This is a genomic window from Streptococcus shenyangsis (genome assembly GCF_006385785.1).
Taxonomy (GTDB): Bacteria; Bacillota; Bacilli; order Lactobacillales; family Streptococcaceae; genus Streptococcus; species Streptococcus shenyangsis.
This window is the reverse complement of sequence record NZ_VFSH01000006.1, coordinates 1-57671: the sequence shown is the minus strand read 5'-3', so window position 1 is coordinate 57671 and position 57671 is coordinate 1. Positions and strand designations below refer to the sequence as shown.

The following is a 57671-nucleotide window of genomic DNA, read 5'->3' as shown; positions in this document are numbered from 1 at the left end:
TTCTCAGCCACATACTCTAAGACCTCTGGTTCTGGCACATGGTAAGTGACAACATCGCCCTCTTGGACAGTGTATTTAGCTTTCTTGACTTGGCCATTGACCAAGACCTGGCCTGATTTGATTTGTTCATTCGCGAGACTGCGTGATAATTCTGTCAAATCCGACAAAGCCTTATCCAAACGCAGGCCACCAGTTTCAATTTTAATTTCCATTTATTTCCTCTTTTAGCATTGCAATCAATAAAATAATCACTCCAACAGTCAGATAGCTATCTGCCACATTGAAAATCGCAAAGTTGATAAAGTCAAGGTGAAACATATCCACAACAAAGCCCTGACTGATCCTGTCAATAAAGTTTCCAAGACCACCTGCGATTATCAAGGTCAAACCCAAGACCATCCAGAATGAATCCTCCATGTGTTTATGTAGATACCAAATGGCACCTACCATAACGACCAGTGTAATGATAGCAAATAGCCACTGCTGGTCTTGTAGCATCGAAAAGGCTGCCCCTCGATTTTGAAGGTAGGTCAAACTAACGAAATTGGGAATCCAAGAACGCACTTCACCCAGTGGAATCTGCTGGACGATATAGGATTTTACCAACTGATCCAGCGCAATCAAAAGCAGTACAATAACTGCCACTATTCCTCTTTTTTTCATTATTTCCTCTTCTGATTAAAATATTCTTGCATGACTTCTACGAAGAGAGTCCCAGCTTGACTCAGCTCCACTTCTTCACGTTTAACATAGACCATACGATTATCCAAATTATCCTTGAGACGAATAACTGTGATACCATTGACACTGTCACTATCTAAAAATCCAGAACCTGTAGCATAAGCGTCCGTCCGCTCCAAAATACCATTCAAAGTAGCACGGTCTGTCACATTGAACATCTGTGAGCTTGCACTGGTATCAACAAAGTTCTCCGAATAATAAAGGTACTCGTCTTTCTCTTGGGTAAAACGAACTGTCGGTAAGTCCGCTAAATCCTCCATGACCAGTTCCTCTTTCCGAGCCAAAGGATGCCCCTCGCGGAGATAAATGTGGGTATGGAAGGGAATCAATTCAATGACCTCAAGGCCTAACTTTTCAACCCGTTGCATGATCCCTTTTTTATTTTGATTGTTAAGGTAGATAATCCCAATCTCACTATGCCCTTGCGCTACTTCGTCTAAGATTTGAACAGTAGTCGATTCAAAAATACGAAAGTTCTTATAATCAGGATAGCGCTCTGAAAAGGCAGTAATAGTTGGTGGCAAGAAGTCATAGTGCTGGCTAGCAATGGAAAATTCATCTTTTTCTTCTTCAGGATTGGCATACTGATTTTGAAAAATATCAAATCCTTTAACCAATTCTTGCGCTTTTTCATAGAATTCCATACCACGACGAGTCAAGAAAGTCCCTGAGCTGGTCCGACGGAAAATCTTAAAGCCCAACTCTTTTTCCAAATCACGAACAGAAATAGACAGACTCGGCTGACTAACATACATCTTTTCAGCAGCTTCACGAAAAGTACCACTATTGGCAATAGCCACAACATAGCGTAATTGTTGAATGTTCATCTTCTATCCCCCAACTTCTTTATCTTTTCATTATACCATATTTTAGAAGTTTTCCAAAAAGGAAAAAAGTCAGGAAACTTTCAAATCTAAATGAATTACCTAACATTCCAAGACAAGAATTAGAATAATGTCTTTTTCAGTCCTCATTTTATTTCAAACAAATAAAAACAGCAAATCTTGTTGATTTACCGTTTCAAACTTGACACAAATTCGATTTCCCATAAATTTATGAAAAAGCCTCTTCAATCCTATTAGCTATATTTGGACTTACCTCCCAAATCCCAACATAAGGTTGTTCAATATACTGTTTTTCTTTTATAGTATATAGATAAACTACACTATCATTTTCTTCATTCTGATGAGTAAATTTGATAATGATGTAATCTTTAACATTTGTCGGTTGATCATTGAAACTCTCCAAAGTTGTAGATTTAGACTGTTTCTGTATCTCCTTAATTAACTTTGAGATTTCTTCTCTCTTGGTTATTGTTTTAACATTTTCAGAGAGTTTTTTCTGAATAGAAATTACAGAGATCGTTTCAGGCTCAGGAAGAATAAGTTTTTTCTTACTTACACAAGCAGATAGAACAAGAAAAGAGATTGAACAGACTATTATAGTGATAATTTTTTCATACTAGTCTACATCCTTTCATCCTGCTTACTTTTTCTCTGAGATACAATTATAATATCAAAACGTAGCCATTTTTACAATATCTTATTCCCTCATAAACTTTATTACTGTAAAAGTTTTACATTCCACTATTTTATGATTGTATCTAAAAGATAAAGTAGCCGATAAGTTCGCTTCTTACATTGGTTTTTAAAATATGGGTATCAGCGTGGGTATCAAAACAAAAAAAGAGGCTCTCCGAAAACTCGGAAAGCCTTAGTTTATGCTACTTCTAGCTTCCTCGCCTTTATATTTCAAGGCTCGGGATAAAAAGGTTCACTGGACCTTTTTATTTAGCGATTGGGTAAACAGAAACTTGTTTTTTATCGCGTCCTTTACGTTCAAAGCGTACTACGCCTTCAACTTTAGCGAACAAAGTATCGTCTCCACCACGACCAACGTTTACACCTGGGTAGATGTGTGTACCACGTTGACGGTAAAGGATTGATCCACCTGTTACAGTTTGTCCGTCAGCTGCTTTAGCTCCAAGACGTTTCGCTTGTGAATCACGTCCGTTTGATGTAGAACCTCCACCTTTTTTGTGGGCGAAAAGTTGCAAGTTGTTAAGAGTCATTTTTAACATAATGTTTTCCTCCGTGTTAGTTTTCTGTGATAACTCTGGTTTGGACGAACTCTGAAGAGTTCTCCGATAAGTTTGCCATACCTAAGAAAAATGATTCAAAGAATAACTGGGTCATTTCTCTCTGGTGTGAAGGAAGATCTTTTGGAATTTCAACCATCAGATAGCCACCTTCATCTTCGTTTAATTCTAGGATTGGTTCATAGCCTGCAAATTTCTCAATAGAATTGATAAAGTTAATGGCAAGCGTAGAAACCGATGCACACACGACATCAAAGCCGTATTCGCCACTCTCGGCGTGTCCAGTAATTTCCGCACTCCTCAGCTCGCCATCTTCGGCTCTCTCAAAGACTGCTTGTATCATGTGTTCTCCTTAAAATTAAGCGTTGATTGCGTTGATGACAACTTTAGTATATGGTTGACGGTGACCTTGTTTACGGTGGCTACCTTTTTTAGGTTTGTACTTGTAAGTAACAACTTTCTTTTGTTTTCCTTGTTTTTCAACAGTTCCAACTACAGTAGCTCCAGCAACAAGTGGAGTTCCGACAACAGTGTTTTCACCACCAACAAGAACAACTTCGTTAAAAGTAACTTCTTGACCAGCTTCAACGTTCAATTTTTCAACGTAAACTGCTTGACCAACTTCAACTTTAACTTGTTTTCCGCCAGTTTTGATAATTGCGTATGTGCTCATTATGCACCTCCTATGATTTTTATGGGTTTCCCCGAATTTTTTGTGAAGACTCGCCTAGCATCGTGGGACGAACCACTTAAACTTGAATAATCAAGCGACGATGTTCGTGCGGTTGCACAGGAACGTGCATAGTCAACTCTTCAAGTATAGCATATCTCCTATTTTCTTACAAGTAATAACACCTAAAATGAAGCTTTTTCTTTTACTTTTTTCCGCCACGAGGCAGAAAACATACTGAGGTAAAAAATGCTCATCATAATAGGAACACCAAGAATAGTCTTTTCATTATAGAAAATCGTCAAATAGGCTGAAAAGACAACGCCAAGTACAAAACTACTAAGCAGGCTTACAAAGATAATCCCTTCACGTAAAAATGGTGTGTGCTTGGTCCTAAAATAATCCCCAAAAGCCAACATGGTCCGTTTGATGTTCCCCGTCATAAAAGCATTATTGTAGGCAATCCCCGATACTTCACCAAAGGCAGTTGTCACCAAGCCCATACAAAAGGCTAAGGGCGGTACTAGATAGATATTATCTACAGTTTGCGGCACAAAACCAATAATGATTGATAAGATTGCTAAAGGAAACAATGACAAAATTGGCTTTTTCACAATTCTCAATTTTTCCTTATAAACAGTTAATAAAAAGACCCCCATCATAAAAGCTAGCAAGGTGAGAACCTTGTCCCTAACATCTGAAACATTATTTTGGATTAATTCTACTGAAAGAAAGACTACATTCCCAGTTTGTCCAGCTACAAGAGTATTCCCTCGCACAATAAAAGTATAGGCATCTACATAACCTGCACAAAAAGTCAAAAAAAGCGCTAGCCTCTTAGACTGACGTGATATTTTTCTTATAGGTAATAATCTCATTTTCCCTCCCATTTCATTTACTCATCTCATTATTGTACCACTTTCTTTGGAAAAGTCCTAGTAGCTTATTTGAAATTTTTCACCCTCTGTTGGATAGTCCCGTCTATCTATGTTATAATGAAAGAAGGATTTGAAATCGGAAAAGGAGTATTTATGCTAAAATTAGGTGTCATCGGAACAGGCGCTATCAGCCATCACTTCATAGAAGCAGCCCATACCAGTGGAGAATACCAGTTGGTCGCAGTCTATTCTAGAAAACTAGAAACTGCAGCAACCTTTGCTTCTCGCTATCAAGATATCCAGCTCTTTGATCAATTAGAAGACTTAGTCAAGAGCTCCTTTGATGTGGTCTATATTGCTAGTCCAAACTCCTTGCATTTTGCTCAAGCAAAAACTGCATTATCTGCAGGTAAACACGTCATTCTTGAAAAGCCAGCTGTCACTCAGCCACAAGAATGGCTGGATTTGATTCAAACAGCTAAGAAAAATCACCGTTTTATCTTCGAAGCAGCTCGTAATTACCATGAGAAAACTTTTACTACTATCAAAAACTTTTTAGCAGACAAACAAATTTTGGGAGCAGATTTCAACTATGCCAAGTATTCTTCAAAGATGCCTGACTTGTTGGCTGGTCATACGCCCAATGTCTTTTCAGAGCGTTTTGCTGGTGGAGCCCTCATGGATTTGGGGATTTATCCTCTCTACGCTGCCGTTCGCCTCTTTGGAAAGGCTGAGAACGCCACCTATCAGGCTCAACAGCTTGACAATAGCATTGACCTAAATGGAGATGGCATCCTCTTCTACCCTGATTTTCAAGTCCATATCAAGGCTGGTAAAAACATCACTTCTAATCTCCCTTGCGAAATTTACACGACAGATGGCACCTTGATCCTCAACACGATTGAACATGTCCATTCAGCTATTTTTACCGACCACCAAGGAAATCAAGTCCAGCTTCCTATCCAACAGGCTCCCCATACGATGACTGAGGAAGCTGCTGCATTTGCACACATGCTCCATCAACCAGATCTGAATCTCTACCAAACTTGGATGGATGATGCAAGTTCTGTTCATGAGCTACTATATACCATGCGCCAGACTGCTGGCATTAGATTTGAGGCAGAAAATGAAAACCAAACTACCGACTGAATGGCAAAAATTGAGTGATCAACTCGGTTTCCAAGAATTTACTCCCATTCAAACTCAACTATTTGAACCCCTTCTTGCTGGAGAAAACCTCCTAGGGGTGAGCCCAACAGGAACTGGTAAGACCCTAGCTTACCTTCTACCAAGTCTTCTCAGACTACAAAAGAAAAAAGCCCAACAACTCTTGATTCTAGCGCCTAATACAGAACTGGCTGGACAGATTTTTGATGTATGTAAAACGTGGGCTGAAGCCATCGGCTTAACTGCCCAACTCTTCTTATCGGGTTCGAGTCAGAAACGCCAGATTGAACGCCTAAAAAAAGGACCAGAAATTCTGATTGGAACCCCTGGTCGTATCTTTGAACTCATTAAATTGAAAAAAATCAAGATGATGAATGTGGAAACCATCATTCTAGATGAATTTGACCAATTGCTCGATGATTCTCAGATACACTTTGTGGAGAAAATCACTCACTACGCACCGCGTGACCACCAACTGGTCTATATGAGTGCGACGACCAAGTTTGACCAAGAAAAGATTGCGCCTAACACACGTACCATTAATCTTTCTGACCAAAAATTGGACAACATCCAACATTTCTACATGCAGGTGGAGCAACGCCATCGTGTGGATATGCTACGAAAACTAGCTCATGTAGAGGATTTCCGTGGTCTGGTCTTCTTTAACAGCCTATCAGACCTTGGAAGCGCAGAAGAAAAATTACAGTATCGTGATATATTGGCTGTTTCCCTCGCTAGTGATGTCAATATTAAATTTAGAAAAGTCATCTTAGAAAAGTTTAAAGATAACCAACTAACCCTACTCCTTGCAACAGACCTTTTGGCTCGTGGAATTGATATCGATAGCCTAGAATGTGTCGTAAACTTTGATATTCCAAGAGACATGGAAGCCTACACTCACCGTGCTGGCCGTACAGGTCGTATGGGCAAGGAAGGTTATGTTATCACTCTCGTCACTCATCCAGAAGAACTTAAAAAACTCAAGAAGTTTGCAAGCGTACGTGAAATTGTCTTGAAAAACCAAGAACTCTATATCAAATAATCCCCATTACTCTATGCACATCAGGTGTATAGAGCTTTTTTATGTAAACAATTCTTCAATTTTAGTTCAATATCAGAAAAAAGAACCTTGCAAAGCAAGATTCTTTTAGTGTCTGACTTAAATAATTGTTCTTCTGGGAACTAAATCGAATTAAGCTTCGATTTCTGTAACCATACCTGAACCAACAGTACGTCCACCCTCACGGATAGAGAATGTAGTACCTTGTTCTACGGCGATTGGGTGGATCAACTCAACGTCGATTGTCACGTTATCACCAGGCATTACCATTTCAGTACCTGCTGGAAGTTCGATTGAACCTGTAACGTCAGTAGTACGGAAGTAGAATTGTGGACGGTAGTTGTTGAAGAATGGAGTGTGACGTCCACCTTCTTCTTTAGTAAGGATGTAGACTTCACCTTTAAATTTAGTGTGTGGGTTGATTGAACCTGGTTTAGCAATAACTTGTCCACGTTCGATTTCGTCACGTTGAACACCACGAAGAAGGATACCTACGTTGTCTCCTGCAAGACCTTCGTCAAGTTGTTTACGGAACATTTCAACACCAGTAACAACAGCTTTTTTAGTTTCTTCTTTGATACCAACGATTTCGATTTCGTCGTTAACACGAACAGTACCACGGTCGATACGTCCTGAAGCAACTGTACCACGTCCAGTGATTGAGAATACGTCCTCGACTGGAAGAAGCAATGGTTTGTCAGTATCGCGTTCTGGTTCTGGAATGTACTCATCAACAGTGTTCATCAATTCCATGATGATGTCTTCGTATTTAGAGTCACCTTCAAGAGCTTTAAGAGCTGAACCTTGGATAACTGGAAGATCGTCACCTGGGAAGTCGTATTCTGACAAGAGGTCACGGATTTCCATTTCAACCAATTCAAGCAATTCTTCGTCGTCAACCAAGTCAATCTTGTTCATGAAGACAATAAGGTGTTTAACACCAACCTGACGTGAAAGAAGGATGTGCTCACGAGTTTGTGGCATCGGTCCGTCAGTTGAAGCTACTACAAGGATAGCTCCGTCCATTTGAGCGGCACCAGTGATCATGTTTTTAACGTAGTCCGCGTGTCCTGGAGCGTCGATGTGAGCGTAGTGACGTTTTTCAGTTTCGTACTCAACGTGCGCAGTGTTGATAGTGATACCGCGTTCGCGTTCTTCTGGAGCAGCATCGATAGACGCATAGTCTTTAGGTTGGTTAACTGATGAAGGCAAGCGACGTGCCAAAACAGTTGTGATAGCTGCAGTTAGGGTAGTTTTACCGTGGTCAACGTGTCCGATAGTACCAATGTTAACGTGTGGTTTACTACGATCGTATTTTTCTTTTGCCATTTGAGTAAAAGCCTCCAATAAAATATATTTTATAGATAGACAGTAGGCAATACAGTCTAACTTTCCTTACTATTTTATCAAATTTCAGCTAAATTGCAAGTGTTTTACAAAGTTTTTGTGAATTATTCTTAATCAGCTAATATAATCAGCACTTCTACTCCTATCACTATAAAAAGAAAAATCAGGGGGCTCCTGACTTTTACTTAGCTAATTCTATTTCTCGTTCTTTCATTATTTTATGATTTTCATACAAACAAGATAAGAACTTAGAAATTTCTTTTAAGATAGAATAGGTTGGTACTGCGACAATCATACCAATGACACCATAAATATTACTTGATAACAAAAGTAATACCAAAATCGTAATTGGATGAACCTTCATCACCCCACCTACGATTCGAGGGTAAAGGATGTTCCCATCCACTTGTTGAATGATCAGCATGTAAACAACTGCAATCAGCATTCTATGAGGATCAGTAAAGACATTTGCGACAATCATTGGAATCAAACCGATACTTGGTCCTACATAAGGAATGAGATTGGCCAATCCCGAAAAGATGGCAAAAACTAAAGCATATTTTAAACCGATAACGCTATATCCGATAAAGGCCAAACAGCCGATAATAAGCGCATCAATTGCGACTCCACTAATGTATCGAGCAATTGTCGCATTCAAATTTTTTAGCAGACCTGCAATATGCAACTTATCTCTCTTTAAAACAGTGCGCTCAAGCATCGGTAAAAATTTGTGACCATCTAACAAAAAATAAACCAAAAATACAGGGGTCATAATAATAATCAAAACGGTACTAAAGAGAGCTGATAGGACACTTCCGACACTATTGGTAACACTATTTAGGATATTTTGTAAAATATCTACATAGGATAGGTTTAACTGCTGAATAGTCGCTTGAATATCTAAATTTTGAAAGGCTGGATAAGTAGATAAATCCACAATCAAATCTTGTAAACGACTGTAGATAGTCTGGCTAGTCGCAATCAAGCTGGTCAACTGATTGACCAAAATCGGTAAGAGATAGACTACCCCAATAACTAACCCCCAAACCAAGGCACACAAGGTTAGTAGAATACCAAAGATACGATTAATTTTGAAATACTTTTGTAAAAAATTTACAATAGGATTAGTCAAATAATATAAAAAACCACCTAGAAGAAAAGGAATCATGATGGTGTTTGCGACGCTTACAAAAGGGGTAATAATCGCTCCCATCTCTCTCCATAAATAGAAGATGATTGTTAATAATAAAATCTCACTGGTCCAAAAAAATAATTTATTCTTACGAAACATGAGGTACCTCCATTCATCTATTTTACCATACTTTCAAAAAAGCTTCTTTCTTCTATCATGAAACTGGGAATATTTTTTTCTTTATGTTAGAATAAACTTACTATGAAAAAAATCATTTTAACTCTCCTAAGCCTATCCCTTATTGGCTCAGCATCTACTGTTGCTGCTCAAGATTTTAATGTTGCTGCAAAACATGCCATTGCTGTTGAAGCAAATACTGGAAAAATACTTTATGAAAAAGATGCAACTCAGCCAGTGGAAATCGCTTCAATCACAAAATTGATTACTGTTTACCTAGTCTATGAAGCCTTGGAAAACGGAAGTATTACACTATCCACTCCTGTAGATATTTCTGACTATCCTTATCAATTAACGACAAATTCTGAGGCCAGTAATGTTCCTATGGAGGCCCGTAATTATACTGTGGAAGAGTTACTTGAAGCAACCCTGGTATCTAGTGCCAACAGCGCCGCTATTGCCCTAGCTGAGAAAATTGCTGGCTCAGAGAAAGACTTCGTTGATATGATGCGGGCCAAACTCTTGGAATGGGGAATCAAAGATGCCACCGTTGTCAATACAACTGGTCTGAACAACGAGACTCTAGGAGATAATATTTACCCAGGGTCTAATAAAGATGATGAAAATAAGCTCAGCGCTTATGATGTTGCTATCGTTGCTCGTAACCTCATCAAAAAATACCCACAAGTCTTAGAAATCACAAAAAAACCTTCTTCTACTTTTGCTGGGATGACAATCACTTCGACCAACTACATGTTAGAAGGCATGCCTGCTTACCGTGGTGGTTTTGATGGACTGAAAACAGGAACAACAGACAAAGCTGGAGAGTCTTTTGTTGGTACTACTGTCGAAAAAGGAATGAGGGTTATCACAGTTGTTTTGAATGCAGATCATCAATCCAATAATCCTTACGCTCGTTTCACAGCTACATCTTCACTAATGGATTATATCTCTTCTACATTCACACTTCGTAAAATAGTGCAAAAAGGAGATGCCTATCAAGATAGCAAAGCCCCTGTACAAGATGGAAAAGAAGATACGGTCACTGCAGTGGCCCCAGAGGATATCTATCTAATTGAACGTGTCGGGAATCAATCTTCCCAATCTATTCAATTCACACCTGATTCTAAAGCAATCCCAGCACCACTTGAAGCTGGAACAGTGGTTGGTCATCTGACTTACGAAGACAATGACTTGATTGGTCAAGGTTACATTACCACAGAACGTTCTAGTTTCGAAATGGTATCAGAAAAGAAAGTTGAAAAAGCCTTCTTCTTAAAAGTTTGGTGGAACCAGTTTATCCGATTTATCAACGAGAAATTATAAAACATACTGAGCAGAAGCTTGCTCAGAATAGAAACAGACCAAAAACGCATAGTATCAGGGATTAAAACCTTGATATTATGCGTTTTATTGTGGTAATATTTACTTCGTTTTCTCCTGAAATTAATACTCTTCGAAAATCTCTTCAAACTACGTCAGCTTCACCTTGCCGTATATATGTTACTGACTTCGTCAGTTCTATCCACAACCTCAAAACGGTGTTTTGAACAACCAGCGACTAGCTTCCTAGTTTGCTCTTTGATTTTCATTGAGTATAAGTTCTAGCCCATCCTCTTTTGAGATATTTTATTCATTACTTTAGAAAGACAATTACTAATTTCCGTCGGCAAGACCACATAATGTTCTTGAGATAGTTCTTGGGCTATTGCTGAATGAAGATGGGTTGCTACTGCCACACGCTCGTAGAGACTGGCTTGTTTAAACTGGCCTGCAAATCCTGCAATCATCCCAGCCAGAGTATCTCCCATTCCCCCAGTCGCCTGATAGGGACCACCAACCTGTAACTGGTAATAATCAGATTGGCCAACTTCCCAAATACGAGTAGCTGGGCCTTTCTCCACCAAAATTGTTCCTTGAGGAAAGGAAGTCAGGGCACTAGCCGTTGCATCTTCCTTTTGCTTTTCAATCGTAATTCCAGACAGTTTTTCCCACTCCTTTTGGTGGGGAGTTAGGATAAGCTGACTGGAAGGAAATGACAATCTTGTTCTGGCAAGAATGGTCAGGGCACCACCATCTACAATCAAAATCTGATTTTGGCTTAAATTAACAAAGACTTGTTTTACTAGATTTTCTCCAAAAGCATCGTCTCGTAAACCAGGCCCCAGCAAGACAACTTCTGCCTTCTCCAATTGCTCTTTTAACAACTGCTGGTCTTGAAGAGAAAAGGCCATAGCCTCTGGTAAATGGCTGTGCAGAGCTGGAATATTTTCCCTATCTGTTCCAACAGTCACCAAACCAGCTCCACTTTTAACAGCTGCCAAAGCAGCCATGACGACAGCACCACCATAAGGATAAGTCCCACCAAGCAACAGAAGACGGCCATAGTCTCCTTTATGACTGGTACGAGAACGTTCAATAATGACTTTTTCTAGTAAGGTTTGATCAATCACTTTCATCGTTTTCTCCTCTCGCATTTATTATACAACAAAAAGGAGGGGCAAACCTCCTTTTATAATCTTATATCTAAAATTTAATATTCATTTCTGCCATTTTATATATAGCTATAGAAAATAATCGAATGTTTCTCTTATTTTCTATCCAATGTCCGAAGTGCTGCCTGATAAGTTTGCTCCATCAGCATAGTAATGGTCATAGGACCGACACCTCCAGGGACTGGCGTGATGTGGCTAGCAAGTGGGGCAACTGCCTCATAATCCACATCCCCACAGAGCTTGCCATTTTCATCTCGGTTCATCCCAACGTCAATAACAACTGCTCCAGGTTTAATAAAGTCAGCAGTCACAAACTTGGCACGACCGATTGCGACCACAAGAATATCCGCTTTTGCAGCCACCTTGGCAAGATTATGGGTGCGTGAGTGAGTCAAGGTCACTGTCGCATTCTTGTCCAACAGAAGCTGGGCCATGGGTTTTCCAACAATATTGGAACGACCGATGACGACAGCATTTTTACCTTCCAAGTCAATCCCATATTCATGAAACATTTCCATAATTCCTGCAGGTGTCGCAGGAATCATGACTGGATGACCAGACCAGAGACGCCCCATGTTTAAGGGATGGAAACCATCCACATCCTTTTCTGGGTCAATGGCCAACAAAACTGCCTCTTCATCAATATGTTTTGGTAATGGCAACTGGACCAATATCCCATGCCAAGCTGGATCTTGATTGTATTTAGCAATCAAGTCTAACAATTCCTCTTGACTAATTGTCTCTGGAACTCGCACTACTTCGCTACGGAAACCAGCCGCAAGAGCTGACCTCTCCTTGTTGCGAACGTAGACTTGGCTGGCTGGATTGTCCCCAACCAAAATCACTACCAAACCAGGCACTAGACCTGTTTCTTCTTTTAGTTTTGCAGTCTTTTCAGCCAACTGTCCTTGTAATTTAGCTGCTAAATCCTTCCCATCAATAATCTGTGTCATATCACTTCTCTTTTCTTTCAAATATCTTCCATTATACCAAAAACTGCCAACACCCTCTAACACTTCTTTCCTAGGCTATCCTATAGTTTCAAACTATAAGAAAAAGCTCTAGTCGAGCTTTTCACTAATCTATATTTTATATATAAAGTTGACTGCGAACAACTCCACAAAGCTAACTTATAAAACCTTACTCAAGAAATCTTTAGTCCGTTGTTCTTGGGTTTGTTCAAAAATCTGCTCAGGTGTTCCGTCTTCAACAACCACACCGTCTGCCATAAAGATGACACGATCTGCCACCTCACGGGCAAATCCCATCTCATGTGTTACGATAACCATAGTCATTCCTGACTTGGCAAGGTCTTGCATAACAGCTAGAACTTCTCCAACCATCTCAGGGTCCAGGGCTGAAGTTGGCTCGTCAAAGAGTAAAACATCTGGTTCCATAGCTAAACCACGCGCGATGGCAATCCGTTGTTGCTGACCACCTGACAAACTCTGTGGATAAGCAACTGCCTTATCTGGCAAACCAACTTTTTCCAAAAGCTCTTTGGCCCTCTTCTCAGCCACTGCCTTGCTCTCACCTTTGGTCTTGATAGGTGACAAGGTGATATTTCCCATCACAGTCATATTAGGAAATAGATTGAATTGTTGGAAAACCATGCCCATCTTCTCACGCATGGCAAACAGGTCATTCTTCTTGTCCGTAATATCGACTCCCTCAAAGATAACCTTCCCCTTGCTTGCTTCTTCCAACAAATTCATAGAGCGAAGCAAGGTAGATTTCCCGCTCCCTGAAGGACCGATGATAACGACAACCTCTCCTCTTTTAATTTCGAGGTTGACGCCTTTCAATACTTCATTCTTTCCAAAGGATTTATGTAAATTTTCAATTTTTATCAAGGTTTCTGTCATTATTTCTTATCTCCTTGTCCCATACGTTTTTCAAAAGCTTTCAAGGCTACGGTCAAAATAGAGGTCATAATCAAGTAGTAAAAGGCTGCAAATAAAAGTGGTGTCAAAGGCAAATAGGTTGTTGTAGAAACTGTTGTAGCCCCATTCCACAACTCCATAACCCCAATAGCTGATAAGAGGGAACTATCCTTGATAATGGTAATAAATTCGTTCCCCAATGCTGGCAAGATATTTTTGATTGCTTGTGGCAAAATCACATATCTCATAGCATTTTTAGGACGAATCCCTAGCGAATAAGCCGCTTCTAGCTGACCTTTTGGAACTGCATTAATCCCAGCACGAACAGTCTCAGAAACATAAGCACCACTGTTCATAGAGATAATCAAAATCCCTGGAATCAGACGAGAAAGATCAACACCTAAAATTCCAACCTGAATAGTCGGAGCATTGATGTGCATAAGGGCAAAGGCAATCATAATCTGAACCATCATCGGTGTCCCACGGAAAATCCAAACGTACAGGTTGGCGAGCCAAACAAGCGGTTTAAACTTTGAACGTTGCCCAAAAGCCAAGACAACACCCAAAATAGTTCCCAAAAAGACAACACAGATAGAAATGAGAACCGTCACGACAGCCCCATAGTTAAAATAAGGTAAATACTTAGGCAAAAAAGAAAAATTCATAGTCACACTGCTTTCTAAAATAGAATACTGTATGATTATAACATAGGTTGAATTAAAATTCAAACTTTTTATCTGATTTATTCAAAAAAACTTAAAACTAGTAGATTTAGCGAGAAATCTTAGTTTTTTCTAGGCAAGTTGGCCTCCTTTATGGTAAAATAGTAACGATAAGAAATGAAGGAGAATCAAAATGGAATCACATTTGGTTAGAATCATCAACCGCCTTGAAGCAATGGCAAAAGACGGCGGAAATTTAAAACGTAATTTTGAACGCGAAGGAGTTGTTGTTGCAGAAGTTGCATACAGCCACGACGAAGAAAACGGCTCAATCTTTACCCTTCGTGATGTAGAAGCTCGCGAAACTTATACTTTTGATAGCATTGACTTGATTGCAATGGAGATTTACGAACTCCTTTACTAATCTAAAACTAGTCGGGATTACCCCTGCATGTCTAACCAAAATCCTTTTTGTCTCACAAATAGGATTTTTTTATAGTCCAAATCCACAAATATTTTCATTGTAACAACTTCTCAAAGCTGCAATCTTTTTACTTGCTTTACACCCCAATCCTGTTATAATGAGAGTATAGAAATTTGACTATTTTTGACCTTTAAATAGGTCAGGCTAAAGAAAGAAATGAGGTAGAGGTATGCTTTGTCAAAACTGTAAAATCAACGACTCAACAATTCATCTTTATACCAATCTCAATGGAAAGCAAAAACAAATTGACCTCTGTCAAAACTGCTATAAGATTATCAAGACAGATCCTAATAATAGCCTCTTTAAAGGTATGACGGATCTGAACAATCGTGACTTTGATCCATTTGGTGATTTCTTCAATGACCTAAACAATTTTAGACCTTCTAACAATACTCCTCCGACTCCCCCAACTCAATCAGGTGGAGGTTACGGTGGAAACGGCAGTTATGGTTCCCAAAATCGTGGACCTGCTCAAACTCCGCCACCAAACCAAGAAAAAGGCCTGCTGGAAGAATTTGGTATCAACGTAACTGAAATTGCCCGTCGTGGCGATATCGACCCCGTTATTGGACGCGATGATGAAATTATTCGTGTCATCGAGATTCTCAATCGCAGAACCAAGAATAATCCTGTTCTTATTGGCGAACCAGGTGTCGGAAAAACGGCCGTTGTCGAAGGTCTAGCTCAGAAAATTGTCGATGGCGATGTTCCACATAAACTCCAAGGTAAGCAAGTCATCCGCTTGGATGTGGTTAGCTTGGTTCAAGGAACAGGTATCCGTGGACAATTTGAAGAACGCATGCAAAAACTCATGGAAGAAATTCGCAAACGTGAGGATATTATCCTCTTTATCGATGAAATCCATGAAATTGTCGGTGCAGGTTCTGCAGGCGATGGCAATATGGATGCTGGAAATATCCTCAAGCCAGCCCTTGCTCGTGGGGAACTGCAACTGGTCGGTGCCACTACCCTCAATGAATACCGTATCATTGAAAAGGATGCTGCCTTAGAGCGTCGTATGCAGCCTGTCAAAGTTGATGAACCAACAGTGGAAGAAACAATCACTATCCTCAAAGGGATTCAAAAGAAATACGAAGACTACCACCACGTTCAATATACCGATGCTGCAATTGAAGCAGCTGCAACTCTTTCCAATCGCTACATACAAGATCGCTTCTTACCTGACAAGGCCATTGACCTCCTAGATGAAGCAGGTTCTAAGATGAACTTGACCTTGAATTTTGTAGATCCTAAAGTGATTGATCAGCGTTTGATTGAGGCTGAAAATCTCAAATCTCAAGCTACACGAGAAGAAGATTTTGAAAAGGCTGCCTACTTCCGTGACCAGATTGCCAAGTATAAGGAAATGCAAAAGAAAAAGGTCACAGACCAAGATACACCTATCATCAGCGAGAAAACTATTGAGCACATTATCGAGCAGAAAACCAACATCCCTGTTGGGGATTTGAAAGAGAAAGAACAATCTCAACTCATCCATCTAGCCGAAGACCTCAAGTCTCATGTTATTGGACAAGATGATGCTGTCGATAAGATTGCCAAGGCTATTCGCCGTAATAGGGTTGGACTTGGGACCCCTAACCGCCCAATCGGAAACTTCCTCTTCGTCGGACCAACTGGTGTCGGTAAGACAGAACTTTCCAAACAACTAGCTATCGAACTCTTTGGTTCTGCTGACAGCATGATTCGCTTTGATATGAGTGAATATATGGAAAAACACAGCGTAGCTAAGTTGGTCGGTGCCCCTCCAGGTTATGTCGGCTACGATGAGGCTGGGCAATTAACTGAAAAAGTTCGCCGCAATCCATATTCTCTTATTCTCTTGGACGAAGTAGAGAAAGCCCATCCAGATGTCATGCATATGTTCCTTCAAGTCTTGGACGATGGTCGTTTGACAGATGGGCAAGGACGTACCGTTAGCTTCAAGGATGCCATCATCATCATGACCTCAAATGCAGGTACAGGTAAGGCAGAAGCCAGCGTTGGATTTGGAGCTGCTAGAGAAGGACGTACCAACTCTGTTCTCGGTGAACTCGGCAACTTCTTTAGTCCAGAGTTTATGAACCGTTTTGATGGTATTATCGAATTTAAGGCTCTCAGCAAAGATAACCTCCTTCAGATTGTCGAGCTCATGCTAGCAGATGTTAACAAGCGCCTCTCTAGCAACAACATTCATTTAGATGTAACTGACAAGGTCAAGGAAAAGTTGGTTGACCTCGGCTATGATCCAAAAATGGGGGCACGCCCACTTCGTCGTACTATTCAAGACTATATTGAGGACGCAATCACTGATTACTACCTTGAAAATCCAAGCGAAAAAGACCTCAAGGCAGTTATGACCAGCAAGGGCAAGATTCAAATCAAATCTGCCAAAAAAGCTGAAGTAAAAACTTCTGAAAAAGAAAAATAAATTCTATAAAAAAGGAGTAGAAAATGAAATGTTTCTGCTTCTTTTTTACTAAAATAACTGTAATTTCTTGACAGCTCGACCTTTGTCCATTATGATAATAATAACGATACTAGATAATGAGGAAAATGCAATGGCAAACCCAACTTTCGGAGAAAAAAAATCGAATACAGACTATGTTTCACGTTACGGTGTATATGCGGTTATTCCAGACGCTGAACAAAAACAAATTGTTCTTGTTCAAGCGCCTAATGGTGCTTGGTTCTTACCAGGTGGCGAAATTGAAGCAGGGGAAGATCATCAGGAAGCCCTAAAACGTGAATTGATTGAAGAGCTTGGATTCACAGCTGAAATTGGTGTCTATTACGGACAAGCTGACGAATATTTCTACTCTCGTCACCGTGATACCTACTACTACAATCCTGCCTACCTCTATGAAGCAACTTCTTTCAAGGAAGTTCAAAAACCACTAGAGGACTTTAATCATATTGCCTGGTTCCCTATCGACGAGGCTATTGAAAATCTTAAACGTGGTAGCCATAAATGGGCCATCCAGTCTTGGAAAAAACAGCATAAGATTGACTAAACCAAGCTACTTTATTCAAAAAGTGCTATAATAGAATTAGAAAATCGGAGGAAATATTATGAAGCTTATCAATACGACAAACTCACACTCGCAACTTGTAAAAAGCCAGCTAGAGAGTACAGATGCAACCCTTGTTGAGGTCTATTCTGCTGGAAATACAGATGTTATTTTTACCCAAGCTCCGCTTCACTATGAAATCCTCATCTCAAATAAACACCGTGCTATTCGAGAAACTGAAATCGAAGCCATCCAAGAGTTTTTCTTGAAACGTAAAATTGATAAGGACTCTATTGATGAGGCCAATATCAAAACACTCTACTCAGAAAAATTAATTGGGATTTCGATTCCAACCAAGTAAAGAAGTTAAGTAAAAACTCGATTCGAGAAAAAATCCAGTAAGCCTTTCCATAATAAAACGCATAGTAGCAAAGTTTCTACACCTGCTATTATGCGTTTTTATAATTTTGAAGTCTATTGCTAATCAATGAAAAATCAAAGAGCAAACTAGAAAGCTAGCCACAGGTTGCTCAAAGCATAACTTTGAAGCTGCAGATAAGACTGACGAAAGCAATGGCATATATAAGGCAAGGCGAAGCTGATGTGGTTTGAAAAGATTTTCGAAGAGTATAAAACACTGTTTTGAGGTGGTGGATAAATCGGCTGGGAAAAAACTCAATCTCAGGAGAAAATGAAGTAAATCTCCCCAAAACTATAAAAAAGATTTGATTCTGCTTCTCACACAATCAAATCTTTTTATTATTTTAGAAACGAATTGTTTCACGTGTTTTCTCATATGAAGTAACAAAGCGGTTGGTTACACCAGGCTCTGCCACTTCCAATGCTTGAGAAATCTTGTCAAATGAAGCGCGATAATCAAATTCTTTTTCAAAAATATCTAAAGCTTCATTAAAGGCTTCTTGAATACGTTCATCAAATGAGCGGTAGCGGTTAGAATATTGTAAAAGTTGCTCTGTCAAGGTTGCATACTGTACAATATTATAAGTTTCCGCCTCAAGCTCTTCCATATCCTTCGTTGCAATTTCAAGAATACGGTTAACTGATTCTATATTGACTAAGTTTTGCTCTAATTCAGCCATTAGATCTTCCGTATTATTACTTGCTGTAAAGAATAACTTCAAGAAAGTTTGTGGAATACCAGGTAGGTTCCGTTTTTCCATATATCTCTTGATTGTATGGAGACGATTAACATATACATTTGCTTTTTGACGTGCATTGATATCATCTTTCTCAACTCGTGCGAGACGCTCACTAACTGCAATTTGTTCATCTTCAATCTCTTTAAGATTTTCCTGCAGAGATTCAAGTTTTTCTTCAAGAATTGAATATGCTTGAGTTGCTTCATCCTGATCCGAAATCGCTTCAATAATAGCAGTCTCAAAGCTTTCTAATTCGGACTGTAAACGACGAACATGACTTGCGTCCGACTCAGAAAGTAAATAGTTTTTACTCAAACGCTCAATGTCTTCTATCAATAAAGCATTATTTTCCTTCATGTGCTGCAGATAAGTAGGAAGTGTTGCTACTAAACCTTCTACTACTTTCTGTGCCGCAATTTCTCTTGTAAAGATATCATAAAGTGCATTAATCTCTTCTTGGATTTGAGTATTTTCGTACTCTGCATTATCCAATTCTAGTTTCGCAATATTCTCATGATTTTTCTTGAGAGCTTCATAAAGCAGTTGGAAACGCGCTTCAATATCCGTTTCAGCAAAATGATAATTAGCATCTAAAAGCTTACGGTAGCCATCTTCTAAATCTTCTAGTTGATCTGGTAGGTCTTTAGATAATGTTGCTACAATTGCTGGGATACGATCAACAATATGTGTCAAAGCCAAGATATGATTTTCAGCATTATCCAAAATCACAGCAGCTTCTACTGGGTCACCAGACGAATTTAAAGTTACAAACTGAGAAAACTCTGATTGGATATTTTCCAATTGTTTTTCGATTTCAGACAAACCTTGTCCATATTCTTCAGAATGATCAGCAACTCGGTGTTGCAACTCTTCAAACAAGTCCAAGGTATGAAGAACACGTCCACTATTTTTAGACTCTTGTTTCTCCAAATCTGCCAAGGCGTTGCGAATTGCCGCAATATCTTCTTCAATCAAGGTAATTTGGCTCTCAATTTGATCAATTTGATGACTGGCTTTGAAAAAACGGAATGAGTTATTGTAGCCTTCTGCCTCGAAAAGATTATTTTCGATATCGGCAAAAGAATTAAGAGATAAATCAACCCATTTTTGATTCCATTCACGGAAAGTCACCTGACTTTGTCCAATCAAGTGCATATTTTTTACAGCTTCAACTTCATCATTAACCGGAAGATTATAAAGCTCTTCTTTTTTCTCTTCTAAAATTGCTAATTTACTTTCATTGCGCTTCCTTACATAGATTGCGATAGCATAGGCAATGACCAATAAAACTGCAACTGCAATTATTAAATAAATTACTAGTGTAGCAGACATATTAAACTCCTTTTTTACTTGAAACAATCGTAACGATTATATCATATTTTTTATACCAAGGGAACTACTTCTCCCTATTTTTAGACATCAAGTGTACTATAGACAGCATTTTCTTCAATAAACTCACGACGAGGCTCTACTCGATCCCCCATCAACATATCAAAGATTTTATCTGCTTCTGCAGCATCATCCACAGAAACTCTAGCCATTAAGCGATGTTCGGGATCCATGGTTGTTTCCCATAACTGATGGTCGTCCATTTCACCTAGACCCTTATAACGCTGAATAGTCGGTTTGGTACGACCTTCACTATAACAGGCCAAGGCTTCTTGGAGTTTGATTTCTTGATCTGCTCCTGGCTGGATATATTCTTTAATCTCGCTTCCAACCTTGACACCATAGATTGGTGGTTGGGCGATATAAACATAACCAGCTTCTAGAATTGGTTTCATATAACGATAAATCAAGGTTAAAAGAAGGGTACGAATATGAGCACCATCGACATCGGCATCGGTCATCAAAACGAGTTTTTGGTAACGGGCTTTTGAAACATCAAATTCTGCACCGAATCCTGTTCCCATCGCTGTGAAAAGACTACGAATTTCTTCGTTGGCTAGAATTTTATCCATACTTGCCTTTTCAACGTTCAAAATCTTACCGCGAATCGGAAGGATTGCCTGAAATTCACGGTTACGACCAGATTTGGCTGATCCACCAGCTGAGTCTCCTTCGACGATGAAGAGTTCTGTTTCAGCAGGATTGTTAGAAGAACAGTCTGCTAGTTTCCCTGGAAGGTTGGAAATTTCCAAACCAGATTTTTTACGAGTAACTTCACGCGCACGCTTGGCAGCCACACGAGCCTTAGCAGCTAAAATCCCTTTTTCCACGATACGCTTGGCGATCTGTGGATTTTCCATGAGGAAATCAGAGAAGGCATCACTGAAGAGGCGATTGGTAATCTTGACTACTTCGCTGTTTCCCAGTTTGGTCTTGGTTTGTCCTTCAAATTGTGGATTTGGGTGTTTAACCGAGATAACTGCAGTTAATCCTTCGCGGACATCTTCACCTGTTAAGTTGTCTTCATTGTCTTTCAGTAACTTATTCTTACGAGCATAATCATTGATAACACGAGTCAATGCCGTACGGAAACCTTGCTCATGCGTTCCACCTTCATGGGTATGAATATTGTTGGCGAAACTCATGACATTTTCATGGTAACCTGTTGTGTACTGCATGGCTACCTCAACTGTGATATCATCCATCTCACCGTCTGTATAGATTGGTGTCTCAAAGATAACATCCTTGTTCTCGTTGATGTACTCAACGTAACTAGCAATTCCACCCTCATAATGGTAATGCTTGGTTTGTTCCAAACCTTCACGCTTATCTGTAATGGAGATTTGAAGACCTCGATTTAGAAAGGCCAACTCTTGAATCCGTTTATTTAATTTATCGAAATCAAAGGTTGTTGTTTCCGTAAAGATTTCTGGGTCCGGTATGAAGTGAACCGTTGTTCCAGTTCTATCTGTATCTCCAACCACCTCAAGGTCTGCGACAACATGACCACGACGGTATTCTTGGTAATAAATCTTACTGTTTTTGTGGACATGAACATCTAACTGAGTGGAAAGAGCATTAACTACTGAAGACCCCACTCCGTGAAGACCACCTGAGACCTTGTAGCCACCACCGCCAAACTTCCCTCCAGCGTGAAGGACAGTAAAGACAGTCTCAACGGCAGGTCGACCTGTTTTTTCCTGAATATCGACTGGGATACCACGCCCATCATCGACAACAGTAATCGAATCATCTGGCTCAATAAAGACTTGAATATGGCTGGCAAATCCTGCCAAGGCCTCGTCAATTGAGTTATCAACAATTTCCCAGACTAGATGGTGAAGACCTTCTTTTGAGGTTGACCCGATATACATCCCTGGACGCATACGAACAGCCTCTAAGCCCTCTAAAACTTGAATTTGACTGGCATCATAATTCTGTGCCTGCAGATTTTTGATTTCTTCTGTCATCTTATTCCTTTTTCTTACATGTCTAATACTTGTCTTAAATTCACGATACTGGTAAACAAGTGGGTATCCAGTCCAGCGGCTTGCCCTGCTTTAATATCAATCGGCCGATCACCAATAACAAGACCAGAGCTAATCTGATACTTTTCTCTTAAATAAATCATGGACTCAGGATTTGGCTTTCTCTTAAAACCTGAGCTAGAAGTGACTACTTCTGTAAAATAGGTTGCTATAGAGGTTTTTTCTAAAATTTCCAAGACCTGATCATTTCGATGAGAAACCAAAAAATGACGCCCACCTTGATTTGAAATGTCTGCTAATAAGTCAGAAACTCCATCAAACAAAATCGGGTGTTCAAGCTCTCTGGCTTCATTTTCCTTGTATTTTTCTAAAAAATGCTCTAAGTCGGGAGCGAATGTCTTAATCGCAAAATCAGTAGAAACCTTTAAAGCTTGATAGACACTGTCATGGTCTTTTCTGATACCATACAGCGCTAAAGTTTCAACAAATGCAGCTGTTGAAGCTTCATAATTATCCAGTAAAGTGCCACCTAAATCCCAGATATAATCGTGATATTTCATAGCTTTCATTATACCATTTTTTCCTTAAAAAAGCGATGATTTCTCTGAGTTTTCAGCATAAAAAAACGAGAGTTTGACTCCCGTTTTACTGATTTTTACCAAAGACATCTCGATAGAGCATTCCTGTTCGTAAAGTCTCTGCGTCTCCTCCTAATTGCTCCACCAACTCATAGGCAAAGGCAAGGGCTGTAGAGGGACCTCGACTGGTTGTCAAGTGACCATCTACCACTACTGTTTCCTTGACGTAGTGACCATCAAGGATTTGCTCTTGAACACCGTCATAACAAGTGTATTCCTTGTTTTTCAATAGCCCTGCTTGATTAAGGGCAATTGGTGCCGCACAAATGGCTGCTAGTTTCTTCCCTTCTTGCTCGAAGCTTTGCAACTCTTGAATCAAGGCCTGATTGTCACGCAAATGTGCAGAACCAGGCATCCCTCCAGGAAGGACAATCATGTCATAGTCTGATAAATCACCATCAAAGACACGATCTGCTCTTACTTGGATTGCATGTGAACCCGTCACTTGTTCTTCAAAACCAACCATATCACAAGTGATATTTGCCCGACGCAAAACATCCACAACTGTCAAAGCTTCAATTTCTTCAAAGCCCTGAGCTAACATAACTGCTACTTTAACCATGATTTTCTCCTTATTTGATTCGTTTTAAAACAACCTTTTTCCGTTTGAAAGGGACTTTTCCACTCTTTTCTTCAGCTAGATTGGTTTGATAACTCATCGATAAAAGCAAGCCAACACCGATCAAGTTACTGATAATAGCCGATCCCCCTTGCGAAATAAAAGGCAGAGGAATCCCAGTCAAAGGAAGCAAGCCCGTCACAGCGCCGATATTCTCAAAGATGTGGAAAAGTAACATCATAATCAAACCTGTGGAAATATAGGTGTAGAACTGGTTATTTGATTTGAGAGTAATCTTCAACATACGGTAAATGAGCATGAGGTAAAGGGCGATAACAAGGACAGAGCCAATAAAGCCAAAATCTTCTGCGATCACCGTGAAAATCATATCCGACTCACGAACTGGAATAAGCAGATTCGAAGCATTAAAACCTTGACCAAATAAGCCACCACTCCCAATGGCAATCTGTCCTTGAGCCTGCTGATAAGTCGTTGTTTGGGCAAAGTCAAATGGATTGAGCCAAGCCAAAATTCGATTAATTTGGTAGGTCGGCATTCCCAGTTGATGGAGAAAAGCACGACCGCCCTTACTGATAAAAATGGCTAAGAAACCAGCAACTCCTGTTCCAGCAGTCACAAATACTGGAATAATAATTTTCCAAGAAACTCCTGATAGTAAGACGATTCCTGAGAAAATGGCTACAAAAACCAAAGCCGTCCCCAAGTCACTTTGAAGTGCCAAAAGAACTAGGACTGGAATGGTAAAGACAATCATCCAAAAAATTAATAAAAAGTCCAGAGGAACTGTACGTTGCCATTCCTTATGTTTCTTTGTAAATTGGACAATGACACGGGCCAACATGAGGATATAGGATATCTTCATAAATTCTGACGGTTGGAATAGGGTAATTCCATTTATTGATACCCAGTTTTTGGCACCCGTTGATGCAACTAAGCTTGGATTATAAAAGACGATCGGCAAGACCATAAGTCCCAAGCCTAACATATATAGAAAAGGGGTCACTTTCCAAAGAAATTCTGTATTAAAGAGCATGACCACAAAACCAATCACAAGCCCCAAGGCAATCCAGGCGACCTGCTGCCCTAAAATGGGCAAAATATTATTTGGATAATCATGACTAACAGCTATATAGATAGCCACCACGCCAATAACCAGTAGAAAAAATACTGGCAATAGCAAACTATAATCGACTCTAGAGTCGAGAGAACGTTTCATATACACTAACCTTATACTTTCATACAATACTATTTATCAAAGTTCATTTAAAAATCTATCAACAGCCTCATCAACTTCGGATCGAGAGACGGTTTTAACAGTCGCTTCTTTTGCTAGAGATGCTACTATCTGCTTGCCATATCGTTTTCCGACGATTCTTCTATCCAGAATGAGGGTTAAAGAACGTTGGTGTTCGCGTCTCATACTTCTTCCCAAAGCCTGTTTTAAACGAATAATGGCCATTGGCAATTGATAATCATAAAAGGCATTTTTCCCTTCTTGATTCAGTTCCTGATTGATCTTTTTCGTCAAGGGATCTTGGGGATTTTGGAAAGGAAGTCTCGGTACAACCTGAATCACAAAAGGATGACTTGAAAAATCGACTCCTTCCCAAAAACTTGCTGCACCAAGCAAGATTTGTTGTTCTCCCTTTTCAAAGCGTTTCTTCAGTTGATGAACATCGCCATTTTTATACTGGGCCAGATGGCTAACTTGAAGTAAATCCGATACTGCTAGAAGCATATCTTTAGCAGTAAAGAGAACTAAAATCGGTTGCTGGAAAGCTTGAATTTCCATCAGCAAATCAGTTACCTCCTTGGCATAGACTTCTAAGGAGGTTTCTGTTACCAAGGGGAAATCTTTGACCAAGACCACTTCTTGATCCTGTTTTTTACCAGCTTCAATCTTAACAAATTTGGCTTCGGGATAACCTAACAGGTCTGCCAAAGAAACTCTTTGACTAATCTCAAGAGTGGCCGACACTCCCAAGACTTGACATGAATCAGGCACTAAGGAAGATAGAAGAATACGGCCTGATTTTGTAGAAGAAATCTGAATTTTCTTTTGACTCGTTTCAGTTGCTTCAAGCCAGTAATCTCGGTCAGCTGTAAAATAGCGGACCAGTTCCCCAAAGCCTTCTGCCTCTAATTCTGAAAAATACTGGCGGAGATTGGCCAGAGAATCCAAGATATTTTTCCTAGATTTGCCAGACTGAAATTGTTCCATCAAGTAGATGCACTCAAAGCGAATACTTTCTAGTATTCGTTGTTGAACCCTGTTTTCTTCTCCTACTAAAGCCTTATCAAGCAAATCAACAATAGACTGGATATCGTAGGTCTCTTGAAGCAGATTTTCTAGAGCCAACAAAACTTTTTGGACTTCATCAATAATCAATAAACGGTCACTGACAAATTCAGGATTATCTTCAAGTCTAGTTACAAGATAGGCATGATTGGTCACTAAAAGCTTGCAGGTTTGTGCCCTTTCTTGACTACGTTTCCAAAAATCTTCCGTCACAAATAAGCTCTTGGACGATAAATTCCCATCATGACGAAGGTCTGTTAGAAAATGTTGGTAACGGTAGAGTTGCCCGATTTCATCCAAATCCCCCGTTTCTGTCTCTGTCAGCCAGACCAAGACTTGCATTTTAAAGCGTCTAAATAAGCGATTTTCATCATTTTCCTGCAAGGAACGATAAAAGGCATCCAGCTTCAGATAATTGTGTGGTCCCTTTAAAGAATGAATATCTGTATGGAATACTTCCTTGAGACGTTTACCTTCTTCTTCCATGATTTGATTCTGAAGAATCTTTGTCGGAACACTAAGAACAATTTGTCGCTCTTTCACTTGAGATAAAGCGGGTAAGAGATAGCCATAGGTTTTCCCAATTCCTGTCGGTGCTTGAATTAATGAGACAGGCTCATCTTTCAATAGCAAGCCAACCTCTTTAGCAAAACTTTCTTGCTCATCCCTCACTTCAAGGTTCAATAGAGAAATATTTTTAGAAAAATCTTGAGATAGTTTTCTTGGCTCCAGGGGAGCTGTAGTTTTCTTGAAATACAATCCTTGAACTTGGACCAATTCTTGTGAACTCAGGATAGATTGGCTGCGATACATCTCTTCAATAACCAGGTAGGACTCATATAAGAGAGCGTCAGCCATTTCCAGCAAGCGTTCCAATAGACCTTTAGGAAGCTGGGCAATCTTTTCCCGTAGAAATAAAAGTAATTCCGCAGTAGCTTGGGCATCTGAAAGGGCTGTGTGGGCGTGTTTTAGAGGAATTCCTAATTCCTGACACAAAATCGGCAAACTATATTTTTCCAGTTCTGGGAAAAAGACCTGGGCCAATTCGACCGTATCAACACGAGGATTTCTTAGCTCATATCCTTCGAAAAATAAATTTTCCGCCAAAAGATTGGCATCAAACTGAACATTGTGGGCTACAAAAATCCCATCCTCCACCAAGTCAAAAATGTTTCTGGCAACTTGCGAAAAATCAGGTGCTTGCGCCAGACGTTGGTCTGTCAATCCTGTCAGTTCTTTGATATGAGCATCTAAGGGTTCATGTGGATTGACATCCGTCGTATAGTGGTCGACGATTTTCCCATCCTCAATCACGACAATTCCCACTTGGATAATTTTAGCCTTACTACCTGTGCTAGTTGCCTCTAAATCCACCACAACATAGCGATTACCAATCGTTTTCATTATAAAAAATTATACCAAAAAAAGGGCCATTTGGCACCTGCAAACATGGGATAATTTTCAAACTCAAAAAGGTCACTTTTCTTAAAAATCCCAGCAGATAGATCATCCTAGCCTACTGATTTTTTGAAAATATTGGAGAATAAGAAAAATTGAGAGAAGAAACATTTGTATCTTTCTTCTCTCAACTATCCATTTGCTTTATTTAACCATGTCAGGATCGTAGTCATAAAATCCTGTATCAAGGAAACGGTTTTTAGGGTGTAACTTGCGCACTTCTTCATCTAGCAAGAAGGCTTGGTCATGGCTAAAGTTACCCTCTTGGATCAAGCTACGCGCTTGGATAAAGAGTTTTGCAATCTCAACAAAGTTCTGACCAGGAGTGTAGAGCCCTTCTAGTTTCCAGTGAGTGAAACCATGCTCTACCAATTCTGTCAATTTGGTCATCAAATCAAGGTCATTGTTAGCAAAGATGTGGGTCCCATGATTGTCTTCAAAAATAGAGTAATGGCTCTCAGGATCACTTGGTTCAGCCAAGAAGAGGTCACGCTTGCGAGTCTTTTCATCATCGATATGCGTAAAGTTATAGTAGTTTTGCAAGAGCGGACGTTTAGAATGATGGATAACACTAGCACCGTACACCAAAACTTCGGCAGGAATTTCCAAAATCTCTGGCATTTTGAAAAGTTCAGCTGATGGAATTTCACGCGCCAAAACAGCCTCAGATGCGCCAGCCTTTTGTCCCCAGAAGTTAATCTGACGACTGCTTGTTACCATGGTTGAAGCATCGTAGATGGTTTTAAAGGAATAACCATCGCGATTGACCACATAAAAGACACCTGCATCCCCAATCGTAATGTAGTCTGTCTTGATTTCTTCCAAGAAATCTAAGAAAGGCTTGATACGGTCCATCATATCTTGGTGCATGAGGGCGTTAACCGCAACGATCAATTCCTTACCAGCATCATGAACCAGCTTAGCGATTTCACGCAATTGGTCATGACTAAACGTTGTTGGCAGACGAAGGCCAAAATCTTTCTCACCAACATAGATACGGTCTACGCCAACTTCGAGCAGTTGTTTAACTTGTTCAATACTTTCAGCAGTTGCTGTAATGATAATCTTTTCCATAAGAAAAATTATACCATATTTCTCAAAAATCAGCCAAGACTTATCAGAGTTTTACAAATAGGAATTATTTCCGTAACTTCCACTTGACTCACCAAAGTGGAAATTAGTTTAATACTCTTCAAACCACGTCAGCTTTATCTGCAACCTCAAAGCGGTGCTTTGGGCAACCTGAGGCTAGCTTCCTAGTTTGCTCTTTGATTTTCATTGAGTATAAAACGGCTTTTTATAAGAATAACTAGATGAAAGGCAAACCCAGAAGCATGAGAGAGCTCGCCAGTAACAATTTACTTTGTACACTATCCATAAATAGCAAACATCTCAAACTCCATTAATCTTCAAAACATCATAGATAAAATCTAGTCCAAAATTTAAGCAATTGATGCTGTAGGATTTATACATTGTTATACATTACTAGTCGTTTTGTTTTTATGATAAGAAAAATGGCATAGAAAAACGAGTATCTCCATCTACGGAAATACTCGTTTTTTGATAGTTAGAAGTGGTTTTTTGCTCAGATTCATTTCTTTTTATAAAATTTATCAAGCAAGCGACCAACTAGCTCATCTTTTTTCTATTTCTGTCAATATGCGTGACAAGTAGTAATGATAGCCAAAAATAGCAAGAGCAAGCAAGAGGATAAGAACTCCTACTCCCAAGCTGATGGCAAGGATAGTGGAGAGAGACTGAACCAAGAATAAGCTCCCTATTACAAGGGCCATTAAGATTGCACTATAAACCAAAATCAAAACAATTGCTACTATACGATTTGAACGGTTCACCAAGTCCGTAATACTACTCCAATTGGTTGACAGATTTTTTACGTCCTTAAAGTAATTGTGGCAAGAAAGGATGACACTGGCAAGGTTCCAGACTACCAGAAGGTAAATCATCGAAAGGATGGGCAAGCCTAGATAGAGAGAAAGGCCAAGTAAAGTCAGAACTGGTAAAAAGGACTGGACAGCAAAGATAATCCAAAATTTCACTTTCACATAACGAGCAAAGTCAAAGGGTAAACTCTTAAGAAAATCAACATTTTCCCTCTCCAAGGACAAGGCAATTGAATGCAGGCTGGTGATATTGTTATTGACAACTGCTATAAAGAGACCTATAAAAAACAAGGGTAACCAGAATGGAGGATGAATGTCCGGAACTATCTGAGAATCTCGGATGTTGGAAATCAGACCGATCATCATGAGATAAGGAAGGAAAGCACTTGTAAAAAGCACTGTAATCACGCCAGTTCCCTGTCCCAAGAGGGTGAGGTGGTAGCGTAAAACCATACGGAAAAAGCCCTTTTTATTAGTAGTTGAAATTCTCTCCTTATTGCGACGTTCTTTTTTAACCTTCTCCTCACTATTAAGCAGGATAACGTCATAAAAATGAGGAAAAACCTTCTTTTTGGTCAGGTAAAGCAAGAAAACAGTTAAAGCTATCCAAGCGAGCAGACCCAGTATGGCTTCTGTCGAAAAAGGCTCCACTGCTATTTTGTAAAAGATATGAAGAGGATAAAGGAGAAATGGAATGTCTCTAACTTTGTCAACAATACTTCCAAAAGTCGACTGTAGAAAGAGGACAAATATTAAAGGTATGAGAACTCCTATTCCAATCATCACATTCGAAAAAATAGACTGATACTTTCTGAAGACCGTAGTCTGAGCCAAGAAATGTACTGCCACTACCATCACTAAAGTAACAGAGACAAATAACAAGGCCAAGGACAGCAGCATCAAAGGCAAGCCCAGCCAAAGAGAAGGAGCTAGCCTAATATAGAGGACTAGAAAATAAGCTAGGATTGGTACAATTCCAGCTAGAGCTGGCAAGAGAACAGACAGTCCTTTAGCAATTATAATCTCTGATTCTTTAAAGGCATAGGGTCTATACGATACCAAATCCTTACTCTCATAAAAGACATTGTAAAATGCAGTGAAAGAAGTTGAAAAGGCAAGCACCAGTAAAATAGCAACCATGGTACTAAAAAAACTTGGCCTTTCCTCAAAAGGAAAACGAAAGGCTATATTTATAAACATGATGAGCATCAAGAGACTGGAAAAAATGTAAGAACTTAGGACTCTAGCGGAAACATTTACTTTTTTTCCAGGATTTTTAGCTTGCTTCTTTCGTAGGTTAGCCAGATTAGCTTCTTGAGATGAATAGAGGATATTGATATCAACTAATTTTTTAATGACCTTGAGACGCATCTGAAACCTCCTCTTTTCTACCTGCAAGACTAAGGTAGATACTTTCCAAAGACTGGTCTGGGTGGTCTTTTCTCAAGTCCTCCACCTTACCACAATAAATCAAATGCCCCTTTTTCAAAATGGCAATCCGATCACAGACTTGCTCGGCCACCTCTAGGACATGGGTTGAAAACAAGACCGTCTTGCCCTTTTGTGCATGTTCCTTCATCATCTGTTTCAAATCAAAGGCAGCCTGGGGATCCAAACCAGTCAAGGGTTCGTCCAAAACCCAAATATCAGGATCAGACAAGAGTGCCCCAATGACAAAGACTTTCTGACGCATTCCGTGAGAAAGGGTTTCAATAACCTGATAGCGGTTTTCAGCAAAGTCAAAAACACTCAATAGCCTAGCTAGACTAGACTCCAAGTCAGAGTTAGTCAGATCATAGGATGAGGCAAGCAATTCCCAAAATTCATTGGCCGTTAAGCGTAAAAATAAGTCAGGCGAGTCTGCTACGTAGCCAATCTTTCGTTTGATAGCCAAGCGATTTTCCGATAAATCCTGACCATCTACCAAAATACGACCACTGCTGGGTGAAATGATACTGACTAAGGATTTTATAGTGGTCGATTTTCCAGCACCATTATGGCCAATCAAGCCCATAATCTCTCCATTTTCAATCTGCAAATTGAGATTGCTCAAGGCCTCTTTATCACCATACAACTTACTAACATTTTGAAATTCAATCATGAGAAATCTCCTCTCTTTATCTATGTAATTTACTATAATTATAGCGCTTTCATTTTAAAAATCAACATTTTATATAAAATAGTCAAAAACTTATTATTCAGTTTTACGCAAACGTTTGAGCTAACCGATACTTTATGATAGAATAAAGAACAAGATTGACAAGTAAGAGGAAACATCATGCAAAATCAAACACTCATGCAATACTTTGAATGGTATCTGCCCCACGACGGTCAGCACTGGACGCGTCTAGCTGAAGATGCTCCACACCTAGCTCATCTGGGGATTAGCCACGTCTGGATGCCACCAGCTTTTAAGGCAACCAATGAAAAAGATGTCGGCTATGGGGTCTATGACTTATTCGACTTAGGAGAGTTTAACCAAAAAGGAACTGTCCGTACCAAGTATGGTTTTAAAGAAGACTATCTTCAAGCCATTCAAGCTCTAAAAACACAGGGAATCCAGCCTATGGCCGATGTGGTACTCAATCACAAGGCTGCAGCCGATCACATGGAAGCCTTTCAGGTTATTGAGGTGGATCCTGTTGACCGTACAGTCGAACTCGGACAACCCTTCATCATCAACGGCTGGACTAGCTTTACCTTCGATGGTCGCCAAGATACCTACAATGACTTCCACTGGCACTGGTACCACTTCACAGGTACTGACTATGATGCCAAACGCCGTAAATCTGGGATTTATCTGATTCAAGGAGACAACAAGGGTTGGGCAAATGAGGAATTGGTCGATAACGAAAACGGAAACTACGACTATCTCATGTATGCCGACCTAGACTTTAAACATCCTGAAGTCATCCAAAATATCTATGACTGGGCTGACTGGTTCATGGAAACGACTGGTGTAGCTGGTTTCCGCTTGGATGCCGTTAAACACATTGACTCTTTCTTCATGCGCAATTTTATCCGTGATATGAAGGAAAAATACGGTGAGGATTTCTATGTTTTTGGTGAATTTTGGAATCCAGAAAAGGAAGCCAATCTAGACTATCTTGAAAAAACGGAAGAACGCTTTGACCTTGTCGATGTTCGTCTCCACCAGAATCTCTTTGATGCTAGCCGAGCAGGTTCCAACTATGACCTTCGTGGTATTTTTACAGATAGCTTGGTTGAACTCAAGCCCGACAAGGCTGTGACTTTTGTCGACAACCACGATACACAACGAGGTCAAGCTCTTGAGTCTACTGTTGAAGAATGGTTCAAACCAGCAGCCTATGCCCTCATTCTGTTACGCCAAAACGGTCTTCCATGTGTCTTTTACGGAGACTACTATGGTATTTCAGGGCAGTATGCTCAACAAGATTTCAAAGAAATCCTTGACCGCCTCCTAGCCATCCGAAAAGACTTGGCCTATGGGGAACAAAATGACTACTTTGATAATGCTAACTGTATCGGTTGGGTACGTTCAGGTGCTGAAAATCAATCCCCAATCGCAGTCCTTATATCAAATGACCAAGAAAACAGCAAGTCAATGTTTGTCGGCCAAGAATGGGCTAACCAAACCTTTGTAGATTTACTTGGAAACCACCAAGGTCAAGTTACAATCGATGAGGAAGGTTATGGACAATTCCCAGTCTCTGCTGCTTCGGTAAGTGTCTGGGCAGCCAATACTATTTAATAGTTCATAATATTCAAGCCAGGTCCAATCGGATTTGGCTTTTTTGCATTCACAAAAAGACCTACCCAAATGGATAGATCTTTATTTTCTTACAATTTACCTGCTACTGCATCCAACAATTCTTGTATCTTAGCTTGGTTGCTTCCTCCTGCCATGGCCATGTCTGGTTTACCACCACCACGTCCATCAACGATTGGTGCTAATTCTTTGACAAGGTTTCCTGCATGAAGGTCTTTTGTCTTGCTTGCTACAAGGACATTTACCTTGTCACCGATAGCGGCAACTAGGACAAGAAGATCAGAGTAGTCTTTTTGTTTCCAGTTGTCCGCAAAGGTACGAAGGGCACCGGCATCTGATACAGACACTTGACTAGCAATGTAACGGTGACCGTTGACTTCCTTAACGTCTTTGAAAATATCGCCTGCGGCTGCAGCTGCGGCTTTTTCTTTCAACTCAGCATTTTCTTTTTGAAGTTGACGAAGTTGTTCTTGAAGTCCTTCTACCTTGTGAGGAACTTCCTTAACTTGAGGTGCTTTAAGAGTTGCTGCGACAGCTTTAAGAGCGTCCTCTTGTTCACGGTAGGCTTCAAAGGCTTCCTTACCAGTCACTGCCAAGATACGGCGAGTTCCTGAACCGATTCCTTCTTCTTTGACAATCTTGAAGAGGCCAATTTCAGAAGTGTTGCCAACGTGGGTACCACCACAAAGCTCGATAGAGTAGTCACCGATAGTAACAACACGGACTTCTTTTCCGTATTTCTCACCAAAGAGGGCCATAGCTCCCATTTCTTTAGCAGTGTCAATATCCGTTTCAACTGTCTTCACTTCAAGAGCTTCCCAGATTTTTTCGTTGACTTGCTGTTCAATGGCACGCAATTCTTCAGCAGTCACAGCTTGGAAATGGGTAAAGTCAAAGCGAAGGAATTCAACTTCGTTAAGAGATCCTGCTTGTGTCGCATGATTTCCAAGGATATTATGAAGGGCAGCGTGAAGCAAATGAGTCGCAGTGTGGTTTTTCATAACACGGTGACGACGATTTGTATCAATTGCCAAGGTATATTCTTGGTTTAAAGCAAGTGGTGCATGGACTTCAACTGTATGAAGAGCCTGTCCATTTGGAGCTTTTTGAACATTGGTCACAGTAGCCACGACCTTACCTGACTCATCCAAGATTTGTCCGTTGTCAGCTACCTGTCCACCCATTTCAGCGTAGAATGGCGTTTCCGCAAAGATAAGAGAGGCAGTTCCCTCTGATACAGCTTCTACTTCTGCATTGTCAGCTACGATAGCCAGCAATTTAGAAGACAATTGGCTAGCATTGTAGTTGAAGACACTTTCTACAGTGATGTTTTGAAGGGTTTCATTTTGCATACCCATTGAGCCACCTTTAACAGCTGACGCACGCGCACGTTCTTGCTGTTCTTTCATGGCTGCTTCAAAACCTTCACGGTCTACAGTCATACCCGCTTCTTCAGCGATTTCTTCTGTCAACTCTACTGGGAATCCGTATGTATCATAGAGTTTAAAGACATCTGAACCAGCGATGACAGATTGACCTTTTTCTTTCAAGTCAGCTACGATGCCTTGGGCAAAGTGTTGACCTGAGTGAAGAGTACGGGCAAATGACTCTTCCTCGCTCTTAACGATTTTCTCAATAAAGTCACGTTTTTCAAGCACTTCTGGGTAGTAGCTTTGCATGATTTTTCCAACGGTTGGGACGAGTTTGTAAAGGAAAGGCTCGTTGATTCCCAATTTTTGACCATGCATAGAAGCACGACGGAGAAGACGACGAAGGACATAACCACGACCTTCATTTCCTGGAAGAGCACCATCACCGATGGCAAATGATAATGAGCGGATGTGGTCAGCGATAACCTTAAAGCTCATGTTGTCGCCATCCTGGTCATAGACCTTACCAGACAATTTCTCTACTTCACGAATAATCGGCATGAATAGGTCTGTTTCAAAGTTAGTCTTAGCCCCTTGGATAACTGCAACCAAACGCTCCAAACCTGCGCCCGTATCAATGTTCTTATGTGGCAATTCCTTGTATTCACTACGAGGAACAGCAGGGTCTGCGTTAAATTGTGACAAAACGATATTCCAGATTTCGATATAACGGTCGTTTTCGATATCTTCTGCAAGCAGACGAATACCGATATTTTCCGGGTCAAAGGCTTCCCCACGGTCAAAGAAAATCTCTGTGTCTGGTCCAGACGGTCCCGCACCGATTTCCCAGAAGTTGTCCTCGATTGGAATCAAGTGACTTGGATCTACTCCCACTTCAATCCAGCGGTTGTATGAATCTTTATCTTCTGGATAGTAGGTCATGTAAAGTTTTTCAGCTGGGAAATCAAACCATTCAGGACTTGTCAAAAGCTCATAAGCCCAAGTAATCGCTTCGTCACGGAAGTAATCCCCGATAGAGAAGTTCCCCAACATTTCAAACATAGTATGGTGACGTGCAGTCTTCCCTACGTTCTCGATATCGTTGGTACGGATGGCCTTTTGGGCATTGGTGATACGTGGATTTTCAGGGATAATGGTCCCGTCAAAGTATTTCTTAAGGGTTGCTACCCCAGAGTTGATCCACAAAAGTGTTGGGTCATTTACAGGGACCAAGCTCACTGATGGTTCTACTGAGTGACCTTTGGTCGCCCAGAAATCAAGCCACATTTGGCGTACTTGTGCACTAGATAGTTGTTTCATATTGTCTCCTTATTTACTTGTTTAATGTGATTGGCTTTCCAGCATTTCCACATAGTCAATCGCGACACAGAGGGAAATGACTAGGTCTGCATAATCATCCTCAAGGACGGTTACGGTATAGGTAGAGGTCAGATGGAAGAGTTCTTTCTTGATTTCCGCAATCAGCTGATCGCGATCATCCAGCAATTTGAAATTCAAATCCCAGATATTGCCCTCGATACGAAGCCCTAGATTATCAAACTCATACTTATCTCGCCAGAAGGTCAACTTCTTACGAATGACAAAACTCGAGCCATCCCTAAGCTGAATCTCAAAACGAGGAAGCAAGGTCAAGATTTCTTTACTGATCTGACTGACATGTTCACCATTATCATCATAGATGGTAAAAGTTTTGGGAATCTTAAAAAATGATCCCTCTACCTGATAGGCGATTTCTCCCCTGTCATCCTTGATAGCGAAGCGTTCGCCTCCAAGACGAAACTTTTGTTTGACAAGAAATGTTTTCATCAACACCTCCAAAAAATCAAAAGACAAGCTCATATCACGAAGGGCGAAAAACCGCGGTACCACCTTCATTCAATGAACTTGTCATTCTCTTATTCTTATTATGCAATTGTTAAATTGAGTAGCATGAGTTTCTAGCTTAGATGGCTCGCAGCACCGCCATTTCTCTGGACTAAGACAAGTGAAAATCAATTCTCAACTTTATTATTATATCGTTTTTTTAAGCTTGCGTCAACTGGAAATCATCTCCGTCGAATCAAACCAATTTCCTACATCTCAGATTACTTTTTCAGAATATATTTTTTCTTACTGCTATCACTCTTTTTAGCCCAATTTTTATCCCAAAGTTTCGAATTGCTAAAGATAGCTACGTAAATATTTTCAAATATAAAGTTTCCTATCACCAAATATATAGACTCAGTTATTAGGTATTACCGATCCAAACCATTCTTTAGATAGAATAGTATAACAGTTTGCTTAACAGTCAAAAAGGTTGACCAGAAACTTTTTTGAAAAAAGTAGACATTTTCATTATTTGTTACCGCTTTCTGTAAGGTTAAGCTTAGTATACTACTAGGCAAGCAAATAAGCAACTATCATAGAAAAACATACAGTTACAAAAATTGCCTTCTACATAAAAAACGAACCAGTTTGACTGATTCGTTTCGTGACTGCTAACTCCTACTTCCTATACATTTTAAACTGTAGGAAGAGGTCGCTATATTTGCCTGTCCATTTATGGTCAAATTTTTCATAAACTTCTAGGTGTTTCATGGTTTCAGCATCTGGATAGAAGGATTTATCTTCTTTTTTCTCCTCTGGGAGCAATTCCTTAGCTGGTAGGTTTGGTGTTGAATAGCCGACATACTCCGCATTTTTGAGAGCATTTTCGGGTTTCAACATAAAGTTGATAAAGGCATAGGCAGCATCTTGGTTTTTGACTGTTTTGGGAATAACCATATTGTCAAACCAAAGATTGCTGGCCTCGGTCGGAACCACATAGCGTAGATTTTCATTTTTCTCCAGCATTTGGCTGGCTTCGCCAGAGAAGGTCACTCCTATAGCAGCGTTATTCTGAATCATGTAACCCTTCATCTCGTCGGCAACGATGGCCTTGATATTTGGAGTCAGTTTGTAGAGTTTGTCTACTGTCTCTTCCAACTGCTGGGTATTCTTGGAGTTGAGGCTGTAGCCAAGGGAGTTGAGCCCCAGTCCCAGCACCTCACGCGCCCCATCAAAGAGCATGATGGAGTTCTTATACTCTGGCTTCCAGAGGTCATCCCAATGCTCAGGCGCTTCATCTACCATAGTTTCATTGTAGATGATTCCCAGGGTTCCCCAGAAGTAAGGAATGGAGAATTTATTGCCTGGGTCAAAGGACTGGTTGAGGAACTCTGGTCCGATATTTTCAAGACCTTCAAGTTTTGAATAATCAAGCGGAACCAAGAGGTCTTCGTCCTTCATCTTGTTAATCATGTATTCACTTGGGATAGCAATATCATAGGTCGTTCCACCCTGCTTAATCTTGGTATACATGGCTTCGTTGGAATCAAAGGTCTCATACTGGACTTGGATGCCTGTTTCTTCTGTGAACTGAGTCAAGAGTTCTGGATCGATATAGTCTCCCCAGTTGTAGATAACCAATTTTTGACTATCTCGGCTATTGATTTTACTATCTAGATGCGTCGCAATTCCCCACAAGACCAGGATAATGGCTGCAATTCCTGCTAAAAATGAATAGAGTTTTTTCATGCTTGCTCCTCCTTCTCACGTGAGATAAAGTAATAACCAACAACTAGGATAATACTAAAGAGAAAGACGAGGGCAGACAGGGCATTGATTTCTAGCGAAATCCCCTTACGAGCACGAGAGTAAATCTCGACTGACAGCGTTGAAAAGCCATTTCCCGTTACGAAGAAGGTTACGGCAAAGTCATCCAGCGAATAGGTGAAGGCCATGAAATAACCTGCAATGATAGACGGAGTCAGGTAAGGAAGCATGATTTCCTTGAACATCTGAAATTGACTGGCACCAAGGTCATAGGCCGCATGAATCATATCGCCGTTCATTTCCTTAAGACGTGGCAAGACCATCAAGACCACGATAGGAATGGAGAAGGCCACATGACTAGATAACACGGTCAAAAAGCCAAGTGAAAATTTGAGTTGGGTAAAAAGAATCAAGAAGCTGGCACCAATCATAACATCAGGCGCAACCATGAGGATATTATTGAGTGAAAGAAAGGCTTCTTGGTATTTCTTACGAGACTGGTAGATGTAAATAGCACCAAAAGTTCCGATAATGGTCGCAATCAAAGCTGACAGAAAGGCCAAGAAAAAGGTTTGGGTGAGGATCAACATAAGACGACCATCACCAAACATGGTTTTAAAATGGTTCAAGCTAAAGCCTGTAAAGCTATTCATGTCGTTGCCTGCATTAAAGGCGTAGCCAATCAAGTAAAAAATCGGCAGGTAGAGGACAAGAAAGACCAGTCCCAGATAAAGGTTGGCAAATTTTTTCATCGTTCTCTCCTTTCCTTGGTCACCCACATGGTAATGAACATGGTCAGGATGAGAATCACACCGATGGTAGAACCCATACCGTAGTTGTCATTGGTTAGGAAATTCTGTTCAATAGCCGTTCCCAGCGTAATAACACGGTTCCCACCAATCAAACGGGTCAGCATGAAGAGGCTCAAACTAGGGATAAAGACCGATTGGACCCCACTTCTCACACCATTCATCGACAGAGGGAAGATGACATGACGGAAGGTCTCCCACTTGGTCGCACCTAGGTCATAGCTGGCATTGATAAGATTGTTGTCCATATCGTCCAAGACATTGAAAATCGGCAAAATCATAAAGGGAAGCTCGATGTAGCTTGCAACAAAGATAAAGGAGAAATCCGTAAAGAGCAGCTGCTGTGAACCGATTCCGATAAATTCCAAAAATTGGTTAATAGAGCCATTTTGACCAAAAATTCCGATAAAGGCATATGCTTTAAGGAGCAAATTGATCCAAGTTGGCAGGATAATCAGCATGAGCCAGAGTTGACGGTGCTTGAGACGGGTCAAAAAGAGGGCTGTAGGATAGCTGATAAGCAAGGTCACAAAGGTCACAATTCCTGCATAGAGTACAGAGTTGAAGCTCATTTTGAGATAGGTCAAGTTTTGTGACGCAAAGTAAGATTTATAGTTTTCTAAACTAAACTGGCCTTCGATGTTGAAAAAGGATTGACCGAAAATCAAGACCAAGGGTGCCAGGACAAAGAGTGCAATCCAAAGCATGTAGGGCACTACAAAGAGTTTAGAGCTTGTTTTCTTCATCTCTTTCCTCCTCGATTGCATTGATCAAACCTGCTTCTTGCTCTTCGATTTCCACGTATTCTTCGATACGAGCATCGAACTCCTCCTCGGTTTCGTTGAGACGCATGATATGGATGTCTTCTGGTTCAAAGTCCAGACCGATTTCCTCACCCACGATGGCCTTACGAGTCGAGTGGATCATCCATTCATTTCCAAGCTCGTCATAGGCGATAATTTCGTAGTGAACCCCACGGAAAAGCTGGGTATCGACCTTAACTTGTAGCTTACCTTCTTCAGGAAGGGTAATGCGCAAGTCCTCTGGACGAATGACGACTTCGACTGATTCATTTGGCTTCATCCCACCATCGACCGCTTCAAAGCGTTTGCCGTTAAACTCAACCAAGTAGTCCTCAATCATGGTACCTGGCAAGATATTTGACTCACCGATAAAAGTGGCAACAAAGTGGTTGATTGGCTCGTCGTAGATGTCCACAGGAGTTCCAGACTGAACAATCTCACCATCATTCATAACGAAAATCCAGTCACTCATGGCAAGGGCTTCTTCCTGATCGTGAGTGACAAAGACAAAGGTAATGCCCAATCGTTGTTGCAGTTCACGCAGTTCGTACTGCATATCTGTTCTTAATTTCAAGTCCAGCGCTGACAGAGGCTCGTCCAACAAAACCACACGGGGTTGGTTGATGATGGCACGGGCAATTGCCACACGCTGACGTTGTCCTCCAGAAAGTTTGCGGATGGAACGTTTTTCATAACCTTCCAACTGAACCATCTTGAGAACTTCAGTAACACGTTGCTCGATTTCTTTCTTGTCAATCTTACGCAAGCGGAGCGGAAAGGCAACATTTTCAAACACATTCATATGTGGGAACAAGGCATAGGATTGAAAGACGGTATGGACGTCTCGCTTGTTGGTTGGGATATCATTAATTCGGACACCGTCTAGCATGATATCTCCTGTCGTCGCATCCAGTAAACCTGCAATGATGTTTAGGATGGTTGATTTCCCTGAACCAGATGCGCCTAGAAGGGTGTAGAATTTCCCTTCTTCCAACTCAAAGTTGATGTCTTTGAGAACCTTGGTGTTGCTGTCTTCAAAAACTTTAGAGACGTTTTTGAATTCAATAATTGGTTTTTTCAATTGTCATTTATTCCTTCTTTTTCATAGATTAACAGATTAGGGCTCTGTCAGGCCGCTACTACCTCGTGTAGGAGATTGAACTGCCTACATACTTCTGCACTAACGATAGGCTTTCACCCCCTTTCCATGACATAGCAGCAGCTTTTCAAATACAGCTTCCTACTTGCTTTCACCTAAAATACGGACTTCTCTTTCAAGCGTGATACCTGAGTGTTCCTTGACTTTTTCGATAACAGACTCAATCAAGTCTTCGTAGTCTTTAGCCGTTCCATCTGCGACATTGATCATAAATCCTGCGTGCTTTTCTGACACTTCTACGCCACCAATACGATAGCCTTTCAAGCCAGCTTCTGAAATTAACTGACCTGCAAAATGCCCGACTGGACGCTTAAAGACCGAGCCACAAGATGGGTATTCCAAAGGTTGCTTGAGTTCACGGAGATGCGTCAAGCGGTCCATTTCTTGCTTGATAATCTGATGGCTTCCTGGAGCTAGGGCAAATTTAGCTGATAAGACAACAGAACCAGACTCTTGAATGGCTGAGTGGCGATAACCAAAAGCTAAGTCTTTGGCAGACAAGGTTTCGATTTCTCCATCCTTGGTCAAGACCTTACAAGACTGCAAGATGTGGGCAATCTCACCACCATAGGCACCTGCATTCATAAAGACAGCACCGCCGATACTCCCTGGAATGCCGCAAGCAAACTCAAAACCAGTCAAACTATGACGAAGGGCAATGCGAGTTGTCTCAATTAAGTTAGCACCAGCTTCAGCTTCGATGGTATAGCCATCAACTGAAACATTATTGAACTTGTCACACAAGATGACAAATCCACGAATCCCGCCGTCACGAACGATAATGTTGCTGGCATTTCCAAGAACCATCCAAGGGATATTTTCTTGATTAGCAAATTTAACAAGGCGAGCCAACTCAAAACGATTTCGTGGAAAGACCAGATAATCGGCCTCTCCACCTACTTTTGTATAACTATAGCTATGCAAGGGTTCCTTGAAACGGATATCAATCCCTTCTAAGATTTCAAGCATGTTTTCTTCTACTGACATGACACTCTCCCTTTTACAAAATTCATTCCATTATACCATTTTTAAGACCATTTGACGACCCTAAAAAAATCTTGGGCTTCTTTTAAACAAAAAAAGAGGTTTCCCCTCTTTTTATGATTTTTTGCAAAAGATAGCCTTTGTTCCATAGGCAACCAGCACAAGTTCAAGTGCTAGGACAACTTCAACCAAGACTGGACTTGTAATCCATCCTACTTGAGCTAGAGATGGTACTAGGTCAAAGAAGGCATGTAGACCATAGGCCGCTAGGAGATAAATCCATTTTTTCTGGCGAACAGCTTGGTAAACCCAAACTGTCAAAAGTAATTGGAAACCTAGAGCCAAAATCCGTTCAAAACCAAGCAAATAAATCTGCCAGACAGACAGCGACTGGATGGTTTTCAACATATTTTCAGACAGCAATTGCATAACCTGTGGATCCTGCGTTTGAACCGCTGAAAGCACGATGTAGAGATTGATCAAACTGGTGATACCGAGGAAAATCAATTCCAGGCCACCATGCCCCAGTCCATAGCCCAAGGCATCTGCCTTTTCCAAGCTTCTCTTTTTCTCCAACCATTTGAAGAAAACAAGACGAGCAGTTTCCTCAAAAAGGGCTGCCATGGCTAGTCCATAGAGGATGTAGAGAAGCGGGTGGTCTTGCAAGAGGGCAATACTGCCGTTTTTTTGAGGGTGCAAAACCAAGATATGCACCAGTTTTTCTAAAATCTGTGAAGAGACAAAGAAGGCGACAGCCCCCAAGCCCAAGACAGCTAGATTGATCTGGTATTTCTTTTTGGCATACCAAATGCTTCCTAGCAAGAAAGCTAGCAAAAGCACCGTGGTAATGATAATATGAGTGGTCATTTTCTTCTCCTATTCTGCCTTTTCAATATCTTTTCTCATCTCGTCAACATTGAACTTAGCAAACAAGTATTGACGATCTTGGACTGGGAAACGTTGATCCAACTGATCAACTGCTCCCACCTCGATAATGCCTTCCTTGATGACAAAGTCCATGACATGTCCACCGAAAGTCAAATCATCTGAGATGAAGTGCAGATGGTAGCCTGCCACACTGACTCCATGGAAAATCTCTGGCGTCCAGAAACCAACGATGGTTCCCACCACATTATCACGACTATATTCCGGTTGATGGGTTGCGACATCAGCAAACTTGGTATCTGGTGTCGACTTGGGAATCATGCGCACATGCATATGTGAAAATTCCCCCCGAATCTTGATAGAGCGGAAAAGATTTTCCCCATCATAATAAGACTCGATTCGTTCTTCCAATTCCTTGTCCGTCATCTCAAAGCGCTGGCGGAAAATGACCTCTGCCTGATGCGGTACCACTGCAGCGTAAGGAATAAGGGCATCTGGTGATACTTCCACAATTTCTGGTTGCTCTCCTGAGCCTTTAGCCTGATAGGCCCTGCCATCCAAGACAATCAATTCTCCATCAATAGAATCCAAGGTTCCCAAACCAAGGTCACCATGCTCTAGCAATTCTCCCACTGTCATGGTACCACCATAAAGGCCTGCCATCAAGGCTCCAAGGGTATTGTATTGAAATAATTTCACTGGTTCCTGCACGTTCTTATCCATTCTCTTTCTTGTCTGTTATTCTATAAATCTTACTCCTAAGTATACCACATTTGCCCCTAGATGTGAACGAGAGAAACACTCTAAACATTGCCAAGAAGGAAAAAAAAAGGTACAATGTAACAAAATCAAGGGAGGTCTGGAATGAAGAAACAAAGCAAGTACCAAGAGGTCGTTTCCTATCTGAAAAATGGTATCGAGTCTGGACGATTTCCGACGGGAAGCCGCCTGCCTTCTATCCGTCAACTGAGCCTTGACTTCCACTGTAGCAAGGACACCATTCAGAGAGCCCTGCTTGAATTACGGCACGAACAATACCTCTATGCCAAGCCCCAGAGTGGCTACTATGTCCTAGAACAAGGGCAACACCAGGACCTAGAAATCGAAGTCACTGACGAACATGCCAGTGCCTATGACGATTTCCGACTCTGCGTCAATGAAACCTTGATTGGCCGGGAAAACTACCTCTTCAACTACTATGACAACCAAGAAGGATTAGAAGACTTAAGACAATCCATTCATAAACTTCTATTTGACCAAGCTCTCTACTGCAAGGCAGACCAGTTGGTATTGACTTCTGGGACCCAACAAGCCTTGTTTATTCTCTCTCAAATATCCTTTCCTAGCCAAGCAAAGGAAATCTTGGTGGAACAGCCGACCTACCATCGGATGAATCGCCTCTTGATTGCTCAGAGCTTAGACTATCAAACGATTGAACGAGGCATTGATGGGATTGACTTAGAGGAGCTGGAGCGACACTTCAAAACAGGAAAGATTAAGTTTTTCTATACTATTCCTCGCTTTCACTATCCCCTAGGCCATTCCTATTCTGAGCAGGACAAACGGGCTATTCTTGACTTAGCTGCCAAGTATGGTGTCTATATCGTAGAGGACGACTATTTGGGGGATTTGGACTCTAAAAAGGGCCAGACCTTCCACTATCTGGATACAGAGGAGCGGGTTATTTACATCAAGTCCTTCTCAACCAGCCTCTTTCCAGCCCTGCGAATTACGGCACTCATCCTTCCAAATGCTATCAAAGAAGCCTTTGTAGCCTACAAAAATATCCTAGACTACGACAGTAACCTCATCATGCAAAAGGCCCTGTCACTCTATATCGATAGTCAATTATTTGAGAAAAATCGTTTAGCTCGCTTGGCCAATCAGGAAGCTTACCAGAAGCAAATCGAGGAAAGGTTAGCTAAATTGACTTGCCCCCTTCCTCACTTTCCTCTTCACGATGGTGTATTGCTAGACCTAAGACGATACCCTAAAATTGCCAGTCTCAAACACAGTCAACTGAGCTTGGAATTCTTTGAAGAGGCCTACTTGGGTGTCTGCCCTTATCAATTTGCCAAAGTGTCCTTAGACAATCTGGAAAATGTTTTAAACTATTTAAAAGCAGAATTGGATTGACTTCCAACTCTGTTTTTTTCTTATTGTTCAACTTCTGTTAGGCTTGCTGCTTTTTCAAGATAGCTTTGGTAAGTTCCTTCATCCTTGAGTTTTTGGATGACCTTATCCACCACTTCTTTCAAATCAGCACTATTTTTTCTAAGGGCAACTGCATTGGCTTCGCCGTCCTTCATCTTCAAGCTGACAGTTGCGACAGCTAAATCTGCATTTTTAGCAGCATAGCTAAGGGCAACAGGCTCATCCATGTGAACAGCATCTACTTTTCCAGCCTGCAATTCATTGACAGCTTCACCCATATTGGTTAGGGAAGTCAATTGAGCTTTTGGCAATTGTTCCTTGACCATTGCTTCTGGAACAGTCCCTTTTTGGGCTGCAATATTAGCACTTTCCAGGCTAGTTAAATCCTTGTATTTTTCTACATCAGCCTTCCGAACCAAGAAACTAATCTTGTTTTCATAGTAAGGGATTGAAAAATCAAAGACTTCTTTTCTCTCGTCAGTAGCGCTAATTCCCGCAACTGCTAGATCTGCCTTCCCAGTTTGAAGACTGGTCAAGACATTGTCAAAACTCATACTTGAAATTTCCAACTTAACCCCAAGTTCATCAGCGATAGCTTGGGCCATATCAATATCCGCACCGACTACCTGATTTTTCCCGTCAACCAAGGCTTGGAATTCAAAGGGTGCATAGTCAGGACTGGTCGCCACAACTAATTTCCCCTTTTGCTTAATGGCCTCAAGAGCTGACTGAGAACCATTCGAACTTGACTGGCAAGCCACTAAGAAGAAACTTGCAAGAAAGCTACATAAAACAAATATCCATTTTTTTAATTTCATAAATAAACAACCTCTCTGTTAATTTTGTATAATTATAACGCTACTCAAGATGTTTGTCAAGTATTTTTTGAATTTTTATCTTAAAAATATTTTTTTCATTCAAAAAAGGAGCTATCAGTTAATTTCAAGCTCCTTTTTATACAGAATGAAACTATTTTATAGTTCGACAATCTTACCTGTTTCAAAGTAAACAACCCATTCACAGATATTTTTGGCATAGTCTCCAATACGTTCCAAGAAAGCAATCACTTGGAAGTAATCACGACCTGTAACGATAGCATCTGGATTTTTCTTGATTTCTTCTGTAGCCAAATCACGAATGCTATCAAAATAATGGTTGATTTTTTCGTCCATTGCTGCTACTTCATAGGCCTGGTCCACTGAACCATTCAGATAGAGTTCAAGGGCTGCTTCGACGAAATTCTTAACATCGCGACCCATCCTCTTGATTTCTTCTTCAACAGCTGGAATACGTTGTTCTCCCTTCATACGAATTGCTGCTTTTGCAATGGAAACAGCATGGTCTCCCATACGTTCCAAGTCAGATACCGCTTTTAAGACTGTTAGAACTGTACGCAAGTCTTGAGAAACGGGTTGTTGAAGGGCAATCATTTCAAATGATTTCTTCTCCAATTTCACTTCGTATTCGTTTACTTCTGCATCGTCTTCGATGACTTCCTTGGCCAAATCACGGTCATGCGTAACAAAGGCACGCACTGTACGATTGATTTGTGAGAGCACTTCTTGTCCCATGGCGTAGAACTGGTTGTGCAATTTCTCTAAATCTTCCTCAAATTGAGAACGTAACATCATTTATCTCCTTATCCAAATTTTCCTGAAATATAATCTTCTGTTTCCTTATGTTGTGGGTTGAGGAACATCTTCTTAGTATCGTTAAACTCAATCAAATCTCCATCTAGGAAAAATCCTGTCTTGTCAGAAATACGAGAAGCTTGTTGCATAGAACGCGTAACCAAGAGCATGGTATATTTATCTTTTAGACCATACAAGGTTTCCTCAATCTTACCAGCCGAGATAGGGTCCAAGGCTGAAGTCGGCTCATCCAAGAGAATGATTTTAGGACTGGTTGCCAAGACACGGGCAACACAGACACGTTGCTGTTGTCCACCTGAAAGCCCGATAGCCGAATCATGCAGGCGATCCTTGACCTCATCCCAGATAGAAGCTCGTTGCAAGGCTTTTTCTACCGCTTCATCCAGAACGTGCTTGTCCTTCACTCCATTGATACGAAGCCCATAAACAACATTTTCGTAGATAGACATAGGGAAAGGGTTCGGTTGTTGGAAAACCATACCGATTTCCTTTCGCAATTCAACTGTATCTGTACGCGGACTGTAGATGTTGTGGCCGTTGTAAACCACCGAACCAGTTGTGGTCACCTCAGGATTGAGGTCCCCCATGCGGTTGATTGCTTTGAGAAGGGTTGACTTCCCTGATCCAGATGGACCAATCAAGGCTGTAATTTCCTTAGGTTGGAAAGATAGGGAAACACTATTCAAGGCCTTTTTTTGATTGTAGTAAACGGACAGGTCTGACACCTGTAAAATCGCTTCTGTCATACTGTTTCCTTTCTATCCAAAGTGTCCTGTTACGTAGTCATTGGTTGACTGTAGTTTGGCATTTTGGAAAATATTAGAGGTCTTATCGTACTCGATCAAGTCACCCAAGTAGAAAAATCCTGTGTAGTCACTAGCACGCGCAGCCTGCTGCATACTGTGAGTCACGATGATGATGGTAAAGTCCTTCTTCAATTCCAACATAGTTTCTTCCAGCTGGGCTGTTGCAATCGGATCCAAGGCTGACGCTGGTTCATCCATCAAGAGGATATCTGGTTTAACAGAGATAGCACGAGCGATACAGAGACGTTGCTGCTGACCACCTGATAGGGTCAAGGCTGACTTGTGCAAATCGTCTTTGACCTGGTCCCAAAGGGCAGCTTGACGAAGAGAGGTTTCCACAATTTTATCCAAGACTTGCTTGTCCTTAACCCCTGCACGTTCATGGGCAAAAGTGGTGTTGCGGTAGATAGACTTGGCAAAGGGATTTGGTCGTTGGAAGACCATTCCGATGTGCTTACGCATCTCATAGACGTTAATTTCTGGACGGTTGACATCAATCCCTTGATAGAGGATTTGACCTGTGACCTTAGCAATATCAATGGTATCATTCATACGGTTGAGACTGCGGAGGTAGGTTGATTTCCCTGATCCAGATGGGCCAATTAAGGCTGTAATTTTATTTTTTTCAAATTGCATATCGATGCCCTTGATGGATTCTTTTTTACCGTAGTAAACATGTAAATCCTTAGTAGAGAGGGCCACTTTCTCTTCAGGAAAGGTGATGATATGCTTTTCATCCCAATTATATTTTGACATGGCTTCTCCTTTAGGCAGCGGTTAATTTCTTATGTAGGTAGCTTCCGAGTTTGCGGGCTCCAAAGTTAAAGATGAGGATAAAGATGAGGAGCACGGCTGCAGAACCTGCTGATACGATGGTTCCATCTGGAATGGTTCCTTCGCTATTGACTTTCCAGATGTGGACAGCCAAGGTTTCTGCTTGACGGAAGATAGAGATTGGGCTGGTCACACTAAGAATATTCCAGTTAGACCAGTCAAGGGCTGGAGCGGATTGCCCTGCTGTATAGATGAGAGCTGCCGCCTCACCAAAGATACGACCAGAGGCCAAGACAACCCCAGTTACAATCCCTGGAAGGGCTTCTGGAATAACCACATGGACCACAGTCTCCCAGCGAGAAATCCCAAGGGCCAAACCAGCCTCACGTTGCGTATGGTGAACGTGTTTCAAGCTGTCCTCAACATTACGAGTCATCTGAGGCAGGTTAAAGACTGTCAAGGCCAAGGCACCTGAGATGATTGAAAATCCGTACTCAAACTGAACTACAAAGATCAAGTAACCAAAGAGACCTACAACCACTGATGGTAGAGAAGACAAGATTTCAATACAGGTTCTGACAAAGTTGGTCACAGGACCTTTTTTGGCATATTCAGCTAGGAAAATCCCAGCTCCCATAGACAAGGGCACAGAAATAATCAAGGTAATGACCAGAAGGAAGAAGGAATTATAGAGCTGAATTCCAATCCCTCCACCTGCTTGGTAAGAAGAGGATTTGCCAGTCAAGAAAGACCAAGAGATGTGGGGCAAACCACGAACCAAGATATAAAGAATCAAGGATGCCAAGATGGCAACGATAATTCCTGCAATTGAGTAGAGGACAGCTGTTGCAATTTTATCTAATTTCTTAGCGTGCATAGTTTTTCTTTCCTCTTTCTTTCGTAATCAATTTAATCACACTATTGAAGGCCAAACTCATCAAGAGCAAGACTAAGGCCAAGGACCAAAGTACGTTATTATCAACTGTACCCATGACGGTATTTCCGATACCCATGGTCAAGACAGAGGTCAAGGTCGCAGCAGGTGTTGTTAGTGAAGTTGGGACAACGGCTGAGTTTCCGACCACCATCTGAATAGCCAAAGCCTCACCAAAGGCACGCGCCATCCCAAAGACCACTGCTGTAAAAATACCTGAACGCGCTGCCTTCAAGGTCACGCGCCAGATGGTTTGCCAGCGAGTTGCCCCCATAGCCAAACTAGCTTCACGGTAGTGACGAGGCACCGCACGCAAACTATCGGTTGTCATAAAGGTTACCGTCGGTAAAATCATGACAAAGAGAACGAAAATCCCTGACAAAATCCCAAAACCAGTTCCACCAAAGACACTACGGACAAAAGGAACTACGACCTGCAAACCAATAAATCCATACACAACTGAAGGAATCCCGACAAGCAATTCAATGGCTGGTTGCAAGATTCTAGCACCTTTTGGTGAGACCTCTGTCATAAAGACAGCTGCTCCAATGGCAAAAGGAGTTGCGATAAGGGCTGACAGGATTGTGACAATAAAGGAACCCAAAATCATTGGAAGGGCACCAAATTGTTTACCTGAAGGATTCCATGTTTGACCAAATAGGAAATCAAAGATATTAACTCCATTGACAAAGAAGGTCGACAAGCCTTTTTGGGCTACGAAAATCAAAATCATAGCCACAATAATGACAATCAAAGACAGACAGGCAAAGGTCAAACCTTTTCCTAGTTTCTCTAAACGAGAGTTCTTTGAGGGAGAAAGTAATTTTTTAGCTAATTCTTCTTGATTCATTATTGACTCCCTTCTAGTGCTGTCACCGTTCCCACAGCATCTTTTTCAACCTTCATTTCCTTAACAGAAATATAGCCCATTCCCTTAACGATTCCACTTTGCGCTTCATCTGATAAGACAAAGTTGAGGAATTCTGCCACCAATTCGTTTGGTTGACCTAGGGTGTACATGTGCTCATAAGACCACAAAGGCCAGTTATTGGTCGTAACATTTTCTGCAATCGGCTCATAGCCATTCAACTTCATGCGTTTCACCGAGTCATCCACATAGGCAAAGGCTAGGTAAGAAATGGCTCCTGGTGTCTGGGAAACAATGTTTTTGACCATCCCATTTGAATCCTGTTCTTGACTCTGCACAGCAGATTGACCATCCATGATAACACTATCAAAGGTTGCACGCGAACCAGAACTTGCCGCACGGTTGATAATGGAAATGGCTAGGTCTTTCCCACCGACTTCTTTCCAGTTGGTTACTTGACCTGTGAAGATGCTACGGAGTTGTTCTGTTGTCAGATTTTCAACGTCAACTTCCTTGTTCACAATTACTGCCAAGCCTGCTACGGCTACCTTATGGTCCACTAGAGCGGATGCGTTGATACCGTCTTTTTCCTCGGCAAATACGTCTGAATTTCCTACATCAACGGCTCCAGACTGAACCTGAGACAGACCTGTACCAGATCCTCCACCTTGAACGTTGACTGTTTTTCCAACGTGCATAGAACCAAATTCATCTGCTGCTGCTTCGACCAAGGGCTGAAGAGCCGTTGAGCCAACAGCTGTCATGGATTCCCCACGATCAATCCAGCTAGCACATCCCGCCAAAGAACCTGCTAGCAAAAGAGCCGCAAGGGATAGAGCGAGTTTTTTCCTTTTTTTCACTGTTTTTCTCCTTGAAAATAATGGTGAATGCTGTGAATTTTTTCAACTATTTATTTATGTTTTTCTTTTTTAAAATTGGGAGCCAACTGACGTTGCTAGCTTGGTTTTACTAGAAATTTGCTCAGTTGCCTTCTCCACTAATTTTGACTTAAAATGAAAGACAATTTGAAAAAAATCCATACTTCCACTATAACATAGACAAGCTACTTTGACTAGCATTTTCACTTGAATCTGAGGCCTTTTGGAAAATAATTTTTCAAAACATTTCCAGTCACCTTAGCAAAGCCCAAACCATTGCCTTGAACCAAAACTTGATACCAACCATTTGGCAGACTTTCCGCCAGCTGAACGGTTTCTCCAGCCACATACTTTACAAACCCTTCTTGGTCAATTTCAACCGACTGTTTGACCTGACTCGGTTTCAAGGCTAGACCAAGAGCAAAACTAGGCTCAAAGCGTTTCTTCTTAAAAGTACCCAGATGCAGTCCATTGCGAGCAATCTTGAGTTTCCCTAAATCTGGCAAAAGTTCTGGTAAGATATAAAGCTGATCTCCAAATGTCTGCAAAATACCCGGTAGATTAACCTTCAAATGGTTTTGTGCAAATTCCTGCCACAAGGCAACTTGCTCACGGCTGAGATTGCTCTTACTTGCCTTAAATTTAGGTGCTGGATTGTCACCTTTAAATTGTAAATGAGCGACAAACTGCCCCTCTCCCTTAAAATGATGAGGGTACATCCGAGCTGTTTCTGGCAGATCAATACCAGCTACCATTCCATTGATATGCTCAACTGGTAGCAAGTCAAAATCATACTCTTCCAGTAGCCAATTGACGATCTCTTCGTTTTCCTCGGGTGCCCAAGTACAGGTTGAATAAACCAAACGACCACCTTCTGCAAGCATGGTCACTGCATCTACTAGAATTTCTCTTTGCAAACTAGCACATTGACTTGGATAATCTAAGCTCCAATAGTCCATAGCATCTGGTTGCTTACGAAACATCCCTTCACCAGAGCAAGGGGCATCAAGGACAATCAGGTCAAAATAGCCTTTAAAAACCTTGGCCAAGCGGTCGGCAGATTCATTGGTCACCACGACATTTGTCGCTCCAAAGCGCTCCATGTTTTCTACTAAAATCTTAGCCCGTTTGCTTGAAATTTCATTGGAAACCAGGAGACCCTCCCCTGCTAGATAGGCTGCTAGTTGAGTGGATTTGCCACCCGGTGCAGCGGCCAAATCCAAGATCTTCATACTAGGACTGGGCTGGGCTACCTGAGCAACCATCTGAGCAGCAGGTTCTTGCGAATAAACCAAACCAGTAGCATGCTCAGGAGATTTTCCTGAAACCTTCCCATAGTGTCCCCAAGGGGTTTGAGGAATAGGATCAGAAAATGAAGCTTGGGCTTCTTTTAAAGGATTGACCCGAAAGGCCGAAACCGCTTCCTCCTCAAAAGAGGCAAGAAAATCTCTTGCCTCATCTCCTAGTATCTCTTCATATTTTTCAACAAATCCTTCTGGAAATTGCATTTAAGTTCTTTTCCTTTCGTAAATATAGGACTGAATTTCCTCCTGCATCTCAAGAGGCACCATCATGACCGGCTGTCTGGTTTGAAAATCAGGAGCTTCACCAGAAAGGGTCACCACCCGATAGCCCAGATTTTCCCCTAAAATACTAGCTGCGGCATAATCCCATGGTTGCAGATAAGTGACATAGGTCAATAAACGTCCTGACAAAATCTTGGCAAAACTAATGGCCGCACTCCCATAGACACGAACACCGAGAACCGCTCGACTCAAATCAGCCAGTCCCCATTCATTGGTTTCCAACATACCACTATTTCCTGCAATGAGAAAATCTCCAAGTGGTTTTGCTTGAAAGGGAGCTAGGGGCTTATCATTTAGATAAACAGGAAAGGCTCCACCACCGTGATAACAATCCCCTTTGACCACATCATAAATCAGGCCAAACTGTCCCTGACCATTTTCAAAATAAGCCATCATAACAGCAAAATCTTCCTGCTGGGCGACAAAGTTATTGGTACCATCAATGGGATCAATGACCCAAACCTTGCCCTCTTGAACCGAGGCTCTCAGACAACCTTCTTCAGCACAAATCTTATCCTTAGGATAACGGGACAAAATCTCACTAACCAAAAGTTCCTGAACTTCCTTGTCCAGTCTGGTCACCAAATCCGTTGGAGAGGACTTGGTTTCAACACACAAGTCTTCCTGCATATGGTCAAGGATGTACTGACCTGCTTTCTTAACAAGCTCTTTAGCAAATTCAAATTTACTTTCCAAGAGAAATCTTTCCTTCCCCTTTTTCCTTGGCAGCCTGAACTGCTCGGTAAAGCGAATAGCCACTAACTGTTTCAAATTCTCGTCCCAAACGTTTTTCTTCACTCTTGCTTGGCACGACAGACTTGAATCCCTTATAGGAGTCCAGTAACTTTTTAGCTTCTACCTTGCCTTCATAGGCAGCTTCAACATCATTAAAAAAAGAAAGCACTGAAGCAAGTTCTTCAGTGCTCCACGACAAATCTAGTGGGTAACTATACTGTTTGTTCATTAACTAATACCAGCTCTCATTCTTGCTTCTTTTAGTTCTTGCTTACGGTAACTACGAGGGAGAAAAGCACGAATCTCATCTTCATTAAAACCGATTTGCATGCGTTTGGCATCAATAATAATTGGACGACGTAAAAGACTAGGGTACTGCTCAATCAAATGAAGCAATTCCGATACCGAAATACTCTCTACATCAATATTCAATTTTTGAAAAATTTTTGAACGAGTTGAAATGATGTCATCAGTACCATTTTCGGTCAAGGAAAGGATATGTTGCAATTCTTTTCTTGTTAAAGGACTGGTCATAATATTGTGTTCCACAAAGGGAACCTTATGTTTTTCTAACCAGGCCTTAGCCTTACGACATGATGTACAGCTCGGTGATAGAAATAGTGTAATCATGCTTTTCTCTTCTTATCTATACTTTGCTATTTCTATTATACACAAAAATAAAGCGCTTGACTAGCGATTTTTTAAAAAAAGCCTATTTTTCAAGAAAAATAGACTGTTCGCAAACGATTGACACAATTGGATTTGGTTAATTCACTCTTAACGATGGTTTCAAATGATATACAATTTTATATATACAAATTAAAAACGTCTTTCGTTTTACTTCCTACGACTTTTCAGGTACAGAAAACCAAAGAAGCTTTCATAGAGGGCGAAAAAGAGGAGGAAGGCATGAAGGAAGAAGGTCTCTGGCAAAATCAGAATCACTGGATCCTTAGCTGGGTCAAAAAGCCAGGTATCATCTCCCACAAAGAGAAGTTGATGGAAAAGAGTAAAGAATTGGTCAAACCCAATCAAAACTCCCCCAAGCCCAATCAGCAAAGGTAAGACTACTAAAGCCAGAAAATTTTTACGATAGAGAGACAAGAATCCCTTTTTCACAATTCCTTTGACAAAGAAATAGAAACTTGGCAGTGTCACTAAGGCTACTAGCTGAGCCAAGTGAAAGAGGTTTTTGACCACCGCAAAATGGTGTAGCCCAGCTGCTGACGAACGAAAATCTGGCATCTCTAGGATCTGACTAAAAGGATTGGTCAGGTAATTCATCAAGATCTGAAAGTTGTACTGAATGGTTTCTGGTTTTAGATAAACCCGATTCGTTAGGTGCAGCCACTGAATCTCCATAGGATAGAAGACCCAAGTCAGATAAATAGTCAGAAGGATTGACAGGGAGAGGAGAAAGAGCATAGAGCCCCAAAAAGTCAGTTTAGTTTTCATCAAAATCCCACTCCGCAAGGCTAGAAACCACATGAGTCGGTGCGATTGGCAGGTCTGCTACTTCTTCTTCCTTGGTAAAACCTGTCGTCACCAAGAGCGTTGGAATGCCATTGTCAATTCCTGCTCGAATATCAGTCAGGTAATTGTCCCCAACCATGATTAATTCTTCGCGTTCCAAACCTAAGTGCTCAACCGCCTTGTCCATAATAATAGCATTTGGTTTCCCGATATAAACAGGATTCACTCGTGTTGCTACTTCAAGAAGCGTAATCAGTGAACCAGCACCTGGCAAAAGACCCCGTTCTGTCGGGATATTGAGGTCAGGATTGGTTCCGATAAAGTGGGCGCCCTTTTGAATCGCAAGAGTTGCTGTGGCAAATTTTTCATAGTCTACTTGCCAGTCCAGGCCTACTACCACATAGGCAGGATTTTCCTTGTCTTCCACATAACCAGCCGCCTTGATGGCTTCCTTGAGCCCTGCTTCTCCGATGACATAGACCGTCTTTTCCAGTCCCAAGTCATTCATGTAGTCGATGGTGGCCAAAGTCGCTGTATAGACAGTCGATAGGGGCGTATCAATATTAAAATTCTGAGCCAACATCTCTTGAACACTCTCTGGAGTGCGGGTTGTATTGTTAGTCACAAAGAGATAGGGAATGTCCCGCTTTTGCAATTCATGAACAAAAGCCTCTCCTGCTGGAATTCTATCTTTCCCCTTATAAATAGTTCCATCTAGATCAATTAAATAGCCTTTATATTTCATCTATTTCTCCCTAATCCTTTTCTAATTCTTGCCAAGTAATAATAGTCTGTGCATTGGTAACACCGTCGCTTGTAATCTCATGCTTGCTTTCGAGTCCACTCCGCTCAACAGCCGATGTAATCACCCCACCTGGTCGAACTTCCTTGACATACTTGAGATTGATTTTCTTGGGAATATATTGGGTCAAAAAATCTGCTCCCATGACCTCAAAAATCCAGTCCAGGTATTTACTGTTATTAACATGACCATTCATATCCAAATCGTAAAAACGGACATGGTAATCCTTGCTAATTGGATTTTCCAAGCTTTGATATTTAGGTCCTCGAAGCAATTTTTTGGAAAACTCAGATTGGTAAGGAGCCACAATCTCAGGTTCAACAGCATGGACTTTTCGACTGTCTCGGTCCATGAGAACAAAGGTAGTCATCATGTGGATGAGCTCCTGCCCCGCTTCATCATAAATGGTAAAGCGACGGTAGCAAAAAAGTCGATTGTAGCTCAAAACTTCTGTTTCGATGGTAATTTCTTCCCCAAAACGAGGTAAACGAATCACCTCAATATCATATCCTGCGATGATCCAGACTAAATTATAGTTTTCTAAAATAGTCTTATCACCGACTCCTAGTTCAATAGACTGCATCCCTGAAACTTGTAGTGATAGCAAAACCACATCTGGAAGTTTAATATGACCGTTCATATCAGCCATATCAAAAGGAATTTTCATTTTCATTTGATAAGTTAAGCCCATGATCCTACTCCAAAATAAATCGTTCTGCTACGGTGTCTCCCAAAAAGAGACCTCTCTTTGTCATGCGCACTCGGTCACCCTCTATTTGCATGAGACCTTTTTGAACCAAGTCTCTGACGATTTCGCCATATAGTTCATCAAAAGACCGGCCAAATTTTTCCTCAAATCGCGCCATGGAAACCCCTGATTTCTTGCGAAGTCCCAAGAACATTTCTTCTTCCATTTGCTCTTTTTGACTCAGGTGCTCTTCTGTAATACGTGCGTTGCCTTCCTCAACTGCACTCAGATAATGACGAATGGGACCATGGTTTTTATAGCGAACACCATTGACATAACCAGATGCTCCAGCACCAATGCCATAGTATTCAGCATTGTCCCAGTACATGAGATTGTGACGACTTTCAAAACCGATTTTGGAGAAATTGGAAATCTCATAATGCTCAAAACCTGCTCGCTCCAGCTCTGCGATGATGTACTCAAACATTTCCGCTTCTAGTTCCTCCTTAGGCAGAGGCAATTTCCCACGTCGCATCCGGTTCATAAAGACCGTATGGTTTTCTAAAATCAAACTATACAAACTCATATGGGGAATATCCAGCCCAATGGCCTTAGCCACATTTTCCTTGACTTGCTCCATGGTCTGGCCAGGTAGCGCATAAATCAAATCGATAGAGATATTGTCAAAACCAGCCAGTTTCAGACGGTCGATATTTTCATAAATATCTTTCTCTAAATGACTGCGCCCAATCTTTTTCAACATTTTGTTATCAAAAGTTTGCACACCTAGTGAAACACGATTGACAGCCGAGTTCTTCAAAACAGCAATCTTATCCGCATCCAAGTCGCCTGGATTGGCTTCAATGGTCAACTCCTCCAAGACAGACAAGTCCAAGTTTTCAGTCAATCCCTTCAATAACACCTCTAGTTGTGACGCTGACAGGGCTGTCGGTGTACCACCACCGATATAGAGGGTTCTCAACCTTTGAATATCATAAGATTGAAACTCTTCTAACAGATGCTCCAAATAGCTATCTACCGGCTGATTTTTGATGAAAACCTTTGAAAAGTCACAATAATAACAAATCTGGGTACAAAATGGGATGTGCACATAGGCTGATGTTGGTTTTTTCTGCATAGTCTTATTATACCACAAAAAGCGAACAATACTTAGAATTCCGTTTAACAAAATCCTAGCATTGTTCGCTTTCTTTATCTAATCATTCTTTGTATTTTATGGATAACACAACTATCAGAATCAATCTAGTTCGTTGTTAAAACACAAAAGAATGAATGTTCATCTGACTAAATTTTTAGTCTTCTTTTTTCTTGCGAGCTACAAGTCCAAATCCACTCAATAGTCCAAGAAGTCCTAGAGATGCAAGAGCAGCATTTGATTCTGTTCCTGTATTTGGCAATACATTTTGAGAATCATTTGACTTAGCTCCATTATCAACAGTAGTCTTAGTATCTACCTGATCTGCATTTGGAGTTGGAGTAGCTGGTGCTGGTTTATCTTGACCAGAATTTCCATTAGTATCAGGTTTGACTGGCATATCAGGTGTCACTGGTGCAACTGGATTTGTATCTGTTGGTGTTGATGGTGTGACTTTACCTGGTGTTGTTACATCAGGAACTTCAACTGTTGGTTGACCTGGTTCTGTAATCTTAGCTGTACCTGGAACCTTACCTTCTGGTAATTCACTGTTTGGTACTTTACCTTTACCGTCTTCACCGATTGTTACTGTGAT

Annotated in this window: 57 protein-coding genes, 2 pseudogenes and 1 other annotated feature (1 of these 60 running past the window's edge); of the genes and pseudogenes, 10 read left to right on the top strand and 49 right to left on the bottom strand. The window is 41.0% G+C overall.

The features are described from left to right. The 3 genes in view from FJR77_RS05660 to FJR77_RS05650 are tightly spaced (each overlapping or abutting the next) and all read right to left on the bottom strand, a layout consistent with a single transcriptional unit that may run on beyond the window. Positions 1–212 carry the 5' end (the start) of an RluA family pseudouridine synthase gene (locus FJR77_RS05660; protein WP_140833671.1) on the bottom strand. Its footprint begins 676 nt before the window's first position, so the window shows 212 of its 888 coding nt (coding positions 1–212); its start codon is at positions 210–212; its stop codon lies beyond the left edge, outside the window. Next, on the bottom strand, positions 202–663 hold the full coding sequence (gene lspA / locus FJR77_RS05655; RefSeq protein ID WP_136936985.1) for a signal peptidase II: 462 nt from the start codon (positions 661–663) through the stop codon (positions 202–204). The genes FJR77_RS05660 and lspA overlap by 11 nt, the downstream gene beginning before the upstream one ends. Continuing rightward, positions 663–1568: a LysR family transcriptional regulator gene (locus FJR77_RS05650; RefSeq protein WP_140833673.1), complete on the bottom strand. Its 906-nt coding sequence runs from the start codon at positions 1566–1568 to the stop codon at positions 663–665. Before FJR77_RS05650 ends, lspA begins: the two co-directional genes overlap by 1 nt. On the opposite strand from FJR77_RS05650, the pseudogene FJR77_RS10520 reads away from it, so the two are divergent. Further along, positions 1561–1696 (top strand): annotated as a pseudogene (locus tag FJR77_RS10520) (AraC family transcriptional regulator). The gene FJR77_RS05650 and the pseudogene FJR77_RS10520 sit on opposite strands and share 8 nt — an antisense overlap. 98 nt (positions 1697–1794) lie before the next feature. On the opposite strand, the gene FJR77_RS05645 reads toward FJR77_RS10520, so the two are convergent. From FJR77_RS05645 to FJR77_RS05625, 5 genes are all read right to left on the bottom strand, one after another. Then, on the bottom strand, positions 1795–2124 hold the full coding sequence (locus tag FJR77_RS05645; RefSeq protein ID WP_258190676.1) for a DUF5301 domain-containing protein: 330 nt from the start codon (positions 2122–2124) through the stop codon (positions 1795–1797). Positions 2125–2527: 403 nt separating this feature from the next. Then, positions 2528–2821: a 50S ribosomal protein L27 gene (gene rpmA, locus FJR77_RS05640; protein WP_000916509.1), complete on the bottom strand. Its 294-nt coding sequence runs from the start codon at positions 2819–2821 to the stop codon at positions 2528–2530. A 16-nt stretch (positions 2822–2837) separates the two neighbouring features. Continuing rightward, positions 2838–3182, bottom strand: a complete 345-nt coding sequence (locus FJR77_RS05635; protein WP_000613694.1) for a ribosomal-processing cysteine protease Prp — start codon at positions 3180–3182, stop codon at positions 2838–2840. Between the two features lie 15 nt (positions 3183–3197). Further along, positions 3198–3512 carry a 50S ribosomal protein L21 gene (gene rplU, locus FJR77_RS05630; RefSeq protein ID WP_000109141.1) on the bottom strand — a complete coding sequence of 105 codons (315 nt, stop codon included), beginning with the start codon at positions 3510–3512 and terminating at the stop codon, positions 3198–3200. 36 nt (positions 3513–3548) lie between these two features. Next, positions 3549–3636, bottom strand: a sequence feature (ribosomal protein L21 leader region). A 58-nt stretch (positions 3637–3694) separates the two neighbouring features. Beyond that, positions 3695–4387, bottom strand: coding sequence for a YoaK family protein (locus tag FJR77_RS05625; RefSeq protein ID WP_235888717.1), 693 nt, complete (start codon positions 4385–4387; stop codon positions 3695–3697). 153 nt (positions 4388–4540) lie between these two features. On the opposite strand from FJR77_RS05625, the gene FJR77_RS05620 reads away from it, so the two are divergent. Continuing rightward, positions 4541–5536, top strand: coding sequence for a Gfo/Idh/MocA family protein (locus tag FJR77_RS05620; RefSeq protein WP_140833677.1), 996 nt, complete (start codon positions 4541–4543; stop codon positions 5534–5536). Then, the gene (locus FJR77_RS05615) at positions 5514–6596 is read left to right on the top strand and encodes a DEAD/DEAH box helicase (protein ID WP_140833678.1); all 1083 of its coding nucleotides are present in this window, start codon (positions 5514–5516) and stop codon (positions 6594–6596) included. Before FJR77_RS05620 ends, FJR77_RS05615 begins: the two co-directional genes overlap by 23 nt. 150 nt (positions 6597–6746) lie before the next feature. Here the strand turns inward: FJR77_RS05615 and tuf are convergent, their stop codons facing one another. After that, a complete protein-coding gene (gene tuf / locus FJR77_RS05610; RefSeq protein ID WP_075567734.1) occupies positions 6747–7943 on the bottom strand; it encodes an elongation factor Tu in 1197 nt (398 codons plus the stop codon). A 199-nt stretch (positions 7944–8142) separates the two neighbouring features. Next, entirely contained in the window at positions 8143–9252 is a 1110-nt protein-coding gene (locus FJR77_RS05605) for an AI-2E family transporter (protein ID WP_140833679.1), read from the bottom strand. A gap of 102 nt (positions 9253–9354) precedes the next feature. Between FJR77_RS05605 and pbp3 the strand changes: the two genes are divergently transcribed. After that, positions 9355–10596, top strand: a complete 1242-nt coding sequence (gene pbp3 / locus FJR77_RS05600; protein ID WP_140833681.1) for a D-alanyl-D-alanine carboxypeptidase PBP3 — start codon at positions 9355–9357, stop codon at positions 10594–10596. A gap of 278 nt (positions 10597–10874) precedes the next feature. On the opposite strand, the gene FJR77_RS05595 is transcribed toward pbp3, so the two are convergent. The 4 genes from FJR77_RS05595 to FJR77_RS05580 form a co-directional block, all read right to left on the bottom strand. Beyond that, a complete protein-coding gene (locus FJR77_RS05595; protein ID WP_140833683.1) occupies positions 10875–11729 on the bottom strand; it encodes an NAD(P)H-hydrate dehydratase in 855 nt (284 codons plus the stop codon). A gap of 131 nt (positions 11730–11860) precedes the next feature. Then, complete coding sequence (locus tag FJR77_RS05590) at positions 11861–12718, bottom strand: bifunctional methylenetetrahydrofolate dehydrogenase/methenyltetrahydrofolate cyclohydrolase (RefSeq protein ID WP_181146650.1); 858 nt, start codon at positions 12716–12718, stop codon at positions 11861–11863. A 177-nt stretch (positions 12719–12895) separates the two neighbouring features. Further along, positions 12896–13630 (bottom strand): amino acid ABC transporter ATP-binding protein, encoded by a 735-nt coding sequence (locus FJR77_RS05585; protein WP_140833687.1) that lies wholly within the window; start codon positions 13628–13630, stop codon positions 12896–12898. Beyond that, positions 13630–14313, bottom strand: a complete 684-nt coding sequence (locus tag FJR77_RS05580; protein WP_001011642.1) for an amino acid ABC transporter permease — start codon at positions 14311–14313, stop codon at positions 13630–13632. The genes FJR77_RS05585 and FJR77_RS05580 overlap by 1 nt, the downstream gene beginning before the upstream one ends. A gap of 190 nt (positions 14314–14503) precedes the next feature. Here FJR77_RS05580 and FJR77_RS05575 point away from each other — a divergent pair, with 190 nt between their 5' ends. From FJR77_RS05575 to FJR77_RS05560, 4 genes are all read left to right on the top strand, one after another. Beyond that, positions 14504–14734 (top strand): DUF1797 family protein, encoded by a 231-nt coding sequence (locus FJR77_RS05575; RefSeq protein ID WP_000443570.1) that lies wholly within the window; start codon positions 14504–14506, stop codon positions 14732–14734. A gap of 229 nt (positions 14735–14963) precedes the next feature. Beyond that, positions 14964–17222: an ATP-dependent Clp protease ATP-binding subunit gene (locus tag FJR77_RS05570; RefSeq protein ID WP_140833690.1), complete on the top strand. Its 2259-nt coding sequence runs from the start codon at positions 14964–14966 to the stop codon at positions 17220–17222. A 130-nt stretch (positions 17223–17352) separates the two neighbouring features. After that, positions 17353–17805 (top strand): NUDIX hydrolase, encoded by a 453-nt coding sequence (locus tag FJR77_RS05565; protein ID WP_140833692.1) that lies wholly within the window; start codon positions 17353–17355, stop codon positions 17803–17805. Positions 17806–17863: 58 nt separating this feature from the next. Continuing rightward, on the top strand, positions 17864–18163 hold the full coding sequence (locus tag FJR77_RS05560) for a DUF1827 family protein (protein WP_000767198.1): 300 nt from the start codon (positions 17864–17866) through the stop codon (positions 18161–18163). A gap of 403 nt (positions 18164–18566) precedes the next feature. Here the strand turns inward: FJR77_RS05560 and ezrA are convergent, their stop codons facing one another. From ezrA to FJR77_RS05510, 9 genes are all read right to left on the bottom strand, one after another. Further along, the gene (ezrA, locus tag FJR77_RS05550) at positions 18567–20294 is read right to left on the bottom strand and encodes a septation ring formation regulator EzrA (protein WP_060805840.1); all 1728 of its coding nucleotides are present in this window, start codon (positions 20292–20294) and stop codon (positions 18567–18569) included. 80 nt (positions 20295–20374) lie between these two features. Next, a complete protein-coding gene (gene gyrB / locus FJR77_RS05545; protein WP_140833694.1) occupies positions 20375–22321 on the bottom strand; it encodes a DNA topoisomerase (ATP-hydrolyzing) subunit B in 1947 nt (648 codons plus the stop codon). A 14-nt stretch (positions 22322–22335) separates the two neighbouring features. Continuing rightward, the gene (locus FJR77_RS05540) at positions 22336–22899 is read right to left on the bottom strand and encodes an HAD family hydrolase (RefSeq protein WP_025170890.1); all 564 of its coding nucleotides are present in this window, start codon (positions 22897–22899) and stop codon (positions 22336–22338) included. Between the two features lie 85 nt (positions 22900–22984). Beyond that, the gene (locus FJR77_RS05535; protein ID WP_140833697.1) at positions 22985–23539 is read right to left on the bottom strand and encodes a DJ-1 family glyoxalase III; all 555 of its coding nucleotides are present in this window, start codon (positions 23537–23539) and stop codon (positions 22985–22987) included. Between the two features lie 10 nt (positions 23540–23549). Further along, positions 23550–24773: an FtsW/RodA/SpoVE family cell cycle protein gene (locus FJR77_RS05530; RefSeq protein WP_140833699.1), complete on the bottom strand. Its 1224-nt coding sequence runs from the start codon at positions 24771–24773 to the stop codon at positions 23550–23552. 36 nt (positions 24774–24809) lie between these two features. Beyond that, positions 24810–27260, bottom strand: a complete 2451-nt coding sequence (locus FJR77_RS05525; RefSeq protein WP_140833701.1) for a bifunctional DnaQ family exonuclease/ATP-dependent helicase — start codon at positions 27258–27260, stop codon at positions 24810–24812. A gap of 198 nt (positions 27261–27458) precedes the next feature. After that, positions 27459–28388: a peptidase U32 family protein gene (locus FJR77_RS05520; protein WP_140833703.1), complete on the bottom strand. Its 930-nt coding sequence runs from the start codon at positions 28386–28388 to the stop codon at positions 27459–27461. A 560-nt stretch (positions 28389–28948) separates the two neighbouring features. Further along, positions 28949–30586, bottom strand: coding sequence for a hypothetical protein (locus FJR77_RS05515; RefSeq protein ID WP_140833706.1), 1638 nt, complete (start codon positions 30584–30586; stop codon positions 28949–28951). After that, complete coding sequence (locus FJR77_RS05510) at positions 30567–31316, bottom strand: ABC transporter ATP-binding protein (protein ID WP_140833708.1); 750 nt, start codon at positions 31314–31316, stop codon at positions 30567–30569. The genes FJR77_RS05515 and FJR77_RS05510 overlap by 20 nt, the downstream gene beginning before the upstream one ends. A gap of 177 nt (positions 31317–31493) precedes the next feature. On the opposite strand from FJR77_RS05510, the gene FJR77_RS05505 reads away from it, so the two are divergent. Continuing rightward, positions 31494–32948, top strand: coding sequence for an alpha-amylase (locus tag FJR77_RS05505; RefSeq protein WP_140833710.1), 1455 nt, complete (start codon positions 31494–31496; stop codon positions 32946–32948). A gap of 89 nt (positions 32949–33037) precedes the next feature. On the opposite strand, the gene alaS is transcribed toward FJR77_RS05505, so the two are convergent. From alaS to budA, 10 genes and pseudogenes are all read right to left on the bottom strand, one after another. After that, positions 33038–35656, bottom strand: coding sequence for an alanine--tRNA ligase (alaS, locus tag FJR77_RS05500; RefSeq protein WP_140833711.1), 2619 nt, complete (start codon positions 35654–35656; stop codon positions 33038–33040). A 21-nt stretch (positions 35657–35677) separates the two neighbouring features. Next, a complete protein-coding gene (locus FJR77_RS05495; RefSeq protein ID WP_140833713.1) occupies positions 35678–36163 on the bottom strand; it encodes an LURP-one-related/scramblase family protein in 486 nt (161 codons plus the stop codon). A gap of 278 nt (positions 36164–36441) precedes the next feature. Continuing rightward, positions 36442–36692 (bottom strand): annotated as a pseudogene (locus FJR77_RS10455) (hypothetical protein). 149 nt (positions 36693–36841) lie between these two features. Further along, positions 36842–37912, bottom strand: coding sequence for an ABC transporter substrate-binding protein (locus FJR77_RS05485; protein WP_101782163.1), 1071 nt, complete (start codon positions 37910–37912; stop codon positions 36842–36844). Beyond that, a complete protein-coding gene (locus FJR77_RS05480; RefSeq protein WP_061759981.1) occupies positions 37909–38682 on the bottom strand; it encodes an ABC transporter permease in 774 nt (257 codons plus the stop codon). Before FJR77_RS05480 ends, FJR77_RS05485 begins: the two co-directional genes overlap by 4 nt. Further along, a complete protein-coding gene (locus tag FJR77_RS05475) occupies positions 38679–39485 on the bottom strand; it encodes an ABC transporter permease (protein ID WP_000753801.1) in 807 nt (268 codons plus the stop codon). The genes FJR77_RS05480 and FJR77_RS05475 overlap by 4 nt, the downstream gene beginning before the upstream one ends. Beyond that, positions 39466–40623, bottom strand: a complete 1158-nt coding sequence (locus FJR77_RS05470) for an ABC transporter ATP-binding protein (RefSeq protein ID WP_000742922.1) — start codon at positions 40621–40623, stop codon at positions 39466–39468. Before FJR77_RS05470 ends, FJR77_RS05475 begins: the two co-directional genes overlap by 20 nt. A gap of 159 nt (positions 40624–40782) precedes the next feature. After that, positions 40783–41688 (bottom strand): UDP-N-acetylmuramate dehydrogenase, encoded by a 906-nt coding sequence (gene murB, locus FJR77_RS05465; protein WP_140833715.1) that lies wholly within the window; start codon positions 41686–41688, stop codon positions 40783–40785. Positions 41689–41799: 111 nt separating this feature from the next. Further along, entirely contained in the window at positions 41800–42552 is a 753-nt protein-coding gene (locus FJR77_RS05460) for a YhfC family intramembrane metalloprotease (protein WP_140833717.1), read from the bottom strand. Positions 42553–42561: 9 nt separating this feature from the next. After that, on the bottom strand, positions 42562–43293 hold the full coding sequence (gene budA, locus FJR77_RS05455) for an acetolactate decarboxylase (RefSeq protein ID WP_140833718.1): 732 nt from the start codon (positions 43291–43293) through the stop codon (positions 42562–42564). A 141-nt stretch (positions 43294–43434) separates the two neighbouring features. Here budA and FJR77_RS05450 point away from each other — a divergent pair, with 141 nt between their 5' ends. After that, positions 43435–44706: an aminotransferase-like domain-containing protein gene (locus FJR77_RS05450; RefSeq protein ID WP_140833719.1), complete on the top strand. Its 1272-nt coding sequence runs from the start codon at positions 43435–43437 to the stop codon at positions 44704–44706. Between the two features lie 20 nt (positions 44707–44726). Here FJR77_RS05450 and FJR77_RS05445 read toward each other — a convergent pair whose 3' ends face one another. From FJR77_RS05445 to FJR77_RS10300, 16 genes are all read right to left on the bottom strand, one after another. Then, positions 44727–45542 (bottom strand): ABC transporter substrate-binding protein, encoded by an 816-nt coding sequence (locus FJR77_RS05445; RefSeq protein WP_140833721.1) that lies wholly within the window; start codon positions 45540–45542, stop codon positions 44727–44729. Between the two features lie 156 nt (positions 45543–45698). Next, positions 45699–46352: a phosphate signaling complex protein PhoU gene (gene phoU / locus FJR77_RS05440; protein ID WP_000946458.1), complete on the bottom strand. Its 654-nt coding sequence runs from the start codon at positions 46350–46352 to the stop codon at positions 45699–45701. An 11-nt stretch (positions 46353–46363) separates the two neighbouring features. After that, positions 46364–47122 carry a phosphate ABC transporter ATP-binding protein PstB gene (pstB, locus tag FJR77_RS05435; RefSeq protein ID WP_000133481.1) on the bottom strand — a complete coding sequence of 253 codons (759 nt, stop codon included), beginning with the start codon at positions 47120–47122 and terminating at the stop codon, positions 46364–46366. Between the two features lie 12 nt (positions 47123–47134). Continuing rightward, positions 47135–47938, bottom strand: a complete 804-nt coding sequence (gene pstB, locus FJR77_RS05430; protein WP_140860069.1) for a phosphate ABC transporter ATP-binding protein PstB — start codon at positions 47936–47938, stop codon at positions 47135–47137. Positions 47939–47948: 10 nt separating this feature from the next. Beyond that, entirely contained in the window at positions 47949–48833 is an 885-nt protein-coding gene (gene pstA, locus FJR77_RS05425; protein WP_000543046.1) for a phosphate ABC transporter permease PstA, read from the bottom strand. After that, positions 48823–49740: a phosphate ABC transporter permease subunit PstC gene (gene pstC, locus FJR77_RS05420; protein WP_001070903.1), complete on the bottom strand. Its 918-nt coding sequence runs from the start codon at positions 49738–49740 to the stop codon at positions 48823–48825. The genes pstA and pstC overlap by 11 nt, the downstream gene beginning before the upstream one ends. Then, a complete protein-coding gene (locus tag FJR77_RS05415) occupies positions 49740–50618 on the bottom strand; it encodes a phosphate ABC transporter substrate-binding protein PstS family protein (RefSeq protein ID WP_000746329.1) in 879 nt (292 codons plus the stop codon). Before FJR77_RS05415 ends, pstC begins: the two co-directional genes overlap by 1 nt. 221 nt (positions 50619–50839) lie before the next feature. Continuing rightward, positions 50840–52144: an RsmF rRNA methyltransferase first C-terminal domain-containing protein gene (locus FJR77_RS05410; RefSeq protein ID WP_140833722.1), complete on the bottom strand. Its 1305-nt coding sequence runs from the start codon at positions 52142–52144 to the stop codon at positions 50840–50842. After that, on the bottom strand, positions 52145–52918 hold the full coding sequence (locus tag FJR77_RS05405) for an inositol monophosphatase family protein (protein ID WP_140833723.1): 774 nt from the start codon (positions 52916–52918) through the stop codon (positions 52145–52147). Beyond that, complete coding sequence (locus FJR77_RS05400) at positions 52908–53186, bottom strand: UPF0223 family protein (RefSeq protein WP_001041979.1); 279 nt, start codon at positions 53184–53186, stop codon at positions 52908–52910. The genes FJR77_RS05405 and FJR77_RS05400 overlap by 11 nt, the downstream gene beginning before the upstream one ends. Continuing rightward, a complete protein-coding gene (locus tag FJR77_RS05395) occupies positions 53186–53587 on the bottom strand; it encodes a Spx/MgsR family RNA polymerase-binding regulatory protein (RefSeq protein WP_000631259.1) in 402 nt (133 codons plus the stop codon). The genes FJR77_RS05400 and FJR77_RS05395 overlap by 1 nt, the downstream gene beginning before the upstream one ends. Before the next feature lie 207 nt (positions 53588–53794). Then, positions 53795–54412: a TIGR01906 family membrane protein gene (locus tag FJR77_RS05390; RefSeq protein WP_140833724.1), complete on the bottom strand. Its 618-nt coding sequence runs from the start codon at positions 54410–54412 to the stop codon at positions 53795–53797. Then, entirely contained in the window at positions 54402–55175 is a 774-nt protein-coding gene (locus FJR77_RS05385) for a TIGR01457 family HAD-type hydrolase (RefSeq protein WP_140833725.1), read from the bottom strand. The genes FJR77_RS05390 and FJR77_RS05385 overlap by 11 nt, the downstream gene beginning before the upstream one ends. Positions 55176–55185: 10 nt before the next feature. After that, positions 55186–55923: an acyl-[acyl-carrier-protein] thioesterase gene (locus FJR77_RS05380; RefSeq protein WP_140833727.1), complete on the bottom strand. Its 738-nt coding sequence runs from the start codon at positions 55921–55923 to the stop codon at positions 55186–55188. Between the two features lie 4 nt (positions 55924–55927). Next, positions 55928–57058 (bottom strand): radical SAM family heme chaperone HemW, encoded by a 1131-nt coding sequence (gene hemW, locus FJR77_RS05375; RefSeq protein ID WP_140833728.1) that lies wholly within the window; start codon positions 57056–57058, stop codon positions 55928–55930. Positions 57059–57233: 175 nt separating this feature from the next. Continuing rightward, positions 57234–57671 (bottom strand): LPXTG cell wall anchor domain-containing protein (locus FJR77_RS10300; protein ID WP_235888716.1); only part of this gene is annotated, 438 nt, incomplete at its 5' end.

Coding starts and splice junctions, on each gene's coding strand:
- lspA (WP_136936985.1), bottom strand. CDS start 663: ATGAAAAAAAGAGGAATAGTGGCAGTTATTGTACTGCTTTTGATTGCG.
- FJR77_RS05650 (WP_140833673.1), bottom strand. CDS start 1,568: ATGAACATTCAACAATTACGCTATGTTGTGGCTATTGCCAATAGTGGT.
- rpmA (WP_000916509.1), bottom strand. CDS start 2,821: ATGTTAAAAATGACTCTTAACAACTTGCAACTTTTCGCCCACAAAAAA.
- FJR77_RS05635 (WP_000613694.1), bottom strand. CDS start 3,182: ATGATACAAGCAGTCTTTGAGAGAGCCGAAGATGGCGAGCTGAGGAGT.
- rplU (WP_000109141.1), bottom strand. CDS start 3,512: ATGAGCACATACGCAATTATCAAAACTGGCGGAAAACAAGTTAAAGTT.
- FJR77_RS05625 (WP_235888717.1), bottom strand. CDS start 4,387: ATGAGATTATTACCTATAAGAAAAATATCACGTCAGTCTAAGAGGCTA.
- FJR77_RS05620 (WP_140833677.1), top strand. CDS start 4,541: ATGCTAAAATTAGGTGTCATCGGAACAGGCGCTATCAGCCATCACTTC.
- FJR77_RS05615 (WP_140833678.1), top strand. CDS start 5,514: ATGAAAACCAAACTACCGACTGAATGGCAAAAATTGAGTGATCAACTC.
- tuf (WP_075567734.1), bottom strand. CDS start 7,943: ATGGCAAAAGAAAAATACGATCGTAGTAAACCACACGTTAACATTGGT.
- FJR77_RS05605 (WP_140833679.1), bottom strand. CDS start 9,252: ATGTTTCGTAAGAATAAATTATTTTTTTGGACCAGTGAGATTTTATTA.
- pbp3 (WP_140833681.1), top strand. CDS start 9,355: ATGAAAAAAATCATTTTAACTCTCCTAAGCCTATCCCTTATTGGCTCA.
- FJR77_RS05595 (WP_140833683.1), bottom strand. CDS start 11,729: ATGAAAGTGATTGATCAAACCTTACTAGAAAAAGTCATTATTGAACGT.
- FJR77_RS05590 (WP_181146650.1), bottom strand. CDS start 12,718: ATGACACAGATTATTGATGGGAAGGATTTAGCAGCTAAATTACAAGGA.
- FJR77_RS05585 (WP_140833687.1), bottom strand. CDS start 13,630: ATGACAGAAACCTTGATAAAAATTGAAAATTTACATAAATCCTTTGGA.
- FJR77_RS05580 (WP_001011642.1), bottom strand. CDS start 14,313: ATGAATTTTTCTTTTTTGCCTAAGTATTTACCTTATTTTAACTATGGG.
- FJR77_RS05575 (WP_000443570.1), top strand. CDS start 14,504: ATGGAATCACATTTGGTTAGAATCATCAACCGCCTTGAAGCAATGGCA.
- FJR77_RS05570 (WP_140833690.1), top strand. CDS start 14,964: ATGCTTTGTCAAAACTGTAAAATCAACGACTCAACAATTCATCTTTAT.
- FJR77_RS05565 (WP_140833692.1), top strand. CDS start 17,353: ATGGCAAACCCAACTTTCGGAGAAAAAAAATCGAATACAGACTATGTT.
- FJR77_RS05560 (WP_000767198.1), top strand. CDS start 17,864: ATGAAGCTTATCAATACGACAAACTCACACTCGCAACTTGTAAAAAGC.
- ezrA (WP_060805840.1), bottom strand. CDS start 20,294: ATGTCTGCTACACTAGTAATTTATTTAATAATTGCAGTTGCAGTTTTA.
- gyrB (WP_140833694.1), bottom strand. CDS start 22,321: ATGACAGAAGAAATCAAAAATCTGCAGGCACAGAATTATGATGCCAGT.
- FJR77_RS05540 (WP_025170890.1), bottom strand. CDS start 22,899: ATGAAATATCACGATTATATCTGGGATTTAGGTGGCACTTTACTGGAT.
- FJR77_RS05535 (WP_140833697.1), bottom strand. CDS start 23,539: ATGGTTAAAGTAGCAGTTATGTTAGCTCAGGGCTTTGAAGAAATTGAA.
- FJR77_RS05530 (WP_140833699.1), bottom strand. CDS start 24,773: ATGAAACGTTCTCTCGACTCTAGAGTCGATTATAGTTTGCTATTGCCA.
- FJR77_RS05525 (WP_140833701.1), bottom strand. CDS start 27,260: ATGAAAACGATTGGTAATCGCTATGTTGTGGTGGATTTAGAGGCAACT.
- FJR77_RS05520 (WP_140833703.1), bottom strand. CDS start 28,388: ATGGAAAAGATTATCATTACAGCAACTGCTGAAAGTATTGAACAAGTT.
- FJR77_RS05515 (WP_140833706.1), bottom strand. CDS start 30,586: ATGCGTCTCAAGGTCATTAAAAAATTAGTTGATATCAATATCCTCTAT.
- FJR77_RS05510 (WP_140833708.1), bottom strand. CDS start 31,316: ATGATTGAATTTCAAAATGTTAGTAAGTTGTATGGTGATAAAGAGGCC.
- FJR77_RS05505 (WP_140833710.1), top strand. CDS start 31,494: ATGCAAAATCAAACACTCATGCAATACTTTGAATGGTATCTGCCCCAC.
- alaS (WP_140833711.1), bottom strand. CDS start 35,656: ATGAAACAACTATCTAGTGCACAAGTACGCCAAATGTGGCTTGATTTC.
- FJR77_RS05495 (WP_140833713.1), bottom strand. CDS start 36,163: ATGAAAACATTTCTTGTCAAACAAAAGTTTCGTCTTGGAGGCGAACGC.
- FJR77_RS05485 (WP_101782163.1), bottom strand. CDS start 37,912: ATGAAAAAACTCTATTCATTTTTAGCAGGAATTGCAGCCATTATCCTG.
- FJR77_RS05480 (WP_061759981.1), bottom strand. CDS start 38,682: ATGAAAAAATTTGCCAACCTTTATCTGGGACTGGTCTTTCTTGTCCTC.
- FJR77_RS05475 (WP_000753801.1), bottom strand. CDS start 39,485: ATGAAGAAAACAAGCTCTAAACTCTTTGTAGTGCCCTACATGCTTTGG.
- murB (WP_140833715.1), bottom strand. CDS start 41,688: ATGTCAGTAGAAGAAAACATGCTTGAAATCTTAGAAGGGATTGATATC.
- FJR77_RS05460 (WP_140833717.1), bottom strand. CDS start 42,552: ATGACCACTCATATTATCATTACCACGGTGCTTTTGCTAGCTTTCTTG.
- budA (WP_140833718.1), bottom strand. CDS start 43,293: ATGGATAAGAACGTGCAGGAACCAGTGAAATTATTTCAATACAATACC.
- FJR77_RS05450 (WP_140833719.1), top strand. CDS start 43,435: ATGAAGAAACAAAGCAAGTACCAAGAGGTCGTTTCCTATCTGAAAAAT.
- FJR77_RS05445 (WP_140833721.1), bottom strand. CDS start 45,542: ATGAAATTAAAAAAATGGATATTTGTTTTATGTAGCTTTCTTGCAAGT.
- phoU (WP_000946458.1), bottom strand. CDS start 46,352: ATGTTACGTTCTCAATTTGAGGAAGATTTAGAGAAATTGCACAACCAG.
- pstB (WP_000133481.1), bottom strand. CDS start 47,122: ATGACAGAAGCGATTTTACAGGTGTCAGACCTGTCCGTTTACTACAAT.
- pstB (WP_140860069.1), bottom strand. CDS start 47,938: ATGTCAAAATATAATTGGGATGAAAAGCATATCATCACCTTTCCTGAA.
- pstA (WP_000543046.1), bottom strand. CDS start 48,833: ATGCACGCTAAGAAATTAGATAAAATTGCAACAGCTGTCCTCTACTCA.
- pstC (WP_001070903.1), bottom strand. CDS start 49,740: ATGAATCAAGAAGAATTAGCTAAAAAATTACTTTCTCCCTCAAAGAAC.
- FJR77_RS05410 (WP_140833722.1), bottom strand. CDS start 52,144: ATGCAATTTCCAGAAGGATTTGTTGAAAAATATGAAGAGATACTAGGA.
- FJR77_RS05400 (WP_001041979.1), bottom strand. CDS start 53,186: ATGAACAAACAGTATAGTTACCCACTAGATTTGTCGTGGAGCACTGAA.
- FJR77_RS05395 (WP_000631259.1), bottom strand. CDS start 53,587: ATGATTACACTATTTCTATCACCGAGCTGTACATCATGTCGTAAGGCT.
- FJR77_RS05390 (WP_140833724.1), bottom strand. CDS start 54,412: ATGAAAACTAAACTGACTTTTTGGGGCTCTATGCTCTTTCTCCTCTCC.
- FJR77_RS05385 (WP_140833725.1), bottom strand. CDS start 55,175: ATGAAATATAAAGGCTATTTAATTGATCTAGATGGAACTATTTATAAG.
- FJR77_RS05380 (WP_140833727.1), bottom strand. CDS start 55,923: ATGGGCTTAACTTATCAAATGAAAATGAAAATTCCTTTTGATATGGCT.
- hemW (WP_140833728.1), bottom strand. CDS start 57,058: ATGCAGAAAAAACCAACATCAGCCTATGTGCACATCCCATTTTGTACC.